Here is a 57,671-nt window from a genome sequence, read left to right as displayed (position 1 = left end):
CATAGACGGTTCTTACTCTATTTTTTACATCAGTACTACCTGAAAAAGCTGTAAAGTCTTTTGTCCCTTTAAATAAAGATAGAGCTTCATCTATCAAATCTAAATTAAGTTTTCTTGGATAATGCCACACATATCTTTGTATGAAACAGGAACACTCTTCATCAATGCATAAATAGTAGATGTAAGATTTTCTTTTTACTGAATATTGGGGATGAAAATGATCATCAACTTCTTCAAGATTGATTATCCTTATGTCTTTAGGCAGAAGAGAATTCAAGACTTTTTTAAGAACACTCAAAGATATTTTAAGATCAGCTTTAAATGAAGCAACCTGTGCAAGAGCATGCACACCTGCATCTGTTCTTCCAGCTCCACGAATTTTGATCGGCTTTTTAAGAATTTTGTAGAGAATCTCTTCAATTTTTCCCTGAATAGTTTGCCCCTTTTTCTGACTCTGCCATCCAAAGTAGTTGGTTCCATCATATTGAATTATCATTTTAATATGAGCCATAGTTTAAATTATAACATTCATAAAGGATACACGATAAAAAAGCGGGTTATGGTAAAATAAAAAACTAAACACTCTCTGGAGGTAAAATGAGCTATATAATTGTTACAGGAGGAGCAGGATTTATTGGTTCAAATGTAGTAAAAAGGCTTAATGAACTTGGTGAAGATAGGATCTTTATAGTGGATAACTTAAATACATCGGAAAAGTGGAAAAATCTTGTTGATCTCACCTTTGAAGACTACATTCATAAAGATGAGTTTATTGAGAAAATAGATGAATTTAAAATTTCCACCAGAGCTATAATTCATCTCGGAGCAAGAAGTAGCACCACTGAAAAAGACGTTGATTTTCTCATGAAAAACAACTATGAATATACTAAAAAACTGGCTACATGGTCTATACGAAATAATGTTAGATTTATATATGCATCAAGCGCAGCTACTTATGGAGATGGTTCCAAGGGATTTAACGATGACCATAGCTTAATTCCTCAGTTAAAACCACTTAATGCCTATGCATACTCTAAACAAATATTTGATCTATGGGCATTGAAAAATGGGGTTCTTGATAAAATCGTTGGCTTAAAATACTTCAATGTTTATGGTCCAGGAGAAGCTCATAAAGGTGATATGCGAAGCATGGTTTTGAAAGCATATGAGCAAATTAAAAGAGATGGGAAAATTAGGCTTTTTAAATCCTATAATCCTGCCTATAGAGACGGTGAACAAATGAGGGATTTCATATATGTTAAAGATGCTGTAGAGATGACTTTATTCTTTTTTGAAAAAACTGAGATAAATGGAATATTCAATATAGGAACAGGAATTCCCCGTTCATGGAACGATTTAGCAAAAGCTGTTTTTTCATCTCTCGGTATTACTCCTAAGATTGAATACATTGACATGCCAGAGGATATAAAAGGCAAGTATCAATATTTTACAAAGGCTGATATGGGTAAATTGAAAAAAGTTGGATATGATAAACCTACTTTTTCTCTTGAAAGAGGTGTAGAGGACTATATCATTAATTATCTTGAAAAATCTTGATTCATTGTCCAATTGATCTCATAAAAACATAAATTTTACAGAGTTTTTCAAGAAGTTCACAGACTAAAAATGCCTCTTCTATTGTAGAGCCAACACCAACAGCTCCATGCTTGGACAATAAAACAGCTTTTTTTTGAGCTAATGTCTTCACAGTTTCCTCTGCAAGCTCTTTTGTTCCTGAAGGAGCATACTTTGTAACACCTATCTCACCACCAAGAATTTCAATCTGTTCATCAAGAATCAGAGGGAGAGAAAAATTTAAAGCTGCAATTGTGCATGCAAAGGTAGAGTGAGTATGAATTATGGCGTTTACATCTTTTCTATTTTTGTATATTTCAATATGGAGCATCCTTTCAGAAGACGGTTCATTGCTACCTTCCACTAAATTTCCATCAAAATCAATGATCACGATATCCGATGCTTTAAGTTTACTGTAAGATTTTGATTTTGGGGTTATTGCAATAAGTTTTTCATTCAATCTCGTGCTGATATTTCCACTATATCCAGTAACAAGCCCTTTTCTGTAAATCTTTTTTGCTGCCCTGACAATTTGTTCTCTTTCTTTTTTCCATTGCATAGTTTTATTATAAACAATATAATAACTTTTTAAGGAGGAGATTTTTATGAAGTTTGTTGTGAAACTGCTTATTTTAGCATTTCTACTTATTCCTTGCACCAATAGCTACAGTCTTACAATTGATGAGCTTCTTAAGGAACTTGATGTCCCCCATTGGAGAGAAAAAATTTCAGATCCTGCTTTTGTTGAAAAGTTCAAAACTTCTGAAAGACTTTCAACAGTTATAGATCTTGCAAATGCAAGAGGTTATGACTGGAGATACAGAATTCGTGCCATAAGACTTCTTGGCAATATTGGAACTCCTCAGGCAAAAGAAGCTCTACTTCAGATGTTTCAGGATCCCTTTTTTCATCATGAATGTCCTTCGTTAAAATCTTATGTAGCTGATGCATTAGGTGATTGCGAGCCGAGCAGAAGACTTCTTGAAATTCTCAAAGAAGGATTGAAAGACGCTGAAATTCTTGTAAGGGAAGCTACTGCTAAATCATTAGGAAGACTTAAGATGAGAGAGGCAGTTGAATACTTAAAAGAAGCTTTTCTTATGGAAAAAGCTCTTGCCGTGAGGATAGCAATAGTTAATGCACTGAAATCAATTAACACACCTGAGGCAAAAGATTTTATAAAGAAAATAGCCTCTGACGGAAATCATAGAGAATTAATAGATGCTTTCGGAGGTTCTCTATAATCCTGATTTAATACGAGATTTTGAGCCAGATGATATTATTCAAATTTTAAAAGGCTGTTCAGAAATTCTGGCAAAAGAACCTGCTTTGGTTAAACTTTCCTCTCAGAATGGAGAATCTGTATTTGTAGGAGATACACATGGTGATTTTTCAACAACACAATACATAACTGGAAGATTTTTACAGAACTCAGATAAACAGTATCTCATATTTCTTGGAGACTACATTGACAGAGAACCGGAGCCAGCAGGTTCTGTTTGGAACATCGTCTATCTTTGTTTGCTTAAAATGAATTTCCCAGATAGAGTTTTTTTACTAAAAGGTAACCACGAAGCAGACTACGCAGTAAGATGCTTTCCATACGAATTTAGTGATGAACTTGTTGAGATTTTTGGGAGTATAGGAGTAAAACTACACGATCATGCTTTAAATGTTTTTAGACAGATGCCTCTCATGCTTCAGACAGCAAATGGAGTTATAGCTTCCCATAGTGGATTTCCTATGAGAGGGCAAGCAGTAGATGATAAATCTCGGGAAGATTTAATTATAGAAATTTTATGGGCAGATCCTGAAATCTCTCCAATCTTTAGAGGATTTGGAATTCCTAAATTTACTGAAGAGCAACTTATTGATTTCTTAAAATTGACAGGTGCCTCATGTTTTTTAAGGGCTCACGACTACAACTTAGCAGGCAGAGCCATATACTCAAACAGATGTATTACTGTCTTTACCTGCCGCAGATACGCTTCACGGGCAGGCATTATTGTTGCAAAAGTTGATCTATCAAAAAAAATTAAAGATGCTACTGATATAGTTTTAGAAGACCTTACTTTTTACCTTGATACATCGAAATAAATCTCTTTATGCTTCTGTCATAGGTAGCTTCCACCTCTGGAGTGAAATAACATGCAGGGAGTTCTCCCCTTTTTCTGTGATAATGTAAACATTCACAGCAGATTCCCTTTTTTTCACAGGGTTCATAACTGCAGGTACAGATTTTTTTGTTTCTCTCAACTTTGCATTCCATAAAACTTCCTCCTATCTTCTAACTCTAATACTCTGGAAATCAAAATTCCCCAAGCATTAATAATTTTAACAAAAATTAAATGCTATAATAAAATTAATGCTTGCCTGCGTAAAAACTCCCATTGGTTTTCTTGAGATTTTCTTTGATCAGAGTTTTGCAGTTAAAAAAATATCATTAGTAAGACCTAAAGAAATATTTATTCCAATAGCTGCATCAGAGTTTATTGAGCAGTTAATTGCATATTTTGAAGGCAAACTCTTAGAGTTTAACTACCCAATCAACATTCAAGGTCTATCTAACTTTGATAAAAAAGTTCTTGATTTAACTCGTAAAATTCCCTATGGACATACTGTTACCTATAAACTTATGGCTGAAAAAATTAATACATCACCAAGAGCTATTGGTCAGGCTTTAAGGCGGAATCCAATTCCAATTATAATTCCATGTCATAGAGTGATTAAATCTGACGGAACACAGGGTGGATACTCTCTTGGAATTGAAGTCAAAAAATGGCTCATAGAGCACGAAAGATCAGTATCTTTAGTGAAATCCTATCAGGAGATGCTATAATAAAAATTATGTTTAATAAATCTCAGGCATTCATATGGAATGGAAAAGAAAAGCAATTAAAGCCTGTTATTAGAATTCCTACACAAAAAATAGATGAACTCTACGGCATTGAAGAACAGAAAAAACTTCTTATTGAAAACACAAAGGCTTTTATTGAAGGTAAAAGAGTAAATAATGTTCTATTATGGGGTGAAAGAGGGACAGGTAAAACCACGCTAATAAAAAGTTTGCTTAACTATTTCAAGGACACTCCTCTTAGAATGATTCAAGTTTTAAAGAGTGATATCATCACAATTTCTTATCTTTATGACATTATTTACGAAAATCCTCAGTTCAGATGCATCATATTCATAGATGACCTTTCTTTTAATGAAAACGAAGAGGAGTTTAGAGACTTAAAACTGATAATGGATGGTGGGCTTGAGGAGTTCCCTGAAAATTCAGTAATTTATGCTACTTCAAACAGAAGAACTCTTATGCCAGCAGTATCTCAGTCTGACAATGAACTTTTCCCTGAGGATACTCTTCAGGAGCGTGCTTCCTTGATTGAGAGATTTGGATTGAGAATTGGATTTTATAGATTTTCGGAAGAGCAGTATCTTGAAATAGTAAAGCATTATGCCAGCAAGAATGGAATTAGTTTGTCCCAAAATGAATTAATAAAAAAAGCCCATGAATGGGCTTTGGTTCATGGAACAACAGGGAGATCAGCCTATCAGTTTGTGTTAAGCCTTCAAATTCCTTAGTGCAAGCTTATTCAGAGCATTAATATAAGCTTTTGCAGAGGCAACAATTATATCTGTGTCAGAACCATGTCCTCTCACAGTGTGCCCTCCTTCTTCAAGTATAACTGTTACCTCTCCAAGAGCATCTGTTCCACCGGTGATTGCTTTTATTTCAAATTTATTTAATTCAGCCTTTGAGCCAGTAAGTTCAGTAATTGCTTTATATACTGCATCAACAGGTCCATCACCTGAGGTGGTAATTTCTTTTTCTTCTCCGTTTATCTTCATTCTTACTGTAGCAGTTGGCTTTTTCTTTGTTCCACTTGCTATTTCAAGGTCTATTAATTGATACACTTCTGTAATTTTCAATACTTCATCGGAAACAAGTGCTTCAATGTCTTCGTTGAATATGTACTTTTTCTGATCAGCGAGCCTTTTAAATCTCTCAAAAGCTCTGTTTATTTCGTCTTCTGTGAGGCTAAAGCCAAGCTCTTCAAGTCTTTTCTTGAACGCATGTCGGCCCGAGTGTTTGCCAAGAACAATTTTTGAACTTGGAATTCCTATATCTTCAGGTCTCATGATTTCATAGGTTGTTCTTTCTTTTAGAACACCGTCCTGATGAATTCCTGCTTCATGCGCAAAGGCATTTGCTCCAACAATTGCTTTATTGGGCTGAACAACCATTCCTGTAATCTTGCTCACAAGTCTGCTTGTTCTGTAAAGCTCTTGAGTAACAATTCCTGTATCTGCTTTGAAAAAGTCTCCCCTAACTTTAAGTGCCATGACAATTTCCTCCAGCGCAGCATTTCCTGCTCTTTCACCAATTCCATTTATGGTGCACTCTACTTGCCCTGCGCCTTTTAGTATTGCCGTAAGGGAATTAGCAACAGCAAGACCGAGGTCATTATGACAGTGAACACTAATTGTAGCTTTGTCAATGTTTGGAACTTTGTTCATGAGATATTCAATAAGCTCTCCATATTCCTGAGGGATGGTGTAACCCACTGTGTCAGGTATGTTTACAGTAGTAGCACCTGCTTTTATTACTTCTTCAGTTACTTTACACAGATAATCCCAGTCAGAACGGGTAGCATCTTCAGCTGAAAACTCAACATCATCAGTGTACTGTCTTGCTTTCTTAACTGCTTTAACTGCTGCCTCAATTACCTGCTGACGGTCCATTCTAAGTTTGTATTTAAGATGAATATCTGATGTGGCAATAAATGTGTGAATTCTTCTCTGTTCTGCAGGCTTTAAAGCTTCTGCAGCCCTTTCAATATCTTCATCCCGTGCTCTGCAAAGCCCGGCAATGACTAAGCCTTTTACTTCCTTTGAAATTCTGTTTACTGCTTCAAAATCACCTGGTGAGGCAATTGGGAAACCTGCCTCTATTATGTCAACTCCAAGTTTTTTTAGCTGTTTTGCAACCTGAATTTTTTCTTCTACATTCATTGAAGCTCCGGGAGACTGCTCTCCATCTCTCAAAGTTGTATCAAATATCTTTATTCTTCTCATCTTCCACCTCAGTTTTTTGTTTTCTTTTTTTGATTAAAATTATTATATTTTCAATTATACCTGAAAAAACATAAACACTTACAAGTATGAATATTGCAAAATTTGGATGGATTACTATAAAGATTAATATGAGCATAAAAAATAAAAGTATCCAGAAAGGTTTTTTTTCTCTAAAATCAATCTCTTTAAGTCCATGAAATTTAAGATTGCTGACCATCAAAAGCGATAGAATGAAAGTAATTACAGGGAAAATTAAATCTCTATGGGGAACAAAATTTAGTATTTCCTGACAAAAAATAACTATAGCAGCAAGCATTGTGGCAGCTCCAGGTATTGGCAGTCCTTTAAATGATTTAGTAAAACCTACTTGAATGTTGAACCTTGCAAGTCTTAGAGCTCCGCAGGCAACAAATAAAAAGGCTATTGCAAAACCAACTCTTCCGAAATCTGACAACCCCCATTTGTAAATGAGAATTGCAGGAGCTATCCCAAAACTAACGAGATCTGATAGAGAATCAAGCTCAATACCAAAACGGGTAGTTGTTTTTGTAAGTCTTGCAACCAGTCCATCGAGTCCATCAAATATGTTAGCTAAGATTATCGCCCACGCGGAGTGAATGAATTTTCCATTTATAGCTGATATTATTGCATAAAAGCCTAAAAACATCCCACAAAGTGTAAGAGCATTTGGAAGAATGTAAACACCTTTTCTTGGTTTTCTATCCGGATCTTTTATTTTTCTTTTAGGTCTTATCATTTCTGCAATAATGCAATTACTGTCTGTCCTGCTCTAACTTTCTGTCCAACTTTTACCTGGATTTTAAAAGAAGAGGGTAGACATATATCTACCCGTGAACTAAATTTAATCATCCCCAATCTTTCACCTTTGCGGTAACTTTCTCTCTCTTTTAACCAGCATATTGCTCTTCTTGCAATAAAACCTGCAACCTGTCTTACAACAATTTGTCCATGGGGAGTTTCAAAAGTTATCTTTATATTTTCATTTTCTCTGTAAGCTCTCTCTTTAAATGCTGAAAAAAATTTGCCTGGTGTATGAATTATCTCTTTTACAATACCATCAAAGGGAACTCTATTTACATGAACATCAAGAGGTGACATAAAAATGCTAACTTCAGTATGATTTTGACTACATAGGCTACTATTTTGTCTTATTTCTATTACCTTGCCGTCTGCAGGAGAGACCACTGCATTAGGATCTAGTGGCGGAACTCTCTCAGGATCACGGAAAAAATAGAGAAAAAACAGACATATTACCAGACAGGCAATTGCAAGGGGTTCTAACCATAATAAGTAAAAAAATGAGCTTAAAAATAATGCTCCACCAACATATGGTATTACTTCTTTTCTTATCATGCCTTTGATTTATCCACTAATTTTGAAGTTTTAAGCCATGGCATCATAGCTCTTAATTTTTCTCCAACCTTTTCAATTGGATGTTCTTCGCCTTTTTTCGTAAGTGCATTAAAAGTGGGTTTTCCAACTCTGCATTCAAGTATCCATTCTTTTGCAAAGGTACCATTCTGAATTTCCTCAAGAATTTTTTTCATCTCAGCTTTTACAGAGCTGTTGATCACTCTTGGTCCTCTGGTGAGGTCTCCATACTGAGCAGTATTGCTTACTGAATAACGCATTAATGAGATTCCACCTTCGTAAATTAAGTCAGCAATAAGTTTTACTTCATGGAGACACTCAAAATAGGCAAGCTCAGGAGGATATCCTGCTTCAACAAGTGTTTCAAAGGCTGCTGTTATTAGAGCAGTCAACCCACCGCACAGAACAACCTGCTCACCAAAAAGGTCAGTTTCTGTTTCATCCTTAAAGGTTGTTTCAATAATTCCTGCTCTCCCACCACCAATGCCAACTGCATAAGCAAGGGCAACATCCTTTGTTATTCCTGAAGGATCCTGATAAACAGCCATAAGACATGGCACTCCCATTCCTTTTAAATACTCACTTCTTACAAGATGCCCCGGTCCTTTTGGAGCTACCATAAAAACATTTATATCATCTGAAGGGACAATCTGACCAAAGTGAATGTTAAAACCATGTGCAAAGGCAAGAAAAGCACCTTTTTTGATATTTGGTTCTATCTCTGTTTTATAAAGTTCGGGCTGAAGTTCATCAGGAGTGAGAATCATTATGATGTCTGCTATTTTTGATGCCTCTGAAACAGGCATTACTGTGAATCCTGCATTTTCAGCCTTTTGCCAACTTTTACCTTTTCTCAATCCGACAATAACATCAAATCCACTGTCTCTGAGATTATTAGCATGGGCATGTCCCTGGCTGCCGTATCCTATGATTGCAATTTTTTTACCTTTGAGTACATCTGTGTTTACATCAACATCGTAATAGATTTTCATTATTCCACCTCCGAACTAAAAATTTAAAAATTATAACACATAGATTAGTATGTTAGCTAATTTTTGAAAATCTTTAGATAGTCTATCTCAGATGTGAGAGGCATTTACTTTTTACAATTTTCATGGAAGGATTATCTCTGTTGGTGGAGGCGGCGGGAATCGAACCCGCGTCAACAGGTTGTAACCTATTGATTTTATTGCATTTTATTTTTGCTTCGGATAGACTTAAAAAATCCCTTATTGATTCCTTTGCTCCTTTGTAAATATCAATCCTCTCTTTATTCTGTAATAACCTTACCATTCTCCTTTTAGTTTTTTTATATCAAGGTTTATGTTCTCTCCTTTAACCTTCCAAATCAATTTTTTATTTCAGTTTTAACCTCGTCAGAAATTTTTTCTCTCTTAATAAAATCTAAGGCTTTATTGGAATACTGAATTATCCATTTCATAGATCCCCCACTTTTCTAAAACATGTCAATTTTAAGTCTGACTTTGGCGATATTTTATCTTTTTTTTCTCCATTTTCCTTGTTTGACAGGGTAAAACATAGTATAATTTATGCAAAATGAAATAAAATTAGTTATATAAATACCGAACAAAACTCAACCATAAGTAGGAGAATAGGATATGAATAACGGAAAGATTACACTTAGGCAACTTGAGACCCACCTATTTAAAGCTGCCGACATTTTAAGAGGCAAAATGGATGCCTCCGAATATAAAGAATACATCTTCGGTATGCTTTTTTTGAAGCGTATGTCAGATGTGTTTGAGGAAAAGAGAGAAAAACTTTTTGAAGAATTTAAAAACCAGGGATTTTCTGAAAAGCAAATAGAAGAACTTTTAGAAGATCAAACTACCTATGGCGATACCTTTTTCGTTCCAGAAAGAGCCCGATGGAAAAATATTTTGAGCTTAAAAGAAGATGTTGGCAATCAGCTAAATAAAGCACTTGCAGCTTTGGAAGAAGCAAACCCTGAACTTGATGGTGTTTTGAAACATATAGATTTCAATGCTGTGAAGGGTAAAACTCGCCTGAAAGACCAGCAACTTATCGACTTAATCCACCATTTTAATAAATACCGTTTAAGAAACGAGGATTTTGAATTTCCCGACCTTCTCGGAGCAGCTTATGAATACTTACTCAAAGAATTTGCCGACTCGGCAGGGAAAAAGGGCGGAGAATTTTATACTCCACCGCATGTGAAAACCTTAATGGTAAGACTTGTAAAACCCCAGGAAGGCATGAGAATTTACGACCCAACCGTCGGGTCTGGTGGTTTTTTAATTGAAGCAAGACAATATGTAGAGGAAAAAGGTCAAAATCCCAAGAATCTGGCTCTTTACGGACAGGAAAATAATGGAGTAACCTGGTCTATTTGCAAAATGAACATGATACTTCACGATATCCCGGATGCACATATTGAGAATGAGGATACACTTACCACACCAAAGTTTGTTGAGAAGGGTTACATTAGACAATTTGATAGGGTTTTAGCAAATCCGCCTTTTTCTCAAAACTATACAAAAGCAAATATGCAGTTCCCTGAAAGGTTTAAATATGGCTTTACGCCAGAGACTGGTAAAAAGGCAGATTTGATGTTCCTGCAGCATATGATTGCAAGCTTAAAACCAGATGGGATAATGGCAACTGTTATGCCCCATGGTGTTTTGTTTAGAGGCGGGCAGGAAAAAGTTATAAGAGAAGGTATAGTTAAAGATGACCTTATTCAGGCAATAATAGGATTACCACCAAAACTTTTCTATAATACAGGCATTCCTGCATGTATTGTTGTCATCAATAAAAGAAAGCCAGAGCATCTTAAAAACAAGATTTTATTTATCAACGCAGACAGAGAATATGGAGAAGGAAGAAATCAAAATTATTTAAGACCTGAGGATATTGAAAAGATTGTTACAGTGTTTGATAACAATTTAGAAATTCCAAAATATTCAAGGCTTGTAGATATCAAAGAAATAGAAGAAAACGATTTTAATTTAAATATTCGCAGATATGTGGATAATTCACCCGAGCCAGAAATAGAAAATGTCCATCACCACATAAACGGACACATACCAAAACAGGAGCTTGAGCTTTATAAACAACAGATGGAGAAGTTTAATCTTAAGGTGGATAACTTATTTACTGAAACAGATAATGAAAGCCTTGACTTTATAAGTGATATTGATGAAAAAAGCAAAATAAAGGAAATTATTGAAAATTACGCAGGTGTAAAAGAAACGTATGATAGACATTTCCATAAACTAAACGAATGGTGGGCTGATGTTGAAAAAGATATTGAGGCATTTCCTAAGAATAATAATCTCTGGAACTTCAGAGAGAAAGCCTTGAAAAGTTTAAAAGAGAAGTTACTGCCTTTAGGATTACTGGATGAATTTAAAATTGCTGGCGTATTTGTCAACTGGTGGGAAGATTTAAAGTATGATTTTAAAACTGTGGTTTCGTCTGGGTGGAGTAAAATGCTTATTGATGATGAGATGATTGAAAGGAAGTTTTTTGCAAAGGAGTTAGAAGAGATTGAAGAAATTGAAAGCAACATTGCACAGACAGAAGGTGAATTAAACGAAATTCTTGAAGAAGTGGAAGACTGGGATGAGGAAGAACAGGGACAAAAAACAGCAGGCAAAGTAAAAGAATTTTTAAAACAAATTATTAATGATTTATTATCAAGCAAGCAGGAAGCAGCAATTAAAGAAGCACAGAAGTGGCAAGATTTGATCAGAAAAATAGAGGAAAAAGACAAAGAATTGAAAAAAATAAACAAAGAACTAAAACAAAAACAACAAACACTTGAAGAAAGCGTAAAACAAAAAAGAGAAACATTGACCGAGGAAGAAGCAAAAGAGTTGCTTTTGGAAAAATTTAAAGAAACCCTAAAACAAGGGTTAGAAAAATACATAAACGCTGAAAAGAAAGAAGTTATAAAAATTTTTGAAAAGTTATGGGATAATTATAAAATTTCTTTAAATCAGCTGATAACAGAGAGAGATGAGGAGGTAAAAAAACTTAATGAATTTTTAAAACAACTGGGGTATGCAAATGAATGACAATATAAAAGTTCCAGAAGGGTGGAAAAGGGTAAGGTTGGGGGAGATTTTAAAGTATGAACAACCTACAAAATATCTAGTAAAAAATGAAAATTATGATAAAAATAGTGGTATCCCTGTTTTGACTCCAGGAAAAACTTTTATTTTAGGTTATACTGATGAAAAATTTGGAATATTTGAAAACTTGCCCGTAATTATTTTTGATGATTTTACAACTGAAAGTAAATATATCAATTTCCCTTTTAAATTAAAATCCTCTGCAATAAAAATACTAAATACAAAAAATGAAGAAAATAATTTATATGTAGCATATTGCATATTACAAATATTAAACTTTAAACCTGGAAGTGAGCATAAGCGATTTTGGATTTCGGAATTCTCAAAATTTCAAATCTCACTTCCTCCCCTCCCCGAACAGCAAAAAATTGCAGAAATCTTTGAAACTGTTGACAATGCCATAGAAAAAACTGAAAAAATCATAGAGAAATACAAACGTATAAAACAGGGCTTGATGCAGGATTTACTCACAAAAGGCATTGATGAAAATGGAAAAATACGAAGTGAGAAAACACATAAATTTAAAGATTCACCAATTGGAAGAATTCCAGAAGAGTGGGAAGTTGTGAGATTGGGGGAAGTTTGTAATGTTAAGAGAGGAGCTTCTCCAAGACCTATTGATGATCCAATTTACTTTACTCAAAAAGGAATAGGTAGAGCATGGATACGAATTGAAGATATTAAGGGAAAGTATTTATTAGAGACTAATCAATACCTTTCAAAAATAGGAGAGGAAAAAAGCGTAAAAGTAGAACCGAATGAAGTTATTATGAGCATATGTGCAACAATTGGGCGACCAACAATTGTTAAGATACATTCTTGTATACACGATGGTTTTGTGGCATTAAAAGATCTTTCTAATAGAATAATATCGGAATTTCTGTATTACTTACTTGAGCTTAAAGAAACAGAAATAAATTCTTTGGGTCAAATAGGAACACAAGGAAATTTAAACACAACAATAGTGAAAAAAATTCAAATCCCTCTCCCTCCCCTCCTCGAGCAACAGCGCATTGCTGAAATTCTTTCACAGATAGACAACACCATAGAAAAAGAAGAAGCCTACAAGCAAAAACTTGAGCGTATCAAAAAAGGTTTGATGGAAGATTTGCTTACAGGAAAGGTTAGGGTAAATAAATTAATTGAGGAAGAAGACAAAAAATGAAAAATAAAATACATCAAATTTTACAGGAACATAAAAATTATTTAGTGGAAAAATTTGGTGTAAGTGAGATAGCTCTCTTTGGCTCTTATGCAAGAGGAGAAGAGAGCAGTGAGAGTGATGTGGACATTAGCTGGAAAAGGCAGTAAATTTTCTTCTTGAAAAGGAGGATTAAAAAATGTATGCCAAACTTGACGAAGAACATTATGTAGAAAACCCGTTTCTTACACATCTTCAAAGGATTGGTTGGAAGATTTACAGGCAAAATAAAGATAATCCTGAGGATGTAAGAGAAATTATCAGCTTTGATAGTAATGGCGAACCTGTTTACGGTAATACTATAAAGTTTAGAGAAAGTTTTAGAGGAGTAATTCTTGAAGACGAACTTAAAGCATCTATTAAGAGAATAAATCAATGGATAGAAGATGACCAGATAAACGAAGTTGTGCGAAGAATAACAACACCACAGGCCAATTCTTTGCTTGAAGCCAACAGAGAAATCCACGATTTACTCTTAGAAAATACTTCTGTCTCGGAAAATAAAAAAACAGGGGAAAGAAGTCCAACAGTGAGATACATAGATTTTCAAAACCCAGAAAACAATTCTTTCATTGCCATTTCTCAATTTAAAGTGAACATTCCAGGCACTGAAAAACACATAATTCCCGATATAGTCCTTTTTGTCAACGGCATGCCTTTGGTTGTTGTAGAGTGCAAATCCCCAGCAATAGCAGACCCTGTAAATGAAGCCATAACTCAACTTATGAGATATGCAAACAGAAGAGGTATAAGAGAGGGAAATGAAAAACTTTTCTGGTATAACCTATTTATGATTGCTACATCCAATCAGGTGGCAAAATTAGGCACTATAACATCAGAATATGAGCATTTCAATGAATGGAAAGATCCATATCCTTATACACTTTCAGACATAAGTGAAAAAAGTATAGTTACAAGCCAGGAATTGCTGGTTCAAGGAACACTTACAAAAAGTAATTTACTGGATATACTTCGCATTTTTACTCTTTTTGTTGAAGATTCCAAAGGCACAGGTTTGATTAAAATCGCTCCAAGGTATCAACAATTCAGGACTGTAAAAAAAATAATCAACAAAATCAAGGGAGGGAAAACACCAGAAGAAAAAGGTGGTATAGTCTGGCATACACAGGGGTCAGGTAAATCTTTGACAATGATGCAAACTGTGAGAGCTATTTATCGGGATCCTGATCTAAGTGATTTTAAAATCGTCTTTATAACAGACAGGGAACAACTTGAAAAACAACTCAAAGAAACTTCAAAAAGTGTGGGTTACACTATTCACCACGCCGACAGCATTGAAAAATTGAAAGAATTTCTAAGAACAAATACGCCCGATTTAGTAATGGCAATGATACATAAATTTCAGGAAAGGGAGCTTGGAGAAGAATTTCCACTGCTTAACAACTCTGATAAAATTCTTGTAATGATAGATGAGGCTCACAGAACTCAATACAATATTTTAGGAGCCAATTTAAGAAAAGCTCTTCCAAACTCAATAAAAATAGCCTTTACCGGCACACCAATAGAAAAAACTGAGCTTACCTTTGGCGATTACATTGATAAGTATACTATAAGTCAATCTGTTAAGGATGGGGTAACAGTTGAAATTGTATACGAAGGAAGGACACATTCAGCAGAAATCTCCGACGAAGATGCTGCTAATGCAAAATTTGAAGATGTCTTCCACGCAGTTGATGAGAAACAAAAACGGCAGATTATGGGAAGATATACCTGGCGGGCTTATCTTGAAGATGCAAATGTAATAAGGGACAAGGCAAAAGATATGATAGAACACTATATAACCCATGTTTTCCCTAATGGTTTTAAAGCTCAGGTTGTTGCTGTATCAAGACTTGCAGCAATAAGGTATAAAGAAAAACTTGAGAATGCCCTTAAAGAAAAAATAGCAGAACTGGAAAAAAATAATCCCTATAATCTTGACATAGATACACTGAAAAGGCTTAAAGTAGCCGTTATAATATCCGGTGCACCCAACGATGACCCGCAAATTTATAAAAGAGAATATACAGATGTTAACGAACACGACAGAAATATAAAAAGTTTTAAGATGCCATTTGACAAAACCGACGAACAAAGTGGAATAAACGGAGATGTCAGTATAATTGTGGTAAACGAGATGCTTATTACAGGTTTTGATGCTCCAATAGAGCAGGTTCTGTACCTTGATAATGTCCTCAAAGAACATAGGCTTTTACAGGCAATTGCAAGGGTTAATAGAGTTTATAAAAATAAATACTGTGGCTTTGTGGTCGATTATGTTGGTGTTTTGAAACATTTAAAGGAAGCTCTTGCAATATACGCTGATGAGGATATTGAAGAGATAAGTCAGGTCGTTGTCAATAAAGCAAGGACTAAAGATGAACTTAGATATACACACAGTCAGATTGAAGATTTCTTCAAAAAATTTCAAATTGACAACTGGCGAGAAAATGTCGAAGAATGTATAGATTTACTGGTAGATGAAGAAATAAGAGATGAATTTATAAACGTTGTTCGTACATTCAATAGGGCACTGGACAAAGTTCTTCCCGATCCGGAAGCCTTAAAATATACAACAGACCTAAAAATTATCAACTTCATAAAAGAATCTGCAAGACAGAGATACAGAGATGATAAACTCAGCATAAAAGATGCGAGTAAAAAGATAAGAGAAATTGTAGAGGAATACTTAGTATCAAAAGGAATAGATCCAAAGATTCCGCCTATTCCACTGCTATCAGAGGATTTTATTCCGAAATCAAGGCAAAAGACCTCAAAAGCCAGAGCAGAAGAATTGGAATATGCGATAAGAGAACATATTGAAAAACACTTTGAGGAAGACCCTGAGTTATATGAGCGCTTTTCAGATAGATTGAAAAAGATACTTGAAGAATACAAAGAAAATTGGGACTTACTGGCTCAGGAATTAGAAAACCTGAGAGGTGAAATTAAAAAAGGAAGAGATGCCGAAAAAAACTTTGGATTTGATCCGAAAAAAGAAATGCCATTTTTTGGATTACTAAAACAGATGATCTTGGGTAAGGAGCCTATAGAAAATTATGATGAAAATCAAATTAATTTCCTGGTTACCCTAACACAGGACATTTTATCAATTATCAAAGGAGAAATAAACTCAGTTGATTTCTGGGAAAACTACTCAAAACAAAAAAGATTAAAGTCATTTATAATTGCTCATCTATTGAAACAAAGAGAACCATCTAAACAAACAAGAATAGGAAGTGTAGCAGAAGAGACACATCCATACCTTACCAAAAATGAGGTTAATCTGTTCAATAAAAGAAATGAAATAGCCCAAAGACTATTGGAACTTGCATATCACATTTATGGAGGTAACAATTAATCAATGACACTCAAAATTGACAAAATAATTCGCTCAAAAAGAAAAACCATAGCCCTTCAGGTAACTGACGATGCAACCCTAATAGTTAGGGCGCCCTTTGATGTTAGTGAAGAAACTATAAAAAAAGTTGTCACAAAACACATAAGGTGGATAGAAAAAAAGAAAAATGAAGTGCTCACCAGAGACCCACATTTTGCCAAAAAAGAGTTTGTAAATGGAGAGGGATTTCTCTATCTTGGAAAATCATACCAATTGTACATAGTTAATGAGCAGGATACACCACTGAAGTTTAATAATGGTTTCTTTCTCTTGAGAGATTATCAGCCAATGGCAAGGCAGTTACTTATCAGCTGGTATAAAGAAAGAGCCTATGAAAAAATCTCGGAACGGGTCCAATGGTACGCTCAAAAAAGAGGATTTACATATAATAAAATCTCTATTACGAATGCAAATGTAAGATGGGGTTCTTGCTCTCACAGAGGTAACTTAAATTTTTCCTGGCGACTAATAATGGCTCCTCTATCGGTCATTGACTATGTTGTTGTCCATGAACTTGCTCATCTTGAACAAAAAAATCATTCAAAAGCTTTTTGGAATATAGTAAAAATGCTAATGCCAAATTATGAAAATTCAAGGGATTGGTTAAAAAACAATGGATATCTTTTAAGACTATAATAAATGAAATATTAAAAAAAGTACTATTTATGAAACCAAGCTTTAGTTATAAAACTCAAATTCTATTCGTTTTAAAATCACTCTGTGCTCCTCTGTGGTTTATAATTTTTTTCACCACGGAGAACACGGGGGGACACGGAGATGGGAGAAAAAATGTGTAAGGAGGAAAGATAGAATGCAAGTTATGAAAATATTAAATAAACAAAAATTGAAAAGAAACTTATCGAAGAATGTAATTTTTCAGTGAGAATTTTCAGGACATATAATGCTATGTTTTTTAAGTTTTTACGTATTAAGAGTAATACAGAGGAAGTTAACAGAGGATAACGGCAGAGCAAGCTATTGAGGAACTTGACAGAGTAAGAGCGATAAAGATAAGGACGGAAAAAACAGAGGTTTATGCAAGGACAGCTGCAGAGAGAGTAATCAGATATTGAGAGCCTTAGGAGTAAAAATCCCGCCAGTAATCCTCAAAGAAGTTGTAGTGGAGTAAACAGGACAGGTGCGCCCTAACATATTGAAAATAAAGGATTTTAAATTTTTAACTGTCAAAGTCGGGGATACATCCACATTGAGAAAACAAAAAACTCAGAAAGAAGAGACATTCCAATGGACGATACTTTACTGTCTTTGTTCAGAACGCTTTTTACAGAAAGAAAGATTGATGTTGATTATGTTTTTGTGAATCCTCTAACAAATACAAGATACTATGATGTAAAAAGAAGCTTTAATCATGTTTTAAGAAAGGCTGACATTAAAGACTTCCACTTCCACGACTTAAGACACACCTTTGCAAGCCAGCTTGTTATGAACGGAGTTGACCTTACAACTGTTAAAGAACTCTTGGGACACAAAGACATTAAGATGACCTTAAGATACTCACACCTTGCACCAGAACATAAATCCAGAGCTGTAAGCTGTCTCAGCCGCATTTTTTCAACATCAAAAAAAATAAGTGACACAAAAACTGACACAGTAACCAATTTTTAGGATTGTGCTATGTGGTGGAAACCCTTGATTTTACTTAATGGACGGTGGGGGAGTCGAACCCCCGACCTCCAGAGTGCGATTCTGGCGCTCTCCCAACTGAGCTAACCGCCCGATTTGTTTTATAATATAATTTTATCACATTTTAAGGAGGTCGGGATGAACTGGCAAGAAATTAAAAAAACTGCAAGAGAAAAACTCAAGCCTTACTGTCGTGTATGTCCTGTATGTAACGGTATTGCCTGTGCAGGAGAAGTGCCAGGGATGGGAGGAGTTGGAACTGGTTCTTCTTTTAAAGCTAATGTGGAAGCCTTAAATAGAATTAAGCTAAATCTTTCAACTATTCATGATGTTAAAGAGCCTGAGACAGCAATTGAAATTTTTGGGCAGAATCTTTCTCTTCCTGTAATGGCAGCTCCAATAACTGGCACAACATACAACATGGGAGGAGCTATTACCGAGGAGGTTTACTGTGAGGAAGTAATTGCAGGCTCACTTATGGCAGGAACGATTGGATGGACCGGTGACGGAGCAGATCCGACAATGTATGGAAGTGGAATTAGTGCAATTAAGAAAAACAATGGTAAAGGAGTTCCTATAATTAAACCACGGGCACAGGAGGAGATAATAAAGAGAATTAGGCAGGCAGAGGATGCTGGAGCAATAGCTGTGGGAGTTGATATTGACGGCGCAGGTTTGATTACGATGGCACTCAAGGGGCAGCCAGTAAGCCCAAAGTCTCCAAAGGAGATAGAAGAGCTTGTTAAGGCAACAGAACTTCCCTTTATTTTAAAAGGAATTATGACCCTTAAAGAAGCTGAGATAGCATACAACCTTGGTGTTAAAGCAATTGTTGTGTCAAATCACGGTGGAAGAATTCTTGACCATACCCCGGGTGTTGCAGATGTTTTGCCTGAGATTACTGAGAAACTTAAGGGTAAGATAACAATTATTGCCGATGGGGGAGTTCGTTCAGGTGTTGATGTTCTTAAACTTCTCGCTTTAGGCGCAGATGCTGTGCTTATTGGAAGACCTGTTGTGGTTGCTGTTTTTGGCGGTGGAAGAGATGGACTTAAGCTTTATTTTGAAAACATAAAGAACGAACTTAAACAGGCGATGCTTCTTACTGGTGTTGCCTCAGTCAAGAGCGTTCCGAAAACTATTTTAAGGTTCTAACTTAATTCTGCTCAGGCATACTGCCTGAGCAGCTATCCCTTCACCTCTTCCTACAAATCCAATTCCTTCGCCAGTTTTAGCTTTAATGTTTACATTTAATCCAAGTTTCTGTAAGTTTTCTATCATTTTTGGAATATAGGGACTTAGTTTTGGTTTTTCTGCAAAGACTGTGCAATCAATCCAGAGTGGTTCAATTTTTTGCTCTTTTACAAACTTTAAAGCTTTTTCAAGTAAAACAAGGCTTGAAATATCTTTATACTGAGGATCCGAATCGGGAAAATGCATTCCTATATCACCTGCTCCTGCAGCCCCCATTAATGCATCAATTATTGCATGAATGAGTACATCAGCATCTGAGTGTCCTGCGAGGCCTTTTTCATAGGGTATTTCAACTCCACCAATGATAAGTTTTCTTCCTGAGACAAGCCTGTGGCTGTCATATCCAATACCAACTCTTATGTTGTAAATACTGTTAATATTTAGATATGATTCCATCTTTTCAATATCCTGTTTTGTGGTTATTTTAATGTTTTTTTCATCTCCTTCAACTGTACAGACTTTACCACCGTATCTTTCTATCAGGAATGCATCATCTGTTCCGTAAACACCCTCATCGTAAGCTTTTTTATAGGCTTCCATGATTTTTTTATACCAAAATGCTTGCGGTGTTTGCACTGCTCTGAGAATTTCTCTATTAAGAGTACCACCAATTATGTTCCCTCTTTTTATCCATTTAACTGTATCAGATATTTTTGTAACTGGCACTACTCCGTCAATATTTGGATCAAGAGAATAATAAACTCTTTCTACTAACTCTTTACTTACAAGAGGACGGGCTGCATCATGAATTAAAACAATATCTGTATTATGAGAAATTGATTTTAAAGCATTGTAAACAGAGTCCTGTCTTTCTTTTCCCCCTTCTATGATTTCTCTAACTTTTTTAATGTTGAATTTTTTTAAGTATCCGTATGCTTTTTCAAATGCTTCTTTTCTTGTTACAATCCAGATATCATTGATAAATTCTAGATTTTCAAATATCTGTAAAGCCCATATAAAAAGAGGTTTACCATTGACTTCAAAAAAAACTTTCTCTGATGAACCAAATCTTTTCCCTATGCCTGCTGCAACTATTATGGCGCTACACTTCATCTTGAATTTCGTCAGAGGAATCTTTAATTTTTGGTTTTCCAAATATCATTCTTCCTGTTGATGTTTGCAAAACACTATGAATCACTACATCTATGCTTTTTCCAATGTATTGTCTCCCTTCCTCAACTACTACCATTGTTCCATCATCAAGATAACCAACTCCCTGATCAGGCTCTTTTCCCTCTTTAACTATAAAAAGTTTTAAAACCTCACCAGGGAGCACAGGAGGTCTCATTACCTGAGCAAGTTCATTTATATTTAACACAGGCACACCTCTTAATTGGGCGATTTTTATAAGATTTAAATCATTTGTAATAAGGGTACCCCTAAGGGTTCTTGTAATTTCAACAAGTTTTGTATCAACGTCTTTTATCTCTGGGATGTCTTTTTCTATGATGTCAAATTTTATTTTTTCTGCCTTTTTTATTTTTTGAAGTATATCAAGTGCTCTTTTGCCTTTAGCTCTTCTAAGAGGATCCGGTGAGTCGGCAATATATTGGATTTCTCTTAGAACAAATCTTGGAATCAATATTGTTCCTTTTATAAAACCTAGTTCTACAAGATCAGCAATTCTACCATCAATAAGAACATTGGTATCAAGAATTTTTGGCTCTTCCCATATAACCTCTTTTTTAATTATCCATAAAATATCTGCAATTTTAGTTGTTTTAGCTTGTTTTAGACCAAGAAGTGCACCAGCATATCCAAAGCCAGTGATAATGCTGAAGGCAAGAAACTGAAGATAGGAAAGTGAGATTTCTCGGGACATCGAGTCCCTCGGAATGACAGAATAATTGGATAAAATTAGTAGAGGTATGCTTAGAAGAAATCCCGTGAGAATTCCTAAAAAAAGTCCTGAAATTCCGAATAAAATTTGAGAACTTTTCATTTTTCTAAGTTTCAGGTAGATAAAAATGAATAAAAGAAGGCTACAAAACAAGACAATTATGCTTTTTATAAAAGGATTGATGAAGGTTGAAGTCTCTAAATGAACAAAACTTCCTATAAACAGAGTTATCAAAAAAAGAAAAATTAACAGGCTCATGATCCCAAAATCACATAAAATTTTTTGCCACCTCTGTTTATCAAAACCAGAATATCAGGTCTTGAGATTTTCTGTACTGCTTTTTGAAAATCGGACACAGACATTATTCTCTGCCTTTCAATTTCCATTATTAAATCCCCTTTTTTAAGTCCTGTATTTTCAGCAGGTGAACCTGGTTCAATTTTGTAGACCACAACACCTCTGTCATCAGGATCAGCTCCAATTTGTTTTGCCATAGATGGATCAAGATCTACTACTGATAGTCCCTTAAGAGGGTTTTCAGCTTTTCCTGTTGATTTTTTTAAAATTTTAAGTTCTTGAACAGGTTCTGAAGGAAGTTGAGCAATTGTTAAAGAGGTTGTATAAATTTGTCCCTCTCTAAAAAATTTTAAATTCATAATTGAACCAATTTTGCTTTGAGCTACAAGATTTCTGAGTATAGCGCTCTCTGTTATCTTCTTACCATCATACTCAAGAATAATGTCACCTCTTCTTAGTCCTGCTTTATAAGCGGGTGATTGTTTCGTTACATCAGTAATTATTACTCCATATGATTCTTTTAGATCAAATCTTTCTGCAAGCTCTGCTGTTAAGTCCTGAACCATTATTCCTATCCATCCTCTTATTACTTTGCCCTCTTTTATTAAGCTATCTTTTATTATGCGAGCCATATTGCTTGGAACAGCAAAACCTATCCCTTGATATCCACCTGTTCTTGAAAATATTGCTGTGTTTATTCCTATAATCTCTCCTTTTATGTTTACAAGAGGACCTCCTGAGTTTCCAGGATTAATGGCTGCATCTGTTTGAATAAAATCTTCGTAATCAGCTATTCCTACATCTGCCCTTCCTGTAGCACTTATAATTCCCATTGTAACTGTGTGAGTTAATCCATAGGGATTGCCTATGGCAAGAACAAAATCTCCTACTTGAAGATTGTCTGAATTTCCCCATGAAGCTACAGGTAAATCTTTTGCATCTATTTTAATTACTGCAAGATCTGTTTTTGGATCAGCACCTACCAGAGAAGCTCTAAAAGCTCTTCTGTCATAAAGAGTTACCTTTATCTCTTCTGCTTGTTCAATAACATGATAGTTTGTAAGAATATATCCATCAGGAGAAACAATGACACCTGAGCCCATGCTTGTTTCTTTCCATTTTTTACCCTGAGAATTTCCATAGGGTGGTAAAAATTCAAAAAGATCTTCAAGTGTTGGAGGGTTCTGTACTGTTCTTGTTGTAGAGATATTTACAACTGAAGGAGAAACTGTCTTCACTATTTCAGCAAAACTTTTAACAGGTTCAGCAATATCTCTGTAAATAGGGATAGAGTGTCTTGGAGTAGTTTTCAGATAAAATATTGTTATTCCTGTTAGACAACCAAAGAGAAAAGCTAAAATAATTAGAGCAACTTTTCTTTTTGTCATTTTATCCTCTTTTAACCATCTTTCTTATATCTCCGATGCGAAGTGTAATTTTTTGAGAATCAAGATGTTCAAGATAGGCTATGGCATATCTTCTTGTAGTATTGAGAAGAGTTCTAAATTCTGAAACTGTCATTTCGTTCTTTTTTGAAAAGAATTCTTTAACTAATTCAAGCATTTTAACATAATTCTCAGCAGTAAGATAGAGGGAATCATTTATTCGCACTATCTTTCCTTTTTTCGTGATTATTTTTAATATGTCTGCTAATTTTGACTGGGAAATTGAGAGTATCTGAGCTAGATCTTCTAAAAGTGGTGGTTGAAAGTCTTTTTTCAGTTCCTTTATTATTTTTTCCTCAAGGGAAGGATCAATCTCTTCTGTGGTAGCTGATTTTAGTTTTATTTTATTACCTTCTAATGAAATTTCCCCAATATGTGGTAAAAGTTTTAAAACTTCGAGTGACCTGTCAAGCGCAAGCTTTGTCTTCAGTTCCTCCTTGGGTAAGCCATCTTTAAATGGATTTTCCCTGTGAAATTCCCTAAGAAAATTCAAAACAGACAGTTTAAAGGTATTGAATACTTCAATATGGAAGAGATGATCTTCTGCTTTTATAATTTTTCCTTTTTCTGTAAGTTCGTCCACTGCTTTTCTTATATCTTTTATATCTTCATTTATCCAGCCCTCCAGCTCTGAGATTGACATACCTGCAAATGCTTTTCTTTTGATTTTAATTTCTATTTTTTCTGTAAGACTTCCATTGGATAGCACTTCAAGATGCTCGAGTGTTCTGTCTTTTTTCTTTAAAGGTGGCTGAGGGTCAAGAACAACTCCTCCTCCGATGGTTTCAAGGGGAGAAAATCTTCTCAGAATAAACTTATCCTGAGCCATGGCAACGATGGGTTTCTGTAGTTTCACATAAGCAAATGCTTCCTCTTGAGGTAAAATTTCAGATTTATTAAAAAGCTTTATCTTTCCCACTGTTTCTGATGTAGTAAGATAAAAGTGAATAGGTGAGCCATCTTTCAAGGGTTTTATGTCTTTTAAAAGTTTTATTCTTACTTCCAGAAAGTTGGTAGGTTTGAGTTTTTGTGGCACTGTTACAACATCTCCTCTTTTAATCTCTTCCCTGGATACTCCATGAAGATTAATTCCAACTCTCTGTCCTGCATAGGCTTCTTCAAGCTTTTGTCCGTGACTCTGAAGTCCTCTTATTTTTGAACTGATTCCTGCTGGAATAATCTCTACTGGAGAGTCAACAGAGATTTTTCCTGAAAGAACAGTGCCCGTAACAACAGTTCCAAAGCCTTTTAAAGTAAAGACTCTGTCAATTGGCATTCTAAATATTCCACCTGTTGATTTTTCTTTGACTGAAAGTGCGAGTTCTCTGATTTTTTCTTTTAGAAGTTCAATATTATATCCAGTTTTTGCTGAAATAGGTATTATTTGAGCATTTTCAAGAAATGTTCCTTTAACTGCTTCTTTTATGTCTTCTTTTGCAAACTCCAATGTTTCCTCATCAACAAGATCAACTTTATTTAGTGCAATCAACCCTGATTTTATTTGAAGTAAATCACATATTGCCATGTGTTCTTTTGTCTGGGGCATTACTCCCTCATCTGCAGCTACCACAAGCATAACTATATCAATTCCACCAACACCAGCAAGCATATTTCTGATAAGTCTCTCATGTCCTGGAACATCAACAATGCCAACAATAAGGTCTGGATACTTTATGTTTGCAAATCCCAGGTCAATTGTGATGCCTCTTTCTTTTTCTTCCTTAAGCCTGTCAGGATCAATGCCTGTTAATGCTTTTACAATAGCACTTTTGCCATGATCAATATGTCCTGCTGTACCAAGAACTACCTTTTTCATTTAACGAGTTGAATAAAATTACTGAGAAGTTTTAATCCAGTTTTCTGGGATTTTTCGGGATGAAACTGGGTTGCAAATATGTTTTCATGTATTATCATTGAGGTAAAATCCATTCCATAGTTTGTAACACCCGCAATTACTTTATCCTGTTCAGGTACAACATAGTAAGAGTGAACGAAGTAAAAATAAGAATCATCAGGAATTTGATCAAGTATTTTGCTTTTTTTCTTTAATTTCACAGTATTCCATCCCATATGGGGAATTTTGTAATCCTTCGCAAGTTTGAATCTTATAACCTTTCCTTTTAGTATGTCAAGACCTTTACAAAATCCGAATTCTTCAGATTCACTAAAGAGTATCTGCATACCAAGACATATTCCAAGATAAGGTTTACCATTCAATATTTCCTCTTTGAGAGTTGAGAGAAGTCCCAAATTTGTGAGATTTTGCATGCAATCACGGAAAGCTCCAACTCCAGGAAGAACAATAGCTTTTGATTTTTTAATATCCTCAGGATTTTGGGTGATCTTTATTTGAGCACCAACTGCCTCAAGTGCCTTTGAAACACTTTTTATATTTCCCATTCCATAATCAATAACTGATATCATCTTAAAAGTTTACCACAAAATAAAAAGTTTTTTTAAATTTTCCCAGTCTTCAAATGGCTTAAACAGGGTATCTTTAAAGGTCTGCACTTTAAGAACTCCATCTGGTGTTTCTTTAACCTGAATTGCACCGTTTTCATCAGTTCTATATATTTTACATATTTTACTAACATTCGCTATAACTTCTTTATGTGGATGTCCGTAAGGATTTTGTTTTCCTGCACTTATTATGCAGATTGCGGGTCCTACGGCTTTATAAAATTCAGGATAAAAAGAGTGTTTACTTCCATGATGGGGAATTTTAATCAATTCTGATTTTAAATAATTTACAGGAATTGTTTGTAAAGCATTAACTCCGGCATCTGATGTAAAAAGGTAGCCATTTTTAAAGCATTGAAGCTTAAATATGAGACTTAGGTCATTACTATCTACTGTTAGAGAGGGGCTCCAGAATCCTTTATAAGGATGAAGTATAGTGAAAGAGCAACTACCAATTTTTAAAATATCGCCTCTTTCAAGATGTCTGATTAAAATATTATGTATAAACTCTTTATCGTAATCAATGTATCCCGTATCCCATATTTCCTTTATTTTAAAGTTTTTTAAGACTCTTTCTAATCCTCCTGCATGATCTTTTTGTTCATGAGTAATAATAACTGTCAACTCTTTTACACCGTATGATTTAAGAAACTGAGTTACTTCCCAACCAGTTTTACCTGTATCTATAAGAACAAATCCAGAGGGTATTTTTAAAACAATAGCCTCTGCCTGACCAACATCAAGAAAGGTAATCTTTAAGGTTTCCTTATCTTTCAAATGCATAAAAGCTGGTATAAAAATCGAAAATAAAAATAAAATAAACGAAAGACTCCAGCTTAATGCTTTGACTTCCCTTCTCTTTAAAGCATAAAAGCCAATTAATGAAACAAAAACAGCAAAATAAAATATTGCTACTGCTCCTTTCGGCAAAGGTGGAATCCATATTGATGAGTATCTGAAAGAGGCAAGCCAGTGCATTACTTTGAATGATATTGCTCCGATAAAATTAATCAATTCCGGCACGGGATAATATCCTGTGAGTGTAAAAATTGTTACAAAGAATATATGTAAAGGAAACAGAATCATTCCAATTAAAAGCCCTGCTGTAAGATTTGCCAAAGGGGAGATAAGAGATATGTAGTGAAATCTATAAATTATCAATGGTGCTGTGATTAACATTGCTCCCAAACTTATAAGAAGACTTAAAAAGATATAAGAAATAATCTTGTTATGGATTTTATCTTTAAAGTTCTTGTAAATATCTGATACAAAGCCAATTCCTACAGTGGCAAGAAAGCTAAGTTGAAAAGAAATGTCTTTTATTGCAGCAGGTTTAAAAATTAAAATTACAAGACAGGCAAAACTTACTGTAAAAATCCATATAGATTTTCTCTCTGATAGCACACCAACCATAAAAAGCGTTGCCATAATGAAGGAGCGAGTACTTGGATAATTAGGTTCAACCAAAAGAAAGTAACAAAAAATCACAGGGAAAGTTAAGAAAGTTGCCATTTGAGAGGGTTTAAGATAGAGGGTAATTCTCAAAAGTATAGAGGAAGGAAGCCTTTTAATTAGAAATTTAAAAACAAAAAAACATACAGTAAATAAGAAACCGAAATGAGCTCCCGATATACTTAGAAGATGAATTAATCCTGTTTTTCTGAAATCTTCCTGAATCTCTGAAGGAATTTGAGTTCTTTCACCTGTTGTCATCGCAATAAGAACCCCGGAGATTTCCTTATCAATGGATTTTGAGATTTTCTCGTTTATTTTTTCTCTTGTTTCATCAAAAACTGTTTTATGCGAATACTCTGCAGGTTGTGCTTTTTTTAAAAAACAAAGAGAATCTCCATATTGATAAGGATTTAGATGTTTTTTGCCCAACGCACATTCAATTTTATAAGTTTTTCCAGACTCGAGATATTGTATTGAATAGACTTTAAGAGATGTTTTCTCTATTTTGGGACTGCTTTCGATGATCTTAAATTCGTATAAATTTGCAGTGTTATTATTTAAATATCCTGTGAAGTTGATACTTTCAGAGACTACTGAATCCTTGCTGACAGTAATAAGCACATAAAAAATTCCTAAAATAATAGATATGGCAAGGATTATGGCAACTCTGTTTTTGAAAACAAATATTAAGAGGATCGAGAGAATTATTACTGTTACCGGAAAGTAAATAAACAGATGTCCTAAGACAATCCCTGCAACTAAACTAGGGATAATAGGCATTATGAGAGTTTATGTTTTATTAACTCTTGCAGTTCTTCCAGGATATTATTTGCCTTTTCTAAATCTTCTTCTTCAACCATAATTCTTATCTTTGGCTCTGTTCCTGAAGGCCTTATGAGTATTCTTCCATTTATTTCTTTTTGAAGCTTTAATATTTTCTTCTCTAAATCTTTAAGTTTTTCTACAGCTTCATTTCTTGAAATCCCTTCAGGGATTTTAATGTTTTTCAAAAGTTGTGGATACTTTGTTATATCTTTTGTTAGTTCACTGAGAGGTTTTTCATTTTTCATCATAATATGAGCCATCTGAACAGCTGTTATTGCTCCGTCCCCTGTGCATGTATAATCCCGACATACAATGTGTCCGGACTGTTCTCCGCCGAGATTATAATCACCCTTAAGCATCTCCTCAACAACATACTTGTCACCAACCTGTGTTCTAATAAGCTTTATGCCTTGCTTTTTTAAATAGTTTTCTACACCCATATTGGTCATTACAGTGGCAACGACTGTATTTTTTTTAAGTTTTTTCTCTTTTTTTAACTCCATTGCCCACACAGATAGAATAAAATCCCCATCAACGATATTTCCTTTTTCATCAATGAGAATTGTTCTGTCTGCATCTCCGTCATGGGCAATTCCAAGATGTGCCTGAGTTTCTTTAACTTTTTTTATCAATCCCTCAGGATAAATTGCCCCACAGTCCCTGTTTATGTTCACTCCATCGGGCTTGTCATTTATTGTTATTACCTCAGCACCAAGTTCCTTAAAAAGGGTAGGAGTAATCTTATAGGCAGCTCCATTAGCAGGATCAATTACTACTCTGAGCCCTTCAAAGTTTGAATTTTTCGGTAAAGTTGACTTAACAAACTCAATATATCTTCCAACAGCATCTTCAATTCTAAAAGCTTTTCCAAGAGTTTCTGCATTGGGTCTATTTTGAGGAAAGTTTTGGTCGTTTATAAGTTTTTCAATGGCTGTCTCAAGATTTTCAGTTATTTTATGACCGTCATTTGAGAATATTTTTATTCCATTGTCAGAGAATGGATTATGAGATGCAGATATTACCACCCCTGCATCCTGACGCATGCTTTTCACAAGAAAGGCAACTGCTGGAGTAGGAATTGGTCCAACAAGATAAACATCTCCACCCATTGAAGTTATTCCAGCTGTTAAAGCTGTCTCAATTAAATATCCTGAAATTCTTGTATCTTTACCAATTAAGATTTTTGGCTTATGAGTAAGTTTCTTTTTCAATAAAAAACAAAGAGACATACCTACTTTCATACACAATTCAGGTATCATGGGATATTGATTTATTGTGCCTCTAATTCCATCGGTGCCAAAAAGTGTCATAACTTCCTCCTAAGAAGTTTTACATTTATATAGACTGTATCTTGGTCAGTTCTGAAAATTTTTCCTTCAGGATCTATTTTTGCCTGAATTTTTAAATCCTCGCTTAGTCCCTCTATGTCTATTGGTTCGGTTTTAATTACCCGAATTCTGTTAAGTTCTTTTTTAGCACCTTCTATTTTTATTGAAGAAGGATCAGAACTCACTGATGCGATGTAAAAATCTTTGGCAGGTTTTCCTGAAAGAACTACTCTTATTGGTACTATTTTCTGGGTTTTTTCATCCATGTAAACCTTTATCTGAGAGGGTTCAATTTTAAGTATCTCAATTCCTCTTGGAAGTTTAACTGAGGATTTTGTTATGGGGATTGAGTTTTCACCAAGTTTAACATTAGATAAATCAATTACAACTCTGATATTTTTTTGTATTAACTCTTTAAGAATTCTCTCTCTCGCAGATATTGTAACTGTTACCTTTTTTACACTCTGTTTTAAAATTTCCATCTCTGCAGGGGTGCTTTTGAATTCAATGGGTACTTCAACAGATGTTTCTGTCTGTCCTTTAAAAGTAACAAAAAACCAAAGAAATATTGCTAATGCAATGGATATTAATTTAAATGTAATATTTTCTGTTATAAGCTTTTTAAAAACTCTGTTCATCTCTTTTGTCTTTCTGTAGTAAATAGATTTGTTAGTTTCTCTCTAAGACTCTCTATATCAAGATTACCGTGAAGTTGTCCATCTACTGCCAAAGAAATTGCTCCTGTCTCTTCTGAGACTACTACAGCAACAGCATCTGTTTCCTCTGTGATACCAAGAGCAGCTCTATGTCTTGTTCCATAGGTTTTTTTTAATTCTGCACCAAGCTTTATAGGAAGAAAGCATCCTGCAGCTACTATTCTATTCTTTTTTATAATTACAGCTCCGTCATGAATAGGGCTTGTGGGATGAAAAATACTCATCAAAAGCTCTTTTGTAACCCTAGCATCAAGAGGAACTCCTATCTCAACATATTCTGACAGACTTACATCTCTCTCAAAAACAATTAAAGCACCAATTTTTTTATTCGCAAGTCCCTGAGAGGCTTTAACAATTTCTTCAATTGTTTTCATCTCTTCTGCAGAACTGAATCTGTGAAGTATGGAAGTCTCACCCATCTGGGCAAGAGCTTTTCTTATTTCTGGCTGAAACAAAATTATTAAAACTATCACTATTTGCGTCCAGAAACTTTGAATTAGCCAGTCAAGTGTGTACAGTTCAAAAAATCGTGAGATCAGAGAAATTGCAAGTAGAAAGCCGACTCCTATAAGCATTCTTGCTGCACGGGTACCTTTAACCAGAATGAAAACTTTATAAATGATAAAAGAGACAATAGCAATATCAGCTAAATCTTGCCATCTAAGTTGTTCAAAAATTTTCTCCATCACTATGAAATCGCTTCTTTATTAATTTTTATTGAAATTTTTGACTTAACAGCCTTTAAAAATGATTTAAGAAAAGCTTCATCAGATATATCAGTTCTATCCTTTGCTAACATGATAGTCTGCAGGGTTTTTCTGATTGTCATCTCTCTTTGCAGTGAAGTTTCATATTGTTGTGGAGTTATTCTATTGAGTTTTAAAATTTGAAAATAAATATCTCTCTGGAAAACTCCATTCCTTTGAAATCTCGGGTCATTGATGATTGCATCCTGAATTTCTTTATCTGTTACCTCTATTTCATACTTTTTTGCCAAATAAAGCAAGACCTCCTCATTAATTAAATCTTCAAGAACCTTTTCTTTTAGGCTCTGTTCTAACTCTGTAGCTTTCTCTTTGAATAATTCTCTGTAAATTCTTCTTGTCTCTTCATAGTTTCTCCAGAATCTTTCTGCTGTAATTTTCTGTCCTTCTACTTCTGCTACTACGGGAGAATGCTGTTTATCTACAGTTCCTACTCCCCAGAAAACAAAGGTAATAATTACAAGGAAAAATAGAAAGTAAAAGTATTTTGCATTTTTTCTGAGTGTTTTTATCACATTGAACCTCCTAAAATAAGTTAACTCTTTTACTTTAAAAGAATTTTTTAACATAAGGCAAGCTATGATATAATAAAAAAGCTCAAATCAAAACTTTATGAGGTGAAATAATGCCTATTTATGAGTATGAATGCAAAAAATGTGGAGAGGCTTTTGAACTACTGGTTTTTGGGAATAAAAGTGTTTCATGCCCTAAATGCGGCTCAGACCAACTGATCAAAAAATTTTCCACATTTGCGATGAAGGGAGTACAAAAAGGAAACTCCAAGTGTGCTTCCTGTGGAGCTTCTTCTTGCAGTTCCTGTAAATAATTTATCATTTTCATTCATAAACTAAAGTTTCTTAATAAGGAGTTCCTATGCCAAATGTTTTAAAGGTTAGTATTGAAGAGGAAATGAAAACAAGCTATCTTGATTACGCCATGAGCGTAATCATTGGTAGAGCTCTTCCTGATGTAAGAGATGGACTTAAGCCAGTTCAAAGAAGAATTCTCTATGCTATGTTCAGGGAAGGGCTTCTTGCAGGTAAGAAATACTCAAAATGTGCTGGTGTAGTCGGTGAGGTTTTAAAAAAATATCATCCCCATGGTGATCAAGCTGTTTATGATGCGCTTGTCAGGCTTGCACAGGATTTTAATATGCGATATCCGCTCATTGATGGACAGGGAAATTTTGGTTCTATTGATGGAGACCCTCCAGCAGCCTACAGATACACAGAGGCAAGACTAACAAAAATAGCTGAAGAACTTCTTCAGGACATCGATAAGGAAACAGTTCCTTTTGTCCCAAATTTTGATGCTACAACCCAAGAGCCTCTTGTGCTTCCAACAAGAATTCCCAATCTTCTTATAAATGGATCTTCAGGAATTGCTGTTGGTATGGCAACCAATATTCCCCCACATAATCTCAATGAAATCATAGATGCATTGGTTAAACTTCTTGAAGAACCTGAGACTTCGGCAGAAGAACTTATGCATTTTGTAAAGGGACCTGATTTTCCAACAGGTGGGATAATTTATGGCTTAGAGGGAATTAAAGAGTTTTATTTAACTGGTAAAGGACTTATTAAGGTAAGAGCAAAAGTCAAGATTGAAAGAGAAGCAAAAGGGAAAAAAGCCAGAGAGATTTCACTTTTTGAACAAGAACAGGAAGGTAAATCAGCTAAAGAAAGAATTGTAATTACAGAAATTCCCTATCAGGTAAACAAAGCAAGACTAATTGAGAAGATTGCAGAACTTGTAAGAGAAAAAAAGATTGAAGGTATAACTGAAATAAGAGATGAATCAAATAGAGAAGGTATAAGGGTTGTACTTGAACTTAAAAGGGGAGAGATGCCTCAGGTTATTTTGAATAATTTATATAAACATACACAGATGGAAACCACCTTTGGGGCAATAATGCTTGCTATTGTTGATGGTCAACCAAAAATTTTAAATCTGAAAGATTCACTATGGGAATTTCTCAAGCATAGAAAAGATGTTGTACTTAAAAGAACAGCTTTTGATTTAAAGAAAGCAGAACATCAGGCTCACATTTTACTTGGCTTAAAGATTGCTGTTGAAAATCTTGATGAGGTAATCTCTATTATAAGAAAATCTAAAAATCCAGAAGAAGCTAAAGCACGTCTCATGAGCAGATTCCCTCTAACAGAAATTCAGGCACAGGCAATACTTGACATGAGACTGCAAAGACTTACAGGACTTGAAAGGGAAAAGATAGTTCAGGATTATGAAGCAATCTTAAAAGAAATTGAACGTCTTAAAGCAATACTTGAAAGTGAAACTCTTGTAAGAGAAATTATCAGAGATGAACTCCTTGAAATTAAACAAAAATACGGTGATGAAAGAAGAACTCAGATAGTGTCTGAAGTAAAGGAAATAAATGTAGAAGATCTAATTACTCAGGAAGATATGGTGATTACTCTCACTCATCTTGGTTACATCAAAAGAACATCTCTTTCTGATTATCGCAGTCAGAAAAGGGGTGGTAAGGGGCTTACTCCAATGGAAACAGTCTCAGAAGATTATCTTACAAATGTTTTAGTAGGCTCAACTCACGATCATATCATGTTTTTCAGCAATCAGGGAAGAGTTTATTGTCTTAAAGTTTATCAAATTCCAGAAGCAGGCAGACTTTCTCGTGGAAAAGCAATTGTTAATCTACTGCCATTAAGAGAAGGGGAGAAAATCACCACTGCTCTGGTGTGCAAAGACCTTGAACAGGGTTATCTTATGATGTTTACAAAAAAGGGATTTGTAAAGAAAACATCTCTTGAAGAGTTTAAAAACATACGTAGTAAAGGGGTTATTGCAATAGATCTTGAAGATTCAGATGAATTAATATCAGTAGTAAAGACAGATGGTAAAGCACAACTAATAATTGCAACTAAAAAGGGTATGGCAATAAGATTTGATGAAAATAATGTAAGACCTATGGGTAGAACAGCAAGAGGTGTCATTGGAATAAGATTTACAGAGCCAGAGGATGAGGTAGTATCTGCTGATGTTGTCTCTGAAGGTTCATATGTTCTCACTATTACTGAAAAAGGAATTGGGAAAAAAACACCAATTGAGGAATACAGACTTCAGCACAGAGGAGGTAGTGGAGTAAAAAATATTAAACTTTCTCCAAAAACAGGGAATGTAGTGGCTTCTTTACAGGTAAAAGAAGATGATGAAGTCATAATCTGTAGCAGTAGCAAGATTATTAGACTTAAGGTTTCTCAGATTAGACCGCAGGGAAGATCTACAACAGGGGTCAGATTGATAGATCTCTCCACTGATGATACTGTAGTAAGTGTCGGTAGAATTTTGGAAGGTGAAGGAGAGGAAAATGTCAATTTACAATCTTGATTATTTTTTTAATCCAAGAAGAATTGCAGTAATAGGAGCAAATGATACACCTGGAAGCATTGGTTATACCGTATTTAGAAACCTGATTGGCGAAGGCTACAGAGGAATTGTCTATCCTGTAAACCCCAAAGCAGACTCTGTTCAGGGAGTCGAGTCATACAAAACTATAAGTGATATCTCAAAAGAAGTTGATCTTGTTGTTTTAGCGGAAGAATGCGGTGCAAATATTCTGGATACTCTTGAAGAATGCGGACAGAAAGGAGTAAAAGGAGTTATTCTTCTCTGTCCTGACTTTAGAACAAAGGTCAAAGAAGCAATGCTTCTTGAGGAAAAAATAGAAGAAATCCACAGAAAATACGGATTCAGGCTTCTTGGGCCAAACACTCTTGGTTTTATTAGACCAGGAATAAATTTAAATGTGAGTCTTTTTAGAAGAAAACTTAAAAAAGGCAATATCGCCCTGATAGTTCAGAGTGCAACTCTCTCAGTGGCTTTGTTAGATAGAGCTGCTGATAAAAATATTGGGTTTAGTTATTTTGTCTCTCTCGGTTCTGATATAGACATAGATTTTGCTGATCTTATAGATTTTTTTGGTGTTGATCCATCTACAAGAGCTATTGTTATCTATATGCAGTCTATAAAGACTGGAAGAAAGTTTATGACTTCTGCTCGATCTTTTGCTTTTTCAAAGCCTATAGTCATAGTAAAATCAGGGAAATTTGTTGAATCAATTGAAGTTGCTTTAACTCACTCAGGGCTTCTTGCAGGTGAAGACAAAGTTTATGACGCTGCCTTTAAAAGAGCAGGTGCTGTAAGGGTTGATGAAACACTTGATATGTTTTATATTACTGAGACTCTTTCAAAACAGCGTAGACCAAGGGGCAAAAGACTTGCAATAATTACAAATGCTGGTGCTCCAGCTGTTACTGCTGTAGACAGTCTTTTAAAACTTGGTGGGCAGCTTGCTGAATTTTCAGAACAGACAGTAACAGAACTTGAAGGAAATGTGCCAACTCGTTTTATAAGAAATCCGTTAGATTTAGTCTCAGATGCAAAACCTGATGACTATGAAAAAGCCTTAAGAATAGTAATTAAAGATAAAAATGTAGATGGTATACTTGTAATGCTTACTCCTTCTTTAGGAACAGAACCTGTTGAGACTGCTAATAGAGTTATAAAGGTGTTAAAAGAAAATCCCTACAAACCTGTACTTACTAACTGGATGGGCGCAACACAAGTTAATGAAGCAAGGGATTTACTCAATGTACATGGCATACCAACTTTTGTAACCCCTGAACAGGCAGTAAGAACTTTTATGTACATGTATCGTTATGATTTTAACTTAAAACTGCTTCTTGAGACTCCGCAGACAATTCTTAAAGATGTTAAATTTGACTCTGAAAAAGCAGAGAATATAATAGAAAATGCTATATCAAAAGGAAGGTCTATACTTACTTTTTTTGAAGCCTCTGAAATTCTATCAAGCTATGATATTCCTGTAATTCTCACAAAGAAAGCTGACAATATTGAAGAACTTAAGCAGGCAATAGCTGAAATCGGATTTCCAATTGTTTTAAAAATAGATACACCAAAGATTATACACAAATTCAAAAAAGGTGGAGTAATACTTGATGTAAGAGATGAACTTGAGGCAACCGAAGGATTTAAATGGCTTAAAAGACTTGCTACTGAAAATGGAGACCCTGAAGCTTCTGTTATTGTTCAGCCAATGGTTATAACATATGGATATGAGATAGCTTTAGGAGCTAAAAAAGATCCAACTTTTGGTTCAGTTATCATATTTGGTACAGGAGGAAATCTTCTTGAAGCACTTGAAGATTACTCAGTAGGACTTCCTCCACTTAATCAAACTCTTGCAAAAAGACTTATGGAAGAGACAAAGATTTATCATTTTCTAAAAAAATATCCCTACTATGAAGATATTTTAAGCAAGCTTGAACAGACTGTAGTGAAATTTTCTTATCTTATATCTGATTTCCCACAAATAAAGGAGTTTGATATTAATCCTATATTCATTACCGATTCAGAGATGTTTGCTCTTGACTGCAGTATAATTCTTGACAAAACAGCTCCAAAGAAAAAGACAATTATAAAAGGCGAATTTTGCCCTCCCCATTTAAGTATATGTCCATATCCTGTTCATCTTTACAAAGAGGTTGAATTAAAGGATGGGACAAAGGCAATTGTAAGGCCCATTAAAGCAGAAGATGAATCCCTCATAGCAGCACTGCTTGGAAGATGTTCAGAAAGAACAATAAGCTTGAGATTTTTCCAGAGAGCAATTGATTTAAGGCATGACAATCTTGTCAGATTTTGTCAGATTGACTATGATAGAGAACTTGCATTTGTATGCGTTGTTAAGGAAGGAGATGAGGAAAAGATTGTTGCAGATGTTAGACTTTCAAAGGATCCTGATGGTACTGATGCTGAGATGGCAATTTTAGTTGAAGATGCATGGCAGGGCAAAGGTGTTGGAAAAGCACTTTGCAGTTATGCCATTGAGGTGGCAAGAGATTTAGGTGTAAAAAGAATTTGGATGGATATTTTAAGAATAAATACCTATATGCTTGGACTATCAGAAAGATTAGGATTCCAGAAACATCATGTTGAAGAGGACAGTATTAAGGTATTATTGAATCTTGACAATACTTGATGAATGAAAGAATTCTCATAGTAGATGGAGATGGTGAGCTAAGAGACAACTTAAGCAATTTTTTGAAAAAACGTGGCTTTAATGTAGATGTAGCAGCAACATTTCAGGAAGCAATCAATACGTACGCATCTTTTATTCATGACTTTGTAATTGTTGAGATAGAACTTCCAGATGGAGATGGATTAGAATTTGTAAGTAAAATTAAATCTTTAAACCCTTCTGTAAAAGTTATTGTAACAACATTTTATGCATCAGTAAACACTGCACTGAAGGCATTGAAACTCAAAGTAGATGATTATCTTATAAAACCTTTCATTTATGATGAAATATTGAAATCTTGCAAGGAATTAACAAAAAAAACTATTTTGAAGGAAACTGAAAAAACTTATCCAACTCCTGAAGAGAGTTTCTTTTCAATAATCGGAGAATCAAATGAGATTAAACTTTTGCTTGAAAAGATAAAAAAAATAGCGAACACTCCAACAAATGTTTTGCTTCTTGGTGAGACCGGAACAGGTAAGGAACTTTTTGCAAGAGCAATCCATGATGCAAGTTATAGAAAGAAAAAACCCTTTGTAGCAATCAATTGTGCAAGTCTGCCGGAGAATCTTCTTGAGTCAGAACTTTTTGGATTTGTAAAAGGAGCTTTCACAGGTGCCAACTCTGACAAAAAGGGACTTCTTGAAATAGCTGACGGAGGCACTGTATTTCTTGATGAGATTGGTGATATGCCACTTGGACTTCAGGCAAAACTTTTGAGAGTTATTGAAGACAAGGAAATTCGACCTCTTGGAAGTGTTATTAGTAAAAAGGTTGACCTTAGATTTATATCTGCTACAAATAAGGATTTGTTAGAGGAGGTAAGAAAAGGCAATTTTAGGGAAGACCTTTTTTTTAGATTAAATGTCATAACTCTTCAAATTCCTCCTCTCAGGGAGAGAGGAAGAGACATAGAAATTCTTGCGTATCACTTTATGAGAAAGTTTGCCATAAAAATGGGTAAAAATGTTACAAAAATTGATCCGCAGACAATACAAATTTTGCTTAGATATCCCTGGCCTGGAAATATAAGAGAACTTCAAAATGTAATAGAACAGGCAGTAGTTTTTACTGAATCGGATACAATAAAACCTGAACATCTTCCAGAACATGTAAAAAATATGGAAATAACTACAGAAAGAAAAAGAGATGTTCCTCTTTTATCAATTGAAGAATTTACAAAAGAGTTCATATTAAAGTATCAATCGATTTACACAGAACAGGAACTTGCAGACATTCTTGGAATAACAAGAAAGGCTCTGTGGGAGAAAAGAAAAAAATGGGGAATCCCCCGCTCCAGTGCTTAATCTACTATCTTTTAGAAAAATTTAGCCTAAAATTCCTATCAAAGTAAAAGACATCTGTTACTTTTTTTCTTTCATTTTTACTTTATGTAACAATTTCACCTGCCCTGAAAAATAAAAATTTATTGTTTTCAACAGTCTTATCTACTGGTATGTTTTTTGATTCTAATGTTTACATGTTTCGTTTTTTCAGAAAAAACAAAGTGGAATCTAAAATTCTTCATCAGAAGGAGTTTGTTGTAGTTGATACTGAACTAACAGGATTGAATGAAAAGGAAGATAGCATTATATCCATTGGAGCAATACTTATGAGAGAGAGAAGCATTCTTGTTGGAGACATTTTCTATAGAATTCTAAATCCTCAGAGCAAATTAAAGGGAGAGTCCGTCTTAATCCACGAGTTGACATCAACCGAGCTTGAAAAATGTCCCGATACAAAACCAATTCTCAGGGAATTTCTAGATTTTGTTAAAAACAGACCGGTTGTGGGACATTTTATTGAGATTGATCTGAATTTTTTAAAGAGACAGATAAAAAAATCATTGAATATAAAGTTCGAGCCCGAGGCAATCGATACATATATAATTTTCAAATGGCTTATTGAAAGAGGATTAATCTCTGAAAAATTCAAAGGTGCGAAATCACTATCTGAGATTGCAGAGGCTTTTAATATAAAAGTAGATTCGCTTCATGATTCTCTCTCAGATGCCTTCATAACAGCTCAGATTTTTCAGAGAGAAATAGCCTTGATTCAAAAAATTCAACTTTCCTGGTTTGACTTTATCAAAAAAATAGGGAAACCTCATGTATCCGGATACATGTTTGGTCAATACGAAAAAAACTATCAATTCTGAAGAAGGAGGTGTATTATGGTAACAAAGGATGTATTGGATGCCTATTGGAGAGAAAACAAAACGCTCATGTATCTGATTCTTCTCGTATGGTTTACTGTCTCGTATGTGGCAGCTGTCTTTGCATCTTCCCTTAATAACATCACAATACTTGGATTTCCCCTTGGTTACTATATGGGTGCACAGGGTTCGATTACAGTATTTGTTATTTTGAATCTAATTTACTCAAAAAAGATGAATGATTTAGACAAAAAATATGGATTAGAGGAGGAATAACTATGGCAAGAGAGGCAATGGATGCATGGACTAAGAAACTTAGGCAGATTTATGGAGTCTATACGGGAGTATTTGTTCTCTTTGTAATAGCTCTCTGGATTGCTGAAGGAATGGGACTTCCCCCAAAGTACATCGGATATGCTTTTTTATTTGGAACAATTGGTGTTTATGCTGCAATCGGAATCCTCTCAAGAACTTCAGTGGTTGCCGAATATTATGTAGCTGGAAGAAAAGTTCCTGCAGTTTTCAATGGGATGGCAACTGCCTCAGACTGGATGAGTGCTGCATCATTCATTGGTATGGCAGGAGCTCTATATCTTCGGGGATATGATGGTTTAGCCTTTATCATGGGATGGACAGGTGGTTATGTTCTTCTTGCTGTTATGGTTGCACCATACATAAGAAAATTTGGACAATTTACCATTCCCGATTTTCTTGAGGCAAGATATGGTGGTAAACTGCCAAGAATGATAGGTATATTATCTGCTATCATCGTTTCCTTTGCCTATCTGATTGCTCAGATCACAGGCGTAGGCATTATTACAAGCAGATTTGTTGGAATTCCCTTTGAAGCAGGCGTTTTTCTTGGACTTACAGGAATACTTGTGTGTTCCTTTCTTGGTGGCATGAGGGCGGTTACATGGACTCAGGTGGCCCAATACATAATACTCATAGTTGCCTACATGATACCGGTAGTTGCAATTTCCTATAAACAGACAGGTATTCCAATTCCTCAACTAATGTATGGACAGGCTTTGCAGGTCATAGAGACAAAACAGAAAGAGCTTGTAAATGACGCTAAAGAAATTGAAGTCAGGCAGGAGTGGAAAAAGAAAGCCAATGAAATTGCTGCAAAGATAAAAGGACTTCCTGATACATGGCAAAAAGAAAGGGCTGAACTTGAAGAAAAGCTCAGGAATACTCCAGCCGATTCGCCTGATAGAGCAAAGGTTGAAAAAGCTTTGAAGGATTATCCGAAAACATCAGAGGAGGCTAAAGAAAAATGGACCGCCGCAATGAAGCAAGCAGAGGCTATGTCAAAGCCTCCAAAATCCTATGTGGCGCCACCTACTGATACAAAGGGAATAGTTAACTTTCTTGCCCTTACATTTTGCCTGATGGTAGGAACTGCTGGACTGCCCCATGTTCTTATGAGATTTTATACAACCCCTACAGTTCGTGAGGCACGAAGTTCTGCTGCTTGGGCTTTGTTTTTCATATTTCTGCTCTATTTCACTGCTCCTGCTTATGCTGCCTTTGCAAGAAGTGAGATACTAACTAATGTAGTTGGTCAGGCTTTTTCAGCATTACCTGCTTGGGTTGCCAAATGGGCTTCTGTAGGTTTAATCTCAATAAAGGATATGAATGGTGACGGAATAATTCAGTTTTCTGAGATCATAATACAGGCTGATGCTGTTGTCCTTGCCACACCAGAAATAGCAGGACTTCCATATGTGGTAGCAGGGCTTATTGCAGCAGGTGGTCTTGCAGCTGCTCTCTCTACAGCTGACGGACTCCTTATTACAATCTCAAATGCCATATCTCATGATCTTTACTACAAGATAATCAATCCAAATATATCGCCATCAACAAGAGTTAAAATCGGTAAAGCTCTTTTAATAGTAGTTGCTGCAATCGGTGCCTATGTGGCAAGTTTCAAACTTGCAATTATTGTTGAACTTGTAGCATGGGCTTTCTCACTTGCTGCTGCAACCTTTTTCCCGGCAGTGGTTCTAGGTATCTGGGATAAGAGAATGAATAAGGCAGGTGCTGTATCTGGAACGATTGTTGGACTTTTAGTTACTGCATACTACATAATTGGAAGCAGATTTTATGGTGTTAACTGGTTTGGTATAAATACGATTGCTGCAGGGATATTCGGACTTCCTGCAAATCTGATTGTTGCTTTAGTTATATCAAGGCTAACAGCCGCACCTTCTCAGGAATTGCAGGAGTTTGTTGACAATATCAGATACCCAAAAGGTGCTATCAGAGGTGGATTAGAAGAATGACATTCAAAATTTTTATTAATTATACCCTTTCATTCATAATGTGGCTCGTCATTGGACGAGCCATCCTCTCCTTATTTACAAAGGATCCAGGAAATCCCGTATATGGAATTTTTCTGAAGGCAACTGAACCGATTTATAAAGTGACAAGAAAGATATTTCCCAAAGGAACAACAATTTTTATTATAATCTTTATAGTTATTGTCCGTATCTTGGTAGTAAAATACCTTTAATTGATATGGAAGGCTTAGAGATAATAAGACAGATATATCCCTTTAATACCCTCCCATCAGAGGAGATTGAAGACATAGTATCAAAGGCTGAATTGAAAGTTTATAAGAAGAATGAAATTCTCTTCAAAGAAGGGAGTGAACCCCTTAAGTTTCTGTATATAATTCTTGAAGGTGAGGTTTTTCTTGAAAAAAATTCCCAGCTCATAGCCCATCTTAAAGGTGGAGACATCTTCGGATATGTATCTTTAGTTAGTGAAATGCCTCCTGTGTCAACAGCCATTATTGTTGAAGAGAATACAAAAATTCTTCAGATAGAAAAGGAAAAATTTCTTGATTTACTGACAAAATATCAAAGTTTTTCCAGATACTTCACAAAAGAGCTTGCCAAAAGAATACACAGGACTCCAAGGCTAAGAAGTTCGTTCCAGATTGAGAGGCTTCTTGATGTTAGAATAAAGGATATTAAAATCAAAGAACCGATACTGATAAGGGGTGATGCAAACATAACAGATACAGCAAAAACTATGGCTGAAAATGACTCAACCTTCTGTCTCGTTCAAAGAGATGGAGATATTGGCATCATTACTGAGAGAGATATTATAAAAAAAGTTCTTGCAAAGGAAATAAATCCCTCAGAGATAAAAGCTCAGGATGTGGCGACTTTTCCTGTAATTGCTATGGATGCTTCTGAACCACTTTTTAATGCTATGTTAACCATGGCAAAACACAAGATAAGAAAATTAGTTATTAAAAATGCTGGAGCAATATGGGGAATTCTTGATGACAGAGTGGTAATATCCCATGAAAGTAAGAACATAGTTTTTCTTATTAAGGAAATAGAAAGAGCTAAGACTATAGAAGAACTCTCTTATTTTTATTCACTTGTCAACGAAAGTGTAGTTGAAGGTGTAATGTCTGGATTGGACCCTGAATATGTAGGTAAATACATTGCCGAATTAAACGATCATTTCATGTCAAGAGTAGCTCAACTTGTTGAAGAAGAATTAGGAAAGCCTTCTTTTAGATATGCCATTATAGTAATAGGTTCAGAAGGAAGAAGAGAACAGAGCCTTAAAACAGATCAGGATAATGCTCTTGTCTTTGAAGGAAATAAAGAAAGTAAAGATTATTTCGAAAAATTCTCAGAGAAATATATAAAGTATCTTCTTGACATTGGATTTCCACCCTGTCAGGGAAATGTTATGTTAAACAACGCTTACTGGAGAAGAACCAAAGAAGAGTGGTTTAAAGAAATATCAAGATGGATGGAAAATCCAAAGCCTGAGAATGTTTTAAACATAAGCATATTTTTTGATTTTAGAAATGTTTACGGCGACGAAGAGCTGATTGATGAACTCTGGCATTACATCTTCACAAAAATTAAAACATCAAAACATTTCCTGCCTTTTCTTGCCTCAGAAGCTATAAAATTCAGAGTTCCCATTGGTTTTTTAGGGAACTTTAAAACAGAAAAAGAAGGAAAACATAAAGGAGAAATTGACATAAAAAAATATGGCATTTTCCCGATAACACAGGGTATAAGAGTCCTTTCTCTTCATAATGAAATAAGAAATACAAATACCTTTGAAAGAATCAGGAAGTTGAAAGAGATGTCTATTTTTACATCTGATTTTGCCAGAGACATGGAAGAAGGATACAGGTTTTTAATGGCTTTGAGGCTTAGAGAACAGGCAAAGGAAATTAGGAATGGCGTACTACCCGACAATTACATTAATCCAAAGGAATTAGCCAGAACAGAAAAAGAGATTCTTAAGAATATTTTTAGAAAAATAGAGGAATTCCAGAAACTTCTTTTTGACAAATACAACCTCAGATATTTTTCTTAAATTTGTTACCCAACTAAACATTTATTGTTACTTTTGGTAACATTTCCCTTTTGTTAAACCAAATGAGTTCTTAAATATTCAACATGTTAAAAATTGGCACACCTCTTGCATATTTAGATAATATGGTGAAAATAATTGAAGATGTAATTGATTTCCTTAAATCAGTACCTCCCTTTGAATTCTTAAGTGAAGAAGTTATCAATTCTGTAACAGTTAAAACATCTATGGAGTATTACCCAAAAGGCACTCATATTCTTCTTCAAGATGGTCCGCCAAGTGAGTTTCTTTATGTAATTAAAAAAGGTGGAGTCAAAGTTTACAGAAGAGTTGAAAATGAAGATATAGTTATCGATTACAGAAGCGAAGGTGATAGCTTTGGCTTTATTTCTCTTATGAGTGGAGATAAATCAAGAGCAAATGTAGTAGCCATTGATGATACGATTTGTTATCTCGTACCAAAGGAAACTGTTTTAAACCTTATTGATAGATATTCTGAAGTAAGAGACTTTTTCTTAAAGTCTTTTATGAATATTTATCTTGACAAAAGATACAGAGAGGAACAATCAAAAAAAGCTATTACCTATACAGTAGATAAAGTTCTTTTTACAACAACTGTAGAGGAAATTGCTACGAAAGATTTAATTTCTGTTCCTGAAAATACATCCATAAAGGATGCTGCTAAAATAATGTGTGAAAATTCAATAAGTTCACTTATAGTGATGGACGAACAGGGAATTCCAGTTGGAATAATTACAGACAAAGACCTGCGTAGAAAAGTTGTAGCATCCGCAAGAAATGTAGATGAACCTGTTAAAAACATAATGAGTTATCCAATCATTAAGATTGACGCAAAAGATTTCTGTTTTGAAGCTGTAGTTAGAATGCTTAAATATAACATTCATCATCTTTTAGTAATTAAAAACGGTAAAATTAACGGAATTATTACAAATCATGACATAATGATGCTACAAGGATTTTCTCCTGTAACCATTGTAAGAGATCTGGAGATACAACAATCAGTTGAAGGATTAATGAATGCATCAAAACAGGTAAACGCTGTTGTAGGCAATCTAATCTCTCAAGGTGCCAAAGCAAGCAACATAACAAGAATCATAACGGAGATAAATGACAGAATAGTAAGGAAAATTATTCAGTTTGCTGAAAGAGAATTTGGTCCCCCACCAGTTCCATACTGCTGGATTGCACTTGGCTCAGAGGGAAGAAAAGAGCAGACTTTTAAAACTGATCAGGACAACGCCCTTATCTATGCCGATCCTAATCCAGCAGAGCAGGAGGCTGTTCAGAAATACTTTTTTGAGTTTACAGGTTACATAAAAGAAAACTTACTTAAATGTGGATTCCCTCCTTGCCCTGGTGATATTATGGCAAGTAATCCAAGATGGTGCCAGCCTCTTAAAGTCTGGAAAAAATATTTTTCCCAATGGATTTATACTCCCAGAGGTGAAAACATAAATCTTTCAAATATATTTTTTGATTTCCGCGGAATTTATGGAGACCTCTCCCTTGAAGAAAATCTTAGAGACTATCTTTTAAACATAGTTAAAGATCAGAGAGTATTTCTTGGATATTTAGCAAATCTTGCAGTTCGCAACAGACCTCCACTTGGTTTCTTAAAAACCTTTGTTGTTGAGAAAAGCGGTGAACATAAAGACAAACTTAATCTAAAAATCAAAGGGATTGCACCTATCGTTGACATAATAAGACTTTTCAGTCTTGAAAAAGGAGTAAGAGAGACATCAACATTAGAGAGAATTGAAGCCTTAAAAAGTAAACACACTGTCGTCAGAGATTTTGCCGATGAAATAATTTATGCATTTGAATTTCTTATGCTTCTTAGAATTCGTCATCAATATGAGAAGGTTTTACAGAATAAAATGCCTGATAACTTTATTGATCCTGAATCGTTAAGTAATCTTGAAAAAAAGCTTCTTAAAGATACATTCCAGCTTATATCAAAACTTCAGGATATTCTTATTGAGAGATACAAACTGATGATTATATAGCGATGATTAAATTGTTCAGAAAAAGAATTGAAAAAAAAGTGATTTTAGAACAGCCAATCAGTGAGACAGATTTTGTTATAGTTGACACAGAGCTTACAGGATTAAATGAATTTAAAGACAATATCATAGCTATTGGTGCAATAAAAATGAGAGGTAAAACTATAAAAATAGGAGAAGTCTTTTACAGAACAGTGAGCCCATCAACAAATAAGTTTAGAAAAGAAAGTATCATGATTCATGAGATAACACCCTCTGAACTTGAAAAATGTCCAAGGATAGAACCAATTCTCAGGGAATTTATGAGATTTTCTAAGAATTGCATTTTTGTAGGACATTGCCTTGACGTAGACTTAGTTTTTCTAAAGAAGGAAATTAGAAGTAATCTGAGAGAAACTTTTGATCCAGATGGTTTAGATACTCTACTAATCTACAAATGGCTTATCAAAAAGGGAGTTTTACCATCTCATTTTGAAAATAAAAATTCTCTTGAAGATATTGCTTTATCACTGGGAGTTGAGGCAAGAGAACTACACGATGCTCTTTCAGATGCCTTTATTACAGCGCAGATATTTCAAAAATTACTCTCCTATCTTGGAGAGTTTAAAATATTCACCGTCGGTGAACTATTAAAAATAGGCTCAATTCATACAAAAAGCCTAACAGACATGATGAAAAAAGAAGCCTATCAACTTTAAGAAGGAGGTTTGATATGAAAGAAAAAATTTTAAATTCAGAAGAATTCAAGAGACTTGTAAAAAGTAAGAATTCTATTTCTCTTATTCTAACAGTATTAGAATTGTTTATCTATTTTGGTTTTATTTTACTAATCGCCTATAACAAAGAATTTCTAGGGCAGAAAATTTTCGGTCCTGTAACTGTAGGCATACCCCTCGGCATAGGCGTAATTGTTTTAAGCTGGGTTTTTACTGGAATTTATGTAGCATGGTCAAACAAAGTTTACGATGAAAAGGTTTCGCAAATTAGAGAAAAAATAGGAGGAGAGTGATGCAAACAGTTTTAGGACAACCAACATTAACAGGTATATTTTTCTTTCTACTTTTTGTGGCAGCAACACTTTATATAACATATTGGGCAGCTAAAAGAACTAGAACAACAGCAGAGTTTTATGCAGCTGGAAGAAGTATAACAGGACTGCAGAATGGACTTGCCCTTGCAGGAGACTATATGTCTGCAGCAAGCTTTTTAGGAATTGCCGGTCTGGTGTCACTTAAAGGTTATGATGGACTAATTTACGCAGTTGGATGGCTTGTTGGATGGCCTATAGTTATGTTTTTAATTGCAGAGCCATTAAGAAATCTTGGTAAATATACCTTTGCAGATGTTGTTGCATACAGACTAAAGCAAAGACCAATCAGAACAGCTGCAGCAACAGGCGCTTTAATTACTGTTTTGTTTTATCTTATTGCTCAGATGGTTGGTGCAGGCTCGTTAATAAAACTTATGTTCGGACTTCCCTATGAAGTAGCAATAATTATAGTAGGATGCCTTATGATAGCCTATGTTCTATTCGGCGGAATGCTTGCAACAACATGGGTTCAAATTATAAAAGCCTGTCTTCTTCTTGGTGGTGCAACAATTTTAGTTTTTCTTACACTTTATAAATTTGGCTTTAATTATATTGAACTTTTTTCAAGTGTTACCTCAAAGTATGGTGACAAATTTGTTCAGCCAGGTGGTTTAATAAAGAATCCTATTGATGCAATCTCCTTAGGACTTGCCTTAATGTTTGGAACTGCGGGACTACCTCATATACTTATGAGATTTTATACTGTGCCCGATGCAAAAGAAGCAAGAAAATCTGTATTTTATGCAACAGGCTTTATAGGATATTTTTATATACTTACATTTACAATTGGATTTGGTGCTGCAGCTCTTGTAGGTCATGAGATAATAAGTAAAATTGACAAGGGTGGTAATATGGCAGCACCTCTGCTTGCTGAAGCCCTTGGTGGTGAGATATTTTTAGGATTTTTAGCAGCGGTTGCCTTTGCAACCATCTTAGCAGTTGTTGCAGGATTAACTTTAGCTGGTGCATCTGCTGTTTCACACGATATTTATGTGGGAGTTGTTAAAAGAGGAAAGGCAGATGAAAAGCAAGAGGTAAAAGCAGCTAAAATATCTACTCTTTGTCTTGGATTACTTGCAATAATTCTTGGAATCGTATTTAAGGGGCAAAATGTTGCATTTATGGTTGGTTTAGCCTTTGCAGTTGCTGCATCAGCCAATTTTCCTGCTCTTTTTATGTCCATATTCTGGAAAAAATTTACTACACAGGGAGCATTGGCGAGCATATATACAGGACTTATTTTAAGCGTTGTTTTAATAATTTTAAGTCCTACTGTGTGGGTTGATATATTTAAGAATCCTCAAGCCATATTCCCTTTGAAAAATCCCGGAATAATCTCATTTTTTGGTTCTTTTATAGCAGGGATTGTAACTTCATTGCTTACAAGAGAAAAGGAAGCAGAAGAAAAGTTTGAATCTGAAAAAATAAGATCCTATGTTGGTATTGGTGCTGAATAAATGTTAAAATCAATAGAAAAAAAGGAGGTAAAACTATGACACAGGGAATTGATGTATTACTAAAAGAACAGAGGGTATTCCCTCCACCAAAGGAGATTTCTGAGAAAGCCTATATCAAAAGCATGGCTGAATATGAAGAAATGTATAAGCGTTCTGTAGAAGACCCTGAAGGTTTTTGGGGTGAGATTGCAGAAAAGAACATTACATGGTATAAAAAGTGGGAAAAAGTCTTAGATTATGATTTCAATAAACCCTATATAAAGTGGTTTATAGGTGGAAAACTTAATGCATCTTATAACTGCCTTGATCGAAATCTTGCCACCTTAGGTAATAAAGCAGCATTGATATGGGAAGCAGATGATGGTGAAGTTAGAACATATACGTACTGGCAACTCTATAGAGAAGTAAATCGATTTGCCAATGTCTTAAAAAAGCTCGGTATTAAAAAGGGCGATAGAGTTGCTGTCTATCTACCCATGATCCCTGAACTTCCCATAACCCTTCTTGCCTGTGCAAGAATAGGTGCAATTCATAGTGTTGTATTTGCTGGCTTTTCAGCTCAATCCCTTAGAGACAGAATAAATGACTGTGGTGCAAAGCTACTTATTACAGCAAATCAGGGAGTAAGAGGTGGTAGGCTTGTACCATTAAAAGCAAATGCTGACCAGGCTTTAGATGGAGCTCCATCTGTTGAAAAAGTAATAGTTGTAAAAAGAACTCCCAATTTTGTTGATATGGATCCTGAAAGAGATTTCTGGTGGCACGATCTTATGAGTGATCCAGAGATAAGCAATTATTGTGAGCCAGAGGTAATGGATGCCGAAGACCCACTGTTCATTCTCTACACATCAGGCTCAACAGGAAAGCCAAAGGGAGTGCTTCACACAACTGGTGGATACATGGTTTATGTAAATTTGACATTTAAATTGGTATTTGATTACAAACCTGAGGAAATATTTTTCTGCACAGCAGATATAGGATGGGTAACAGGTCACAGTTATATAGTTTATGGACCTCTTAGCGCTGGTGCTACTTCTTTGATGTTTGAAGGAGTTCCAACATATCCAAATCCTGGAAGATTCTGGGAAATAGTTGAAAAACACAGAGTTAATATTTTTTATACAGCTCCAACTGCCATAAGAGCACTAATGAGAGAAGGAGAAAAATGGCCCTATAAATATGATCTTTCAAGTCTTAGAATTCTTGGTACAGTTGGTGAACCAATTAATCCTGAGGCATGGATTTGGTATTACAAGCATGTAGGCAGAGAACGCTGTCCAATAGTTGATACATGGTGGCAGACAGAAACAGGTGGATTTATGATCACTCCTTTGCCGGGAGCAATGACATTAAAACCAGGTTCTGCAACAAAACCTTTCTTTGGAGTTGTTCCGAAAGTTCTTAAAGAAGATGGTTCTCCTGCAGGAGTAAATGAGGGAGGATACCTTGTTATCGAAAAACCCTGGCCCGGAATGTTAAGAGGAACATGGGGAGATCCAGAAAACAAAAGAATTAAGGAAGTTTACTTTTCTCGTTTCCCTGGAAAATACTTTACAGGTGATGGGGCAAGAGTGGATGAAGACGGTGATTACTGGTTAATGGGAAGAATTGATGATGTTATAAATGTCTCTGGACACAGAATCGGAACAGCAGAGGTTGAATCAGCTCTTGTAGCTCATCCTGCAGTTGCAAAGGCAGCGGTTGTTGGTTTCCCTCATGATATTAAGGGTGAAGGTATCTATGTTTATGTTGTTTTAAAGGAAGGATATGAGCCTTCCAAAGATTTAGAGAAATTACTAATCTCTCATATAAGACAGATGATAGGTCCTATTGCAACACCTGATAAAATACAGTTTGCTGGAGGACTTCCAAAGACAAGAAGTGGTAAGATAATGAGAAGAATTTTAAGAAAAATTGCCTCAGGTGCTTTAGAAGATCTTGGTGACACTTCAACTCTTGCTGATCCATCTGTAGTTGAAGAGCTTGTTTCAGGAAGAAAATAATAAAATAACATTTAAGGGGGATGATAAACCCTATTCATCCCCCTTAAATAAAACTTTCATCAGTTATCAAAAAATTTTTCTATGTTTAAATTTCCCTTTATTGGAAAGTATCGTATAAGCGCAAAATAGATGATGTGCCTTGTAGACTTCAGATGTATGTCTACTAATGATTTATATACCAATTCATGGCTATTACCTGATTTTCAATTTTTTTCGTAAAAATTTTTGGGCTTCTATTGAAATTTTTTTTATAATTATATAAAATTTTTTTATGCAAGAGAGCATTATTATAATTTTTGGGCTTTCTATTCTATCTTTTATCTCAGGTATGCTCGGGCTTGGTGTAGCCTTTGCTGCCATTCCATTTCTAGGCTTTTTCATGCAAGATTTAGTTCATCAGGTTCAACCTTTAAGTCTTTTGCTAAATGGTGTTACAGCTTTGCTTTCTTCATTTGGTTTTGCAAGAAGTGGCTTTATTGACTGGAAAAAAGCAATACTTCTGTCGGTCATTACAACAGTTTCTGCTCCTATCGGTGCATACATTGTTCAATTTATCAATCAAAAATATGTATGGATTATTTATTTTATCTCGGTATTTTATCTTGCCTATAGACTTTTTAAACCTGTAAAGAGTTCTCATAATGTTGAAAATTTCAAGCTTGCAGCTCTGTTAGCAATACCTATTTCAATACTTGCTGGCTTTCTTGGAGTGGGACCTGGTTTTCTGCTTATGCCAACACTTATTATTGCAGGCTTTGAACCCAAGAAAGCTGCAGGAATAAATTCCTTTGCAGTTTGCCCTCCTTCATTTTCTGCTTTAATACCCCATTTAAGCACAGCTCAGTGGAATTTCTCTCTAACCATTGCTTTAGTAGTTGTTGGAGCTTTATTTTCCTTCTTTGGTGCAAGAACAACGAGCAGGTTTGTCCCCGGTTCACAGGTAAAACAGATATTTGCAATTTTAATTCTTGTTGTTACAGGATACAAAATTTATACGCTATTTATGAATTGAGAAAAAGATGATGAAAAATGAAAAACTTATAATCAAATGGCAAAGACTTGTTGAAAATAATACTACCTGTCCACGATGCTCAGAAACAGAAAAGGAAATTGAAAAGGCTTTCAAAAAACTAAAAGAAGCTTTAAAAGTCTTAAATATAGAGGTTATACTGAAAAAGTACGAGTTAAATAAATCGGAGTTCAGTAAAAATCCTTTAAGTTCCAATCTTATATTAATCAATGATAAACCTCTTGAGGAATGGCTTGGTGCAGAGGCAGGGCAATCTAAATGTTGTAGTGTTTGTGGAGATAATGACTGCAGAACAGTTCAGTTTAATGGAACAATTTATGAATCTGTCCCTGAAAATTTAATAATTAAAGCCTGTCTGCTTGCAGCATCTGAACTGATTTCAGGCGAAAGAAAAGTTAAAGTTTTGAATTTTAAGTAATGGAGGAGTTTATGAGAAAATTTCTTGAAAAACTGCATAATTTTAAACTTCTACCTTTTTTCGTTATTGTTAGCATGATTATTGGAATTGCAATTGGAAAATAGATTTGCACCATGTATTGCAATGGTAATTGTTTTTACCTATCTTGCAGGAGGAAATGGTCCACTTGCAATAATACTTGTTGCTTTTAATTCAATTGTTCAGATGCTTTCAATCCTCCTGTTGCTCTTGCTACTGTAATCGGTCCACTGATTGAAGTACCTTTTAAGTTTGCTCTTGTTACGAACTTGATTTTGCCAGAACTTTGTCCGAATTTGGTAGTACAGAATGCCGAAGGCGGGACTCGAACCCGCACGGGTTTCCCCACACGCCCCTCAAACGTGCGTGTCTACCAGTTCCACCACTTCGGCTATTTTTAATAATAGCAAGAACCATAAATTTGTTTCAAGCTCTTTGTAGAAGTATTTGACTAAAAGCACTTAAATGTATTAGAAAAAACTATGATAAAGCGTTATTATTCTTTTGGAGAATATCTTAAAGAAATTTTTGGGAAAAAAGTCTATAAAGTAAATGTGGACGCCGGGTTCACATGCCCGAATAGAGACGGCACTCTTGGTTATGGTGGATGTATTTACTGCAACAATGCATCATTCAGACCTCCAAGCTGTGTCCCAGAAATCTCTTTAACAGAGCAGATTTCAAGAGGAATAGAGCATGTTAAAAAAAGATATAAAGCAGAGGCTTTTCTTGTTTATTTTCAGCCCTATACGAATACTTATGCGCCAGTAGAAAAACTTGAAAAGCTTTACAGAGAGGCTCTTTCTTTCCCAGAGGTTATCGGTCTTGCTATAGGAACAAGGCCTGATTGTGTTGATGAGGAAAAACTTGAACTTTTACGAGATTTATCAAAAACTCATTTAATAATTATTGAGTATGGGTTACAATCAATATATGACAAATCTCTTAAGTTTATTAAAAGAGGGCATGACTATTCCACTTTTCTTAAGGCTGTTTATGATACACATGAAAGGGGCATTTTAGTTGGAGCACACATCATAGTTGGACTTCCAACTGAAACTCGTGAAGAATCCCTTGCAATGGCAGATGAGATAAATCGCCATCCCATAAAGTTTCTGAAGATTCATCAACTTCAGGTTGTAAAAGATACTGTTCTTGCCCGTATATATGAGAGAGAGCCTTTTAAGGTTTTTGAGTATGAAGAGTATCTTGATTTTGTGGTAGATTTTCTTGAGAGACTCAGTCCAGATATTGTAATTCAGAGACTTTTTGCAACCTCACCTGATGAGATTTTAATTGCCCCTAAATGGAACCGCTCAAAACAGCAGATTTTGAATGACATAAATAAAAGGCTTGAGGAGAGAAATGCTCGCCAGGGTTCAAAGTGCTCATTTAATAGGCATAGAGCCCTATGCTGTTGATGTAGAGGTTGACATAGCTCAAAGAGGGCTGCCTCATTTTAATATTGTGGGACTTCCAGACACAGCAGTTAAAGAGTCTCGGGATAGAATAAAAGCTGCTTTTAAAAACACAGGATTTCCCTTTCCCATCAAGCAGATTACAGTAAATCTTGCTCCAGCAGACCTAAAAAAAGAGGGCTCTTCCTTTGACCTTCCCATTGCTGTAGGAATCTTGGCTGCAGAAGGGCATATTCCCAAAGATGTTCTCAAGGATTTTTTAATTGTTGGAGAACTCGCACTTGAAGGCAGACTTAGACCTGTAAAAGGGACACTCTGTATTGCTTCAAAGCTTAATGAACTGGGAGTAAAAAAATTAATTGTTCCCATGAAAAATGCTTCTGAAGCAGCTGTTGTAAAAGGTGTGGAAGTTTATGCTGTGGAAGATTTATCAGAGGTGGTAGAGTTTCTTAGAGGACAGAAGAATATTAAGCCATTTACTTCGGAGATTGATTGTTCTGAATCCAGCATCTATGAAGACCTTGCAGATGTAAAAGGACAGTTTCAGGCAAAAAGAGCACTTGAGATATCTGCAGCAGGTGGACACAATATTTTATTCATTGGACCACCGGGAAGTGGTAAAAGTATGCTTGCCCGTAGGCTTCCAGGGATACTTCCCCCCATGACAGTTGATGAGGCAATAGAGACAACAAAGATATACAGTGTGGCAGGACTGCTTCCTGATGGGAAAGGACTTATTACCAGTCGCCCATTTCGTAGCCCCCATCACTCATCCAGTGATGTAAGTTTGATAGGTGGTGGACAGATTCCTAAACCCGGTGAAGTATCACTTGCTCATAATGGAGTGCTTTTTCTTGATGAACTACCTGAGTTTAAAAGAAATGTTTTAGAGGTGCTTAGACAACCTCTTGAAGACGGCTTTGTAACAGTTGCTCGCAGTTATGCTACAGTTCAATTTCCTTCAAGATTTTTGCTGGTTGCAGCAATGAACCCATGTCCTTGCGGACATTCTGGAGACAGTCTTAAACCCTGCACCTGTACACCCCAGATGATAATTCGTTATCGTTCAAGGGTATCAGGTCCTCTTCTTGACAGGATTGACATACATATTGAAGTTCCAAGAGTTAACTATCAGGAACTCAAAGATGATACACCATCAGAAAGCTCAAAAATTGTTCGTGAGAGAGTGATAAGAGCAAGACAGATTCAGTTAAAAAGATTTAAGGACGAAGGAATATACTGCAATGCTCACATGAAAACGAAGCATTTAAAAAAATTCTGCAAAATTGATGAGGACTGCCACAGCCTGCTACAGTCTGCTATGGAAAAATTGGGCTTGTCTGCAAGGGCGCACTCAAAGATAATTAAAGTTGCAAGGACAATAGCTGACCTTGAAGGCTCTGAAAACATCAAAGCCTCCCATATAGCAGAGGCAATTCAGTATCGCAGTCTTGAAAGGTTAAGTTTTTAATGTTTAAAGTCCTTTTTATTGGAATTTCATCCTTTATCATAGCTCTATCAGGTGCAATGATGCCAGGACCTCTTTTTGCAGTAACAGTATCAGAAACACCTCGTAGAGGCTGGATTACAGGACCTGTTTTGGTAGCAGGTCATGGAGTTCTTGAGCTTTCTCTTTTACTTTTGATTGTTTCTGGTCTTGGAAGTTTTTTACAGATGAATGAAACTTTTATTGCTGTTGCACTGGTTGGTGGTATATTTTTATTTTTTATGGGGCTTTCAATGTTTCGTTCACTGCCAAAACTTAGCCTGCAAAATGAATTTAACAGGCAGGCAAAGGGCTCTCTTTTTTTATCAGGAATTTTGTTAAGTCTGGCAAACCCTTACTGGTCTTTCTGGTGGGCAACAATAGGACTTGGATATCTGGTTCAATCAATGGAAATTGGCATATTAGGAATTGTGGCATTTTTCACAGGACATATTCTTGGAGATTTAGCCTGGTATTCAGGTGTTTCATTGGGAGTGCATAAAGGCAAGAAAATTCTCAATGACAGCCTTTACAGAAAAATAGTCTTTTTCTGTGCCTTAATCCTTATAGGCTTTTCCTTTTACTTCATCTGGAAAGGGATTGAGAGGGTAAAATATTTTTTTAAACTATACTTATGATAAAGTGGCGAGAAATTTTTGATAAGATTGAACCTCTTATTTTTTCTCCCGAAGCCATTGTTATCACAAGAATGAGAAGAACGGGCAAAACAAAGGAATATACCAGACTTGAAAATACAGTATTCTGTTTTCAGATTTAAATATATATCGATTCCTCTTTTATTATTGAGAAAGGAAAAGAAGCAGACTGTGCTGTTTCAATCAGAGTTCCGACAGACTCTCTAAGACTCTCTGCAAGAATGATGCTTCTTCTTTCAATTTTAGGTGCATTTGCTTAAAATGTTATAATTTCATATGGATTTGCATCTTATTTTTCTCTATCTTGCTATTTTGCTCTTTTTTGCAAGACTTACAGGCGACATCTTTGCAAAATTTGGAATTCCATCTGTTCTTGGGGAGATATTCGTAGGAGTATTGCTCGGACAAAGTGTCCTTGGAATAATACCTCTCAACGATGTAATGAGACTTCTTGCAGAACTAGGGATAATACTTCTTCTTTTCCATATTGGACTTGAAGCTGATTTAAAACAACTAAAAGAAGTCGGTTTTTCTGCTGCAGCCGTTGCAATAACAGGTGCATTAGCTCCTATGGTTGCTGGATTTCTTGTCTCCTACTATGTTTTTAATTTCCCGGTAATAACCTCTCTTTTCATAGGGGGAACTCTTACTGCCACAAGCATTGGTATTACTGTAAGAGTGCTTGAAGATCTTGGAAAAATGAGAGAGCGATTCGCTCAAATTGTGCTTGGTGCAGCAGTGCTTGATGATATATTTGGTGTTGTCGTTCTTGCTGCGCTTTTTGAGTTTTCAAAAACTCAGGAAATCAATGTTAATGCTACATTGCTTCTAATACTCTATATTGGAACTTTCTTTTTGTTTGCTCCTATAATAGGTAAATTTTTTGCTTATTTTATAAGTACTCTTTCAAGACGGCTAAATACCCTTGATTTTGTTCCTCCTGTTGTTGTTGCCATAATTCTGCTGTTTGCCTTTGCTGCCCATGAGATAGGGTCTCCTGAAATACTCGGTGCTTTCACAGCTGGGATAGCTTTTTCAAGAAGGTTTACAATTCCTTTTGCAGCAGCCTTTCAGGCAGACAGACAGATTATTCATAAAATTGAAGAATCCTTGAATCCATTAATATGGCTTTTTACTCCCATATTTTTTGTTTATGTGGGACTACAGCTTAATCTGAAAGCAATAGATTTCTCTTCCTTGAATTTCTGGCTTTTAAGTGCTGTTTTGTTCCTGGTTGCTCTTACAACGAAATTATTGGCTGGTTTATTTATCAAAGGAACAAAGAAGGAAAAATTAAGCGTGGGATTTTCTATGCTTCCAAGAGGTGAAGTGGGTCTCATTTTTGCCGAATTTGGTAGAATAAGCGGAGTTTATGATAGCACTCTTTATGCAGTTATTATATTTGTGGTTGCCCTTACTACTCTGCTTTCTCCTATTGTGTTGAAAACTCTTTTAAAAGAGAAAGGAGGAGACAGCTATGGTTAGGCATGATGTAAGTCTTTTTACTGATTTTGATATTTATCTTTTTAAAGAGGGGAATCATTTCAATGCCTATGATAAGCTTGGTGCTCATATCATAGAAGTTGATGGTCAGAGGGGAACTTACTTTGCCGTATGGGCACCAAATGCAGAGCAGGTTTATGTTATAGGTGATTTTAATAGATGGAAACTCTCACATCCTCTTGGGATAAGATGGGATGGCTCTGGCATATGGGAAGGTTTTATCCCAGGTGTTGAGAAAGGAACAAAGTACAAATACTACATAATTTCAAAATATGGTTATCATTTAGAAAAAGGTGATCCCTATGCTTTCCTTTGGGAGACACCACCTAAGACAGCATCAATAGTCTGGGATCTTGAGTATCAGTGGAATGATGAAGAGTGGATGAAAAACAGAGCTAAAAGCAACTCTCTTTATTCACCCATATCAATATATGAAGTTCATCTTGGCTCGTGGAGGAGAGTTCCTGAAGAAGGAAACAGACCTCTTTCATACAGAGAACTTGCTTATTGGTTGCCTGAATATGTAAAAGAGATGGGATTCACTCATGTGGAATTCCTTCCAGTTATGGAGCATCCTTTTTATGGTTCCTGGGGATATCAGGTAACAGGATATTTTGCACCTACAAGCAGATACGGAACACCTCAGGATTTTATGTATTTGATTGACAGGCTTCATCAAAATGGCATTGGTGTAATTCTTGACTGGGTACCCTCTCATTTTCCTGATGATGGACATGGACTCAGCTTCTTTGATGGAACATATCTTTATGAGCATCAGGATCCAAAAAAAGGATATCATCCTCATTGGCACAGTTATATTTTCAATCATGGGAGAAATGAGATCAGAAACTTTCTTATAAGTTCAGCAGTATTCTGGCTTGAAAAGTATCATGTCGATGGATTAAGAGTGGATGCGGTTGCTTCAATGCTTTATCTTGATTATGGAAGACAGCCCGGAGAGTGGATTCCCAATAAATATGGAGGCAAGGAAAACCTGGAGGCAATAGAATTCATAAGAAGGCTTAATGAAACAGTTTACGAAAAATTTCCTGATACACAAACCATTGCTGAGGAATCTACTGCATGGCCCCTTGTTACCCGGCCTACTTATCTTGGTGGATTGGGATTTGGCATGAAGTGGAATATGGGCTGGATGCATGACACCCTATTTTATTTTTC

The 57,671-nt window shown here is 35.4% G+C and carries 51 protein-coding genes, 2 tRNA genes and 1 pseudogene (2 of these 54 cut by a window edge); 35 read left to right on the top strand and 19 right to left on the bottom strand.

What is annotated here, in order from left to right; genetic code table 11:
* A protein-coding gene (gene truA, locus TAGGR_RS07040; RefSeq protein ID WP_059176663.1) for a tRNA pseudouridine(38-40) synthase TruA crosses the window boundary here: on the bottom strand, positions 1–511 show its 5' portion. Its footprint begins 254 nt before the window's first position; 511 of the gene's 765 nt are visible here — the first part of the coding sequence; its start codon is at positions 509–511; its stop codon lies beyond the left edge, outside the window.
* Between the two features lie 86 nt (positions 512–597).
* Between truA and rfaD the strand changes: the two genes are divergently transcribed.
* A complete protein-coding gene (gene rfaD / locus TAGGR_RS07035) occupies positions 598–1,557 on the top strand; it encodes an ADP-glyceromanno-heptose 6-epimerase (protein ID WP_059176662.1) in 960 nt (319 codons plus the stop codon).
* 1 nt (position 1,558) lies between these two features.
* Here the strand turns inward: rfaD and TAGGR_RS07030 are convergent, their stop codons facing one another.
* Positions 1,559–2,134, bottom strand: a complete 576-nt coding sequence (locus TAGGR_RS07030) for a class II aldolase/adducin family protein (RefSeq protein WP_059176661.1) — start codon at positions 2,132–2,134, stop codon at positions 1,559–1,561.
* 46 nt (positions 2,135–2,180) lie between these two features.
* Here TAGGR_RS07030 and TAGGR_RS07025 point away from each other — a divergent pair, with 46 nt between their 5' ends.
* Both TAGGR_RS07025 and TAGGR_RS07020 read left to right on the top strand, forming a co-directional pair.
* Positions 2,181–2,819, top strand: coding sequence for a HEAT repeat domain-containing protein (locus TAGGR_RS07025; RefSeq protein WP_059176660.1), 639 nt, complete (start codon positions 2,181–2,183; stop codon positions 2,817–2,819).
* A complete protein-coding gene (locus TAGGR_RS07020; protein ID WP_059176659.1) occupies positions 2,797–3,672 on the top strand; it encodes a metallophosphoesterase family protein in 876 nt (291 codons plus the stop codon). The genes TAGGR_RS07025 and TAGGR_RS07020 overlap by 23 nt, the downstream gene beginning before the upstream one ends.
* Here TAGGR_RS07020 and TAGGR_RS07015 read toward each other — a convergent pair.
* Entirely contained in the window at positions 3,644–3,844 is a 201-nt protein-coding gene (locus TAGGR_RS07015) for a DUF6485 family protein (protein WP_059176658.1), read from the bottom strand. The genes TAGGR_RS07020 and TAGGR_RS07015 overlap by 29 nt on opposite strands.
* Before the next feature lie 96 nt (positions 3,845–3,940).
* On the opposite strand from TAGGR_RS07015, the gene TAGGR_RS07010 reads away from it, so the two are divergent.
* Both TAGGR_RS07010 and TAGGR_RS07005 read left to right on the top strand, forming a co-directional pair.
* Positions 3,941–4,414, top strand: a complete 474-nt coding sequence (locus TAGGR_RS07010; protein WP_059176657.1) for a methylated-DNA--[protein]-cysteine S-methyltransferase — start codon at positions 3,941–3,943, stop codon at positions 4,412–4,414.
* Complete coding sequence (locus tag TAGGR_RS07005; protein WP_236698923.1) at positions 4,354–5,160, top strand: ATP-binding protein; 807 nt, start codon at positions 4,354–4,356, stop codon at positions 5,158–5,160. The genes TAGGR_RS07010 and TAGGR_RS07005 overlap by 61 nt, the downstream gene beginning before the upstream one ends.
* Here TAGGR_RS07005 and TAGGR_RS07000 read toward each other — a convergent pair.
* From TAGGR_RS07000 to ilvC, 4 genes are read right to left on the bottom strand one after another with little or no spacing between them, the layout of a single operon-like run.
* Positions 5,140–6,654, bottom strand: a complete 1,515-nt coding sequence (locus TAGGR_RS07000) for a 2-isopropylmalate synthase (RefSeq protein ID WP_059176656.1) — start codon at positions 6,652–6,654, stop codon at positions 5,140–5,142. The genes TAGGR_RS07005 and TAGGR_RS07000 overlap by 21 nt on opposite strands.
* On the bottom strand, positions 6,632–7,411 hold the full coding sequence (gene pssA / locus TAGGR_RS06995; protein ID WP_059176655.1) for a CDP-diacylglycerol--serine O-phosphatidyltransferase: 780 nt from the start codon (positions 7,409–7,411) through the stop codon (positions 6,632–6,634). Before pssA ends, TAGGR_RS07000 begins: the two co-directional genes overlap by 23 nt.
* On the bottom strand, positions 7,408–8,028 hold the full coding sequence (locus TAGGR_RS06990; protein WP_059176654.1) for a phosphatidylserine decarboxylase family protein: 621 nt from the start codon (positions 8,026–8,028) through the stop codon (positions 7,408–7,410). Before TAGGR_RS06990 ends, pssA begins: the two co-directional genes overlap by 4 nt.
* Entirely contained in the window at positions 8,025–9,038 is a 1,014-nt protein-coding gene (gene ilvC, locus TAGGR_RS06985; protein ID WP_059176653.1) for a ketol-acid reductoisomerase, read from the bottom strand. The genes TAGGR_RS06990 and ilvC overlap by 4 nt, the downstream gene beginning before the upstream one ends.
* 627 nt (positions 9,039–9,665) lie before the next feature.
* Here ilvC and TAGGR_RS06975 point away from each other — a divergent pair.
* The 6 genes and pseudogenes from TAGGR_RS06975 to TAGGR_RS06950 all read left to right on the top strand — a co-directional run bounded on the left by TAGGR_RS06975 (position 9,666) and on the right by TAGGR_RS06950 (position 18,391).
* Complete coding sequence (locus tag TAGGR_RS06975) at positions 9,666–12,107, top strand: type I restriction-modification system subunit M (RefSeq protein ID WP_059176651.1); 2,442 nt, start codon at positions 9,666–9,668, stop codon at positions 12,105–12,107.
* Positions 12,100–13,329, top strand: coding sequence for a restriction endonuclease subunit S (locus tag TAGGR_RS06970; protein ID WP_059176650.1), 1,230 nt, complete (start codon positions 12,100–12,102; stop codon positions 13,327–13,329). Before TAGGR_RS06975 ends, TAGGR_RS06970 begins: the two co-directional genes overlap by 8 nt.
* Positions 13,326–13,457, top strand: a pseudogene (locus TAGGR_RS06965) (nucleotidyltransferase family protein); the annotation flags it as partial. The gene TAGGR_RS06970 and the pseudogene TAGGR_RS06965, both read left to right, overlap by 4 nt.
* A gap of 47 nt (positions 13,458–13,504) precedes the next feature.
* On the top strand, positions 13,505–16,726 hold the full coding sequence (locus tag TAGGR_RS06960) for a type I restriction endonuclease subunit R (protein WP_059176649.1): 3,222 nt from the start codon (positions 13,505–13,507) through the stop codon (positions 16,724–16,726).
* 3 nt (positions 16,727–16,729) lie between these two features.
* On the top strand, positions 16,730–17,401 hold the full coding sequence (locus TAGGR_RS06955) for a M48 family metallopeptidase (RefSeq protein ID WP_059176648.1): 672 nt from the start codon (positions 16,730–16,732) through the stop codon (positions 17,399–17,401).
* Between the two features lie 537 nt (positions 17,402–17,938).
* A complete protein-coding gene (locus TAGGR_RS06950) occupies positions 17,939–18,391 on the top strand; it encodes a site-specific integrase (protein ID WP_082673606.1) in 453 nt (150 codons plus the stop codon).
* Positions 18,392–18,429: 38 nt separating this feature from the next.
* On the opposite strand, the gene TAGGR_RS06945 is transcribed toward TAGGR_RS06950, so the two are convergent.
* Positions 18,430–18,502 (bottom strand) — tRNA-Ala (locus TAGGR_RS06945).
* 45 nt (positions 18,503–18,547) lie between these two features.
* On the opposite strand from TAGGR_RS06945, the gene TAGGR_RS06940 reads away from it, so the two are divergent.
* Positions 18,548–19,564, top strand: a complete 1,017-nt coding sequence (locus TAGGR_RS06940; RefSeq protein ID WP_059176646.1) for an alpha-hydroxy-acid oxidizing protein — start codon at positions 18,548–18,550, stop codon at positions 19,562–19,564.
* Here the strand turns inward: TAGGR_RS06940 and ispD are convergent.
* From ispD to TAGGR_RS06890, 10 genes are all read right to left on the bottom strand, one after another.
* Positions 19,553–20,716 (bottom strand): 2-C-methyl-D-erythritol 4-phosphate cytidylyltransferase, encoded by a 1,164-nt coding sequence (gene ispD / locus TAGGR_RS11020; protein ID WP_153000494.1) that lies wholly within the window; start codon positions 20,714–20,716, stop codon positions 19,553–19,555. The two genes, TAGGR_RS06940 and ispD, sit on opposite strands and share 12 nt — an antisense overlap.
* Entirely contained in the window at positions 20,706–21,485 is a 780-nt protein-coding gene (locus tag TAGGR_RS06930) for a PIN/TRAM domain-containing protein (protein ID WP_161936194.1), read from the bottom strand. The genes ispD and TAGGR_RS06930 overlap by 11 nt, the downstream gene beginning before the upstream one ends.
* Before the next feature lie 272 nt (positions 21,486–21,757).
* Entirely contained in the window at positions 21,758–23,188 is a 1,431-nt protein-coding gene (locus tag TAGGR_RS06925) for a DegQ family serine endoprotease (protein ID WP_059176643.1), read from the bottom strand.
* A 1-nt stretch (position 23,189) separates the two neighbouring features.
* The gene (gene selB / locus TAGGR_RS06920) at positions 23,190–25,061 is read right to left on the bottom strand and encodes a selenocysteine-specific translation elongation factor (protein ID WP_059176642.1); all 1,872 of its coding nucleotides are present in this window, start codon (positions 25,059–25,061) and stop codon (positions 23,190–23,192) included.
* Positions 25,058–25,669, bottom strand: a complete 612-nt coding sequence (gene hisH / locus TAGGR_RS06915; protein WP_059176641.1) for an imidazole glycerol phosphate synthase subunit HisH — start codon at positions 25,667–25,669, stop codon at positions 25,058–25,060. The genes selB and hisH overlap by 4 nt, the downstream gene beginning before the upstream one ends.
* Before the next feature lie 9 nt (positions 25,670–25,678).
* On the bottom strand, positions 25,679–27,940 hold the full coding sequence (locus TAGGR_RS06910) for a DNA internalization-related competence protein ComEC/Rec2 (protein WP_059176640.1): 2,262 nt from the start codon (positions 27,938–27,940) through the stop codon (positions 25,679–25,681).
* Positions 27,940–29,295 (bottom strand): phosphoglucosamine mutase, encoded by a 1,356-nt coding sequence (glmM, locus tag TAGGR_RS06905; RefSeq protein ID WP_059176639.1) that lies wholly within the window; start codon positions 29,293–29,295, stop codon positions 27,940–27,942. The genes TAGGR_RS06910 and glmM overlap by 1 nt, the downstream gene beginning before the upstream one ends.
* Entirely contained in the window at positions 29,292–29,951 is a 660-nt protein-coding gene (locus tag TAGGR_RS06900; protein ID WP_059176638.1) for a CdaR family protein, read from the bottom strand. The genes glmM and TAGGR_RS06900 overlap by 4 nt, the downstream gene beginning before the upstream one ends.
* Complete coding sequence (gene cdaA / locus TAGGR_RS06895; RefSeq protein ID WP_059176637.1) at positions 29,948–30,715, bottom strand: diadenylate cyclase CdaA; 768 nt, start codon at positions 30,713–30,715, stop codon at positions 29,948–29,950. The genes TAGGR_RS06900 and cdaA overlap by 4 nt, the downstream gene beginning before the upstream one ends.
* 2 nt (positions 30,716–30,717) lie before the next feature.
* A complete protein-coding gene (locus TAGGR_RS06890; RefSeq protein ID WP_059176636.1) occupies positions 30,718–31,308 on the bottom strand; it encodes a SurA N-terminal domain-containing protein in 591 nt (196 codons plus the stop codon).
* A gap of 110 nt (positions 31,309–31,418) precedes the next feature.
* On the opposite strand from TAGGR_RS06890, the gene TAGGR_RS06885 reads away from it, so the two are divergent.
* The 17 genes from TAGGR_RS06885 (at position 31,419) to TAGGR_RS10665 (ending at position 51,651) form a co-directional block, all read left to right on the top strand.
* Positions 31,419–31,619: an FmdB family zinc ribbon protein gene (locus TAGGR_RS06885; protein ID WP_059176635.1), complete on the top strand. Its 201-nt coding sequence runs from the start codon at positions 31,419–31,421 to the stop codon at positions 31,617–31,619.
* A 47-nt stretch (positions 31,620–31,666) separates the two neighbouring features.
* Entirely contained in the window at positions 31,667–34,159 is a 2,493-nt protein-coding gene (gene gyrA, locus TAGGR_RS06880) for a DNA gyrase subunit A (protein WP_059176634.1), read from the top strand.
* Complete coding sequence (locus tag TAGGR_RS06875) at positions 34,140–36,833, top strand: bifunctional acetate--CoA ligase family protein/GNAT family N-acetyltransferase (protein WP_059176633.1); 2,694 nt, start codon at positions 34,140–34,142, stop codon at positions 36,831–36,833. Before gyrA ends, TAGGR_RS06875 begins: the two co-directional genes overlap by 20 nt.
* Positions 36,833–38,179 carry a sigma-54-dependent transcriptional regulator gene (locus tag TAGGR_RS06870; protein ID WP_059176960.1) on the top strand — a complete coding sequence of 449 codons (1,347 nt, stop codon included), beginning with the start codon at positions 36,833–36,835 and terminating at the stop codon, positions 38,177–38,179. Before TAGGR_RS06875 ends, TAGGR_RS06870 begins: the two co-directional genes overlap by 1 nt.
* Before the next feature lie 200 nt (positions 38,180–38,379).
* Positions 38,380–39,030 carry a 3'-5' exonuclease gene (locus tag TAGGR_RS06865; protein ID WP_161936193.1) on the top strand — a complete coding sequence of 217 codons (651 nt, stop codon included), beginning with the start codon at positions 38,380–38,382 and terminating at the stop codon, positions 39,028–39,030.
* A gap of 15 nt (positions 39,031–39,045) precedes the next feature.
* Positions 39,046–39,303 carry a DUF4212 domain-containing protein gene (locus TAGGR_RS06860; protein ID WP_059176631.1) on the top strand — a complete coding sequence of 86 codons (258 nt, stop codon included), beginning with the start codon at positions 39,046–39,048 and terminating at the stop codon, positions 39,301–39,303.
* A gap of 2 nt (positions 39,304–39,305) precedes the next feature.
* The gene (locus TAGGR_RS06855; RefSeq protein WP_059176630.1) at positions 39,306–41,315 is read left to right on the top strand and encodes a sodium:solute symporter family protein; all 2,010 of its coding nucleotides are present in this window, start codon (positions 39,306–39,308) and stop codon (positions 41,313–41,315) included.
* Entirely contained in the window at positions 41,312–41,545 is a 234-nt protein-coding gene (locus TAGGR_RS11170; protein WP_059176629.1) for a YggT family protein, read from the top strand. Before TAGGR_RS06855 ends, TAGGR_RS11170 begins: the two co-directional genes overlap by 4 nt.
* A 5-nt stretch (positions 41,546–41,550) precedes the next feature.
* Positions 41,551–43,392: a putative nucleotidyltransferase substrate binding domain-containing protein gene (locus TAGGR_RS06845; RefSeq protein WP_059176628.1), complete on the top strand. Its 1,842-nt coding sequence runs from the start codon at positions 41,551–41,553 to the stop codon at positions 43,390–43,392.
* Positions 43,393–43,475: 83 nt separating this feature from the next.
* Positions 43,476–45,416: a DUF294 nucleotidyltransferase-like domain-containing protein gene (locus TAGGR_RS06840; protein ID WP_059176627.1), complete on the top strand. Its 1,941-nt coding sequence runs from the start codon at positions 43,476–43,478 to the stop codon at positions 45,414–45,416.
* 2 nt (positions 45,417–45,418) lie between these two features.
* Entirely contained in the window at positions 45,419–46,111 is a 693-nt protein-coding gene (locus TAGGR_RS06835) for a 3'-5' exonuclease (protein WP_059176626.1), read from the top strand.
* Positions 46,112–46,125: 14 nt separating this feature from the next.
* A complete protein-coding gene (locus TAGGR_RS06830) occupies positions 46,126–46,422 on the top strand; it encodes a DUF485 domain-containing protein (RefSeq protein WP_059176625.1) in 297 nt (98 codons plus the stop codon).
* Positions 46,422–47,960: a cation/acetate symporter ActP gene (actP, locus tag TAGGR_RS06825; RefSeq protein ID WP_059176624.1), complete on the top strand. Its 1,539-nt coding sequence runs from the start codon at positions 46,422–46,424 to the stop codon at positions 47,958–47,960. The genes TAGGR_RS06830 and actP overlap by 1 nt, the downstream gene beginning before the upstream one ends.
* Positions 47,961–47,995: 35 nt before the next feature.
* The gene (gene acs / locus TAGGR_RS06820; protein WP_059176623.1) at positions 47,996–49,963 is read left to right on the top strand and encodes an acetate--CoA ligase; all 1,968 of its coding nucleotides are present in this window, start codon (positions 47,996–47,998) and stop codon (positions 49,961–49,963) included.
* 271 nt (positions 49,964–50,234) lie between these two features.
* The gene (locus TAGGR_RS06815) at positions 50,235–50,975 is read left to right on the top strand and encodes a sulfite exporter TauE/SafE family protein (protein ID WP_059176622.1); all 741 of its coding nucleotides are present in this window, start codon (positions 50,235–50,237) and stop codon (positions 50,973–50,975) included.
* A 7-nt stretch (positions 50,976–50,982) separates the two neighbouring features.
* The gene (locus TAGGR_RS06810) at positions 50,983–51,411 is read left to right on the top strand and encodes a DUF2703 domain-containing protein (RefSeq protein WP_236698922.1); all 429 of its coding nucleotides are present in this window, start codon (positions 50,983–50,985) and stop codon (positions 51,409–51,411) included.
* A gap of 93 nt (positions 51,412–51,504) precedes the next feature.
* Complete coding sequence (locus TAGGR_RS10665) at positions 51,505–51,651, top strand: hypothetical protein (RefSeq protein WP_082673603.1); 147 nt, start codon at positions 51,505–51,507, stop codon at positions 51,649–51,651.
* 88 nt (positions 51,652–51,739) lie between these two features.
* Here the strand turns inward: TAGGR_RS10665 and TAGGR_RS06805 are convergent.
* A tRNA-Leu gene (locus tag TAGGR_RS06805) sits at positions 51,740–51,821 on the bottom strand.
* Positions 51,822–51,911: 90 nt separating this feature from the next.
* On the opposite strand from TAGGR_RS06805, the gene mnmL reads away from it, so the two are divergent.
* The 6 genes from mnmL to glgB all read left to right on the top strand — a co-directional run.
* Positions 51,912–52,850: a tRNA modification radical SAM protein MnmL/YtqA gene (mnmL, locus tag TAGGR_RS06800; protein ID WP_059176621.1), complete on the top strand. Its 939-nt coding sequence runs from the start codon at positions 51,912–51,914 to the stop codon at positions 52,848–52,850.
* On the top strand, positions 52,795–54,318 hold the full coding sequence (locus tag TAGGR_RS06795) for a YifB family Mg chelatase-like AAA ATPase (RefSeq protein ID WP_059176620.1): 1,524 nt from the start codon (positions 52,795–52,797) through the stop codon (positions 54,316–54,318). The genes mnmL and TAGGR_RS06795 overlap by 56 nt, the downstream gene beginning before the upstream one ends.
* Positions 54,318–54,971 carry a LysE family translocator gene (locus tag TAGGR_RS06790; RefSeq protein ID WP_059176619.1) on the top strand — a complete coding sequence of 218 codons (654 nt, stop codon included), beginning with the start codon at positions 54,318–54,320 and terminating at the stop codon, positions 54,969–54,971. Before TAGGR_RS06795 ends, TAGGR_RS06790 begins: the two co-directional genes overlap by 1 nt.
* A complete protein-coding gene (locus tag TAGGR_RS10660; RefSeq protein ID WP_161936192.1) occupies positions 54,968–55,111 on the top strand; it encodes a hypothetical protein in 144 nt (47 codons plus the stop codon). Before TAGGR_RS06790 ends, TAGGR_RS10660 begins: the two co-directional genes overlap by 4 nt.
* A gap of 154 nt (positions 55,112–55,265) precedes the next feature.
* On the top strand, positions 55,266–56,474 hold the full coding sequence (locus tag TAGGR_RS06785; protein ID WP_059176618.1) for a cation:proton antiporter: 1,209 nt from the start codon (positions 55,266–55,268) through the stop codon (positions 56,472–56,474).
* Positions 56,467–57,671: the 5' portion of a 1,4-alpha-glucan branching protein GlgB gene (gene glgB / locus TAGGR_RS06780; RefSeq protein ID WP_059176617.1), read on the top strand. 700 nt of this gene lie beyond the right edge of the window; 1,205 of the gene's 1,905 nt are visible here — the first part of the coding sequence; it begins with the start codon at positions 56,467–56,469; its stop codon lies beyond the right edge, outside the window. The genes TAGGR_RS06785 and glgB overlap by 8 nt, the downstream gene beginning before the upstream one ends.

Origin of the sequence: Thermodesulfovibrio aggregans, from assembly GCF_001514535.1 — a bacterium.
Taxonomy (GTDB): domain Bacteria; phylum Nitrospirota; class Thermodesulfovibrionia; order Thermodesulfovibrionales; family Thermodesulfovibrionaceae; genus Thermodesulfovibrio; species Thermodesulfovibrio aggregans.
This window is presented reverse-complemented; position numbering and strand designations above follow the sequence as displayed.

What these genes read in the sequence shown, in the direction of transcription:
- rfaD (WP_059176662.1), top strand. Translation starts at nt 598, where the DNA reads ATGAGCTATATAATTGTTACAGGAGGAGCAGGATTTATTGGTTCAAAT.
- TAGGR_RS07030 (WP_059176661.1), bottom strand. Translation starts at nt 2,134, where the DNA reads ATGCAATGGAAAAAAGAAAGAGAACAAATTGTCAGGGCAGCAAAAAAG.
- TAGGR_RS07025 (WP_059176660.1), top strand. Translation starts at nt 2,181, where the DNA reads ATGAAGTTTGTTGTGAAACTGCTTATTTTAGCATTTCTACTTATTCCT.
- TAGGR_RS07020 (WP_059176659.1), top strand. Translation starts at nt 2,797, where the DNA reads ATGCTTTCGGAGGTTCTCTATAATCCTGATTTAATACGAGATTTTGAG.
- TAGGR_RS07015 (WP_059176658.1), bottom strand. Translation starts at nt 3,844, where the DNA reads ATGGAATGCAAAGTTGAGAGAAACAAAAAAATCTGTACCTGCAGTTAT.
- TAGGR_RS07010 (WP_059176657.1), top strand. Translation starts at nt 3,941, where the DNA reads ATGCTTGCCTGCGTAAAAACTCCCATTGGTTTTCTTGAGATTTTCTTT.
- TAGGR_RS07005 (WP_236698923.1), top strand. Translation starts at nt 4,354, where the DNA reads ATGGCTCATAGAGCACGAAAGATCAGTATCTTTAGTGAAATCCTATCA.
- TAGGR_RS07000 (WP_059176656.1), bottom strand. Translation starts at nt 6,654, where the DNA reads ATGAGAAGAATAAAGATATTTGATACAACTTTGAGAGATGGAGAGCAG.
- pssA (WP_059176655.1), bottom strand. Translation starts at nt 7,411, where the DNA reads ATGATAAGACCTAAAAGAAAAATAAAAGATCCGGATAGAAAACCAAGA.
- TAGGR_RS06990 (WP_059176654.1), bottom strand. Translation starts at nt 8,028, where the DNA reads ATGATAAGAAAAGAAGTAATACCATATGTTGGTGGAGCATTATTTTTA.
- ilvC (WP_059176653.1), bottom strand. Translation starts at nt 9,038, where the DNA reads ATGAAAATCTATTACGATGTTGATGTAAACACAGATGTACTCAAAGGT.
- TAGGR_RS06975 (WP_059176651.1), top strand. Translation starts at nt 9,666, where the DNA reads ATGAATAACGGAAAGATTACACTTAGGCAACTTGAGACCCACCTATTT.
- TAGGR_RS06970 (WP_059176650.1), top strand. Translation starts at nt 12,100, where the DNA reads ATGAATGACAATATAAAAGTTCCAGAAGGGTGGAAAAGGGTAAGGTTG.
- TAGGR_RS06960 (WP_059176649.1), top strand. Translation starts at nt 13,505, where the DNA reads ATGTATGCCAAACTTGACGAAGAACATTATGTAGAAAACCCGTTTCTT.
- TAGGR_RS06955 (WP_059176648.1), top strand. Translation starts at nt 16,730, where the DNA reads ATGACACTCAAAATTGACAAAATAATTCGCTCAAAAAGAAAAACCATA.
- TAGGR_RS06940 (WP_059176646.1), top strand. Translation starts at nt 18,548, where the DNA reads ATGAACTGGCAAGAAATTAAAAAAACTGCAAGAGAAAAACTCAAGCCT.
- ispD (WP_153000494.1), bottom strand. Translation starts at nt 20,716, where the DNA reads ATGAAGTGTAGCGCCATAATAGTTGCAGCAGGCATAGGGAAAAGATTT.
- TAGGR_RS06930 (WP_161936194.1), bottom strand. Translation starts at nt 21,485, where the DNA reads ATGTCCCGAGAAATCTCACTTTCCTATCTTCAGTTTCTTGCCTTCAGC.
- TAGGR_RS06925 (WP_059176643.1), bottom strand. Translation starts at nt 23,188, where the DNA reads ATGACAAAAAGAAAAGTTGCTCTAATTATTTTAGCTTTTCTCTTTGGT.
- selB (WP_059176642.1), bottom strand. Translation starts at nt 25,061, where the DNA reads ATGAAAAAGGTAGTTCTTGGTACAGCAGGACATATTGATCATGGCAAA.
- hisH (WP_059176641.1), bottom strand. Translation starts at nt 25,669, where the DNA reads ATGATATCAGTTATTGATTATGGAATGGGAAATATAAAAAGTGTTTCA.
- TAGGR_RS06910 (WP_059176640.1), bottom strand. Translation starts at nt 27,940, where the DNA reads ATGCCTATTATCCCTAGTTTAGTTGCAGGGATTGTCTTAGGACATCTG.
- glmM (WP_059176639.1), bottom strand. Translation starts at nt 29,295, where the DNA reads ATGACACTTTTTGGCACCGATGGAATTAGAGGCACAATAAATCAATAT.
- TAGGR_RS06900 (WP_059176638.1), bottom strand. Translation starts at nt 29,951, where the DNA reads ATGAACAGAGTTTTTAAAAAGCTTATAACAGAAAATATTACATTTAAA.
- cdaA (WP_059176637.1), bottom strand. Translation starts at nt 30,715, where the DNA reads ATGGAGAAAATTTTTGAACAACTTAGATGGCAAGATTTAGCTGATATT.
- TAGGR_RS06885 (WP_059176635.1), top strand. Translation starts at nt 31,419, where the DNA reads ATGCCTATTTATGAGTATGAATGCAAAAAATGTGGAGAGGCTTTTGAA.
- gyrA (WP_059176634.1), top strand. Translation starts at nt 31,667, where the DNA reads ATGCCAAATGTTTTAAAGGTTAGTATTGAAGAGGAAATGAAAACAAGC.
- TAGGR_RS06875 (WP_059176633.1), top strand. Translation starts at nt 34,140, where the DNA reads ATGTCAATTTACAATCTTGATTATTTTTTTAATCCAAGAAGAATTGCA.
- TAGGR_RS06870 (WP_059176960.1), top strand. Translation starts at nt 36,833, where the DNA reads ATGAATGAAAGAATTCTCATAGTAGATGGAGATGGTGAGCTAAGAGAC.
- TAGGR_RS06860 (WP_059176631.1), top strand. Translation starts at nt 39,046, where the DNA reads ATGGTAACAAAGGATGTATTGGATGCCTATTGGAGAGAAAACAAAACG.
- TAGGR_RS06855 (WP_059176630.1), top strand. Translation starts at nt 39,306, where the DNA reads ATGGCAAGAGAGGCAATGGATGCATGGACTAAGAAACTTAGGCAGATT.
- TAGGR_RS11170 (WP_059176629.1), top strand. Translation starts at nt 41,312, where the DNA reads ATGACATTCAAAATTTTTATTAATTATACCCTTTCATTCATAATGTGG.
- TAGGR_RS06845 (WP_059176628.1), top strand. Translation starts at nt 41,551, where the DNA reads ATGGAAGGCTTAGAGATAATAAGACAGATATATCCCTTTAATACCCTC.
- TAGGR_RS06840 (WP_059176627.1), top strand. Translation starts at nt 43,476, where the DNA reads ATGTTAAAAATTGGCACACCTCTTGCATATTTAGATAATATGGTGAAA.
- TAGGR_RS06835 (WP_059176626.1), top strand. Translation starts at nt 45,419, where the DNA reads ATGATTAAATTGTTCAGAAAAAGAATTGAAAAAAAAGTGATTTTAGAA.
- TAGGR_RS06830 (WP_059176625.1), top strand. Translation starts at nt 46,126, where the DNA reads ATGAAAGAAAAAATTTTAAATTCAGAAGAATTCAAGAGACTTGTAAAA.
- actP (WP_059176624.1), top strand. Translation starts at nt 46,422, where the DNA reads ATGCAAACAGTTTTAGGACAACCAACATTAACAGGTATATTTTTCTTT.
- acs (WP_059176623.1), top strand. Translation starts at nt 47,996, where the DNA reads ATGACACAGGGAATTGATGTATTACTAAAAGAACAGAGGGTATTCCCT.
- TAGGR_RS06815 (WP_059176622.1), top strand. Translation starts at nt 50,235, where the DNA reads ATGCAAGAGAGCATTATTATAATTTTTGGGCTTTCTATTCTATCTTTT.
- TAGGR_RS06810 (WP_236698922.1), top strand. Translation starts at nt 50,983, where the DNA reads ATGATGAAAAATGAAAAACTTATAATCAAATGGCAAAGACTTGTTGAA.
- mnmL (WP_059176621.1), top strand. Translation starts at nt 51,912, where the DNA reads ATGATAAAGCGTTATTATTCTTTTGGAGAATATCTTAAAGAAATTTTT.
- TAGGR_RS06795 (WP_059176620.1), top strand. Translation starts at nt 52,795, where the DNA reads ATGCTCGCCAGGGTTCAAAGTGCTCATTTAATAGGCATAGAGCCCTAT.
- TAGGR_RS06790 (WP_059176619.1), top strand. Translation starts at nt 54,318, where the DNA reads ATGTTTAAAGTCCTTTTTATTGGAATTTCATCCTTTATCATAGCTCTA.
- TAGGR_RS10660 (WP_161936192.1), top strand. Translation starts at nt 54,968, where the DNA reads ATGATAAAGTGGCGAGAAATTTTTGATAAGATTGAACCTCTTATTTTT.
- TAGGR_RS06785 (WP_059176618.1), top strand. Translation starts at nt 55,266, where the DNA reads ATGGATTTGCATCTTATTTTTCTCTATCTTGCTATTTTGCTCTTTTTT.